Below are 57,671 nucleotides of genomic sequence, written 5' to 3'. Positions count from 1 at the left end.
ACTGCCGGAAGAGCTGCCTAAAATCAAACTAAAAGGCGTGCTCGGATCACTCGGAAAGAAGCACGGCTTCGGCTTAATGGGAGAACGCACCCTGCTCGGCCGCGTCCCGCGCGTATTAAAAAGCGGCGTCCTCTGGATGTACAAATATCACTCCGGCTCGTAAAGAGATGAAAGAAGGAAAGAGTTAATCCCAAAAGGCCTTGGATTAACTCTTTTTCCATTTCTCAATTTCCGCGAAAACGGCCTTTAAATTCGGATTGCCCTCAGCGACAATTTGCTCGTTCAATGCCACAAGCGGATAAAAGTACTCCTCATCCTGAATCGCTTCCGCCATTTTTTTCTGCCAATCGGTCGTCGCCGACGTTTCAATATCGACATAAACAGCTGTCAACGGAATATCGGGGAACTTGCGTGAAATCGCCGCTTCAAGCCATTCAAATGTTTCCTTTGCACTTGGCAAATGAACGCAGCTGGCGCACTTCTCCTCCGCGCCAAATACCGTCAGCGTTAATGCTTGTTTATCCATATTTCTCCTCTTTTCATTCAATTAGTCATAGAGCTCATTCTTTTTTAGCATAGCCCTTTGCTTTTCATTACGCAACGATGGTGGAAAAAAGATTGTAGCTACATGCATATTCGCAGTGTCATCCACCGCTCCTGAAATATACCTCCACAGCGTTAGTGTTTTGTTCGTTACTTTAGGTAAACACATTAATTATGCCCCAGCGCCTTTTCTTAAAAGCATCCTGTTATCTTTTAAGAAAACCGCACAGTGGCTTTTTTCTGTCATATCATATAATGATTAACAGCGAAAAATAAAGCAGAAAGATGGATTTTTTTTCTCAACACCCTTATAATAAACAATAGAAAGGAGTTGTTTAATATGTCAGCAACAAGTACTGAAATGTATGATCAAGTCAGTGAAGTATTAGATAAGCTTCGTCCTTTCTTACTACGTGATGGCGGGGATGTTGAGCTCGTTGAAGTAGAAGATGGGATCGTCCGTGTAAGGCTTCTTGGTGCATGCGGCTCTTGCCCAAGTTCCACAATTACGTTAAAAGCAGGTATTGAGCGCGCTCTTCTTGAAGAAGTACCTGGCGTCACTGAGATTGAACAAGTTTTTTAAAACTGAAAAAAACGTCCGGCTGCAAAGCGGACGTTTCTTTTTTTTGTTCGGGGAGGCAATGGCTTCGCGCGCTGCCCGTCTGCTAGGAGAAACCCACTCCTAGCAGACTCAAAAAAACTCGCAGCGGCTTCGCCCATTGCTTTAGAGAAGGGACCCGATCGGGGGTCCCTTCTCTAAAAAATAAACTGGTCGTAAATTGTTTCTGCTTCTTCATAAGAGGTGAAAAGCGCGTCATCTTCTTCCAGAAGATGGTAATCGTCGAACAAAAATAAGGCAAGCCGTCCTGTACCATCCGGATCTCTCGCTACCGTCGCCTGCTGAATTGTCGAAGCAGTCGGCGTTTGCGGATCACGGTAAATAATATAGACGCTCTGCCCTTCTTCAAGCTCGTATAAATCAATCATGGGCGGGCCTCCTTTTTCATTGGTTTGCCCACCCATGCTTTTCTTTATTCAGCGAATTGTCGTTTCTTCCTCAACATTCTTTTGTACGGTAATCCCCCGGCTCGCCGGCTTCAGCAATTCAACCTGAAAATCCGGAAACCGACGTTGCAGAACGTCCTGAATGCCTTGCCCTCGCTGGTAAGGCGCGATGCAGAGCATCGTCGGGCCGGCCCCGCTTAATGCCGCGCCATAAGCCTCTGTTTCCTTGACCGCAACTGTCATCACTTCTTCGAGATGGGGGACAAGCTCCTTTCGGTAAGGGTGATGAAAAACGTCCTCCGTCATCATCGCTCCCGCTTTTTCCCAGTCCCCTTGAAGCAAGGCGGCAACGAGCACGTTAGCTACGGAGCTTCCACGCACCGCCTGTTGATAGGATAGCGTATCTGGAAGAACGCCCCTTGCTTTTTTTGTTTTCAGCTCTTCGCTTGGGACAAGCAGGATCAGATCGAGCTCCGGAACCCCGCCAAACAGCACTTCTGTCTGTTCTTCCGTATGTGTTCCAATCACCAGTCCACCATACACGGAGGCGGCTACATTGTCTGGATGCCCTTCCCAAAGTGAGGCAAAGCGCACTTTCTCATCAGCCGTTAATGGCTCGCCCATCAGCTGGTTCGCCAGTTCAATTCCGGCGACAATCGCCGCCGCGCTGCTGCCCAGTCCCCGTGCCAGCGGAATATCGCTTTCCATCACTACTTCGCATGGGGGAAGCTCTTTACCAAGCTTAGCCGCCACATGCAGTGCCACTTGACAGATCAAATTATCCGTACCAGCTGGTACATCCTTGAGCTCTTCCGAAACTGATTGAAACTGCCACTGATCCGCCGGCTTGACGTTCAGTGTTAAATAACGGTTAACAGCAAGACCAACGGAATCAAAGCCTGGCCCTAGATTGGCTGAGCTGCCGGGAACCTTAATCATAAACGGTTCGCCGCTGGAACTCATGACCGGACCCCTCCTTTAATATGAGCGAGGAAGGCCTCCTTATCATTAGGAAGGACAGCCGGCTTGACATCTACCGTCCCCATCGCTGTATTCGGGTCCTTCAGCCCATTGCCTGTTAAGACGCAGACAACCTTTGAGCCTTTTTTAATTTCGCCCGATTCAATCTGCTTCTTCAAACCGGCAATCGAAGCGGCGGAAGCCGGCTCGGCAAACACGCCCTCACGTTTAGCCAGCAGCTGATATGCTTCGAGAATTTCTTCATCTGTGACATAATCAATTTTTCCATTCGATTCTTCAGCAGCCGCTACGGCCTGCTTCCAGCTCGCAGGATTCCCGATACGAATTGCCGTTGCAATCGTTTCAGGTTCTTCGATCACCTCATCACGGACGATCGCCGCTGCTCCTTCTGCTTCAAAACCGCGCATTTGTGGAAGGCCGGTGCCTTTTTTCTCGTTGTACTCTTTAAACCCTTTCCAGTAGGCTGTAATATTACCTGCATTCCCAACAGGAATCGCCAGCACATCGGGAGCTTGGCCCAACGCATCGCAGATTTCAAACGCTGCTGTCTTCTGCCCTTCAATCCGGTACGGATTGACAGAGTTAACAAGCGTAATCGGCTCCTGCTTACTGATCTCACGGACGATATCAAGCGCATTATCAAAATTCCCTTTTACCTCCAGCACTTCTGCCCCGTACATCACGGCCTGAGCGAGCTTACCGAGAGCGATTTTCCCTTCCGGAATGACGACGATGCAGCGCAGGCCGGCTCTTGCGCCGTAAGCGGCCGCAGCGGCGGATGTGTTCCCTGTTGAGGCGCAAATAATCGCCTTGCTACCCTCTTCTTTCGCTTTTGCAACAGCCATTACCATGCCGCGGTCTTTAAAGGAGCCAGTCGGGTTCGCGCCTTCATACTTCACATAAACGTCCACACCCCACTCCTTCGATAAATGCTCAAGCGGAACAAGCGGTGTGTTTCCTTCACGCAGTGTCAAAAGAGGCGTCTCCTCCGTAACTGGCAACAATTCCTTATATTCCTGTATTAACCCTTTCCAACTACTCATCTTAATGTCCTCCTTCGACACGGTAACAGCTTTCAATCGACTCAATGACATCCAGCTCGGATAATTTTTTGTAAAGTGCTTCATAGTTTTGCTTGCTTGTATGGTGGGTAATGACGATCACTTCCGCAACCTCTTCCCCTTCAATCGGGAGCTGCAGCAGCTTTTCAAAGCTTACTTCATGGCTGGCAAACAGGCTCGTAACCGCCTGGAAGGTGCCGGCCTGATCAAGCACCCGGAGACGCAGGAAATATTTCGACTCGATCTCATTATCCTGCTTTAGCACGCGCTCATGCAGCGGACCCTGTACCGTTCTCCCGCTCACGCCGAGGCGCATATTTTTCATGACGGTCACAAGGTCGGACACAACAGCCGTAGCTGTCGGCAATGAACCGGCACCCGGGCCGTAGAACATCGTTTCACCGACAGCCTCGCCGTACACATAAACCGCATTGTACTCATTATGGACAGCGGCAAGCGGATGCGTCTTCGGCAACAGTGTTGGTTCGACGCTGACTTCCACGCGGCCATCATCCCGCTTCGCCAAACCGATCAGCTTCATCGTATAGCCGAGCTGATCACAATATTCAAGGTCCGACTTGGTGACAGAAGAAATGCCGCGCACCGACACATCATCCAAACCGACAGGCATCGAAAAGCCTAATGTCGCCAAAATCGCCATTTTGCGGGCCGCATCGAGCCCTTCGACATCCGCAGTCGGATCGCTTTCAGCAAATCCAAGCTCCTGAGCCTGCTTAAGCACGTCCTCGTATGAGCTGCCTTCCTGGATCATTTTTGTCAAAATATAATTCGTTGTTCCATTGACGATCCCCATCATCTTCGTAATTCGGTCAGCAGCCAGACCATCGCACAGGCTGCGGATGATCGGAATACCTCCCGCTACACTTGCTTCATAATAAAGATCACAACCGTTTTCCGCGGCTACTTTCAACAATTCAGAGCCATAGAGGGCCATTAAATCCTTGTTTGCTGTGACGACATGCTTCCCGTTTTTCAATGCTGTCAATAAATGCTCTCTCGTGGATTCAACTCCACCCATTACTTCAATAATAATATCAATTTCCGGATCTGTTAATACGTCATTTATATCATCGGTTATGAACGCTCCATCAAAATCAACGGGGCGATGCTTCTGTTTATCACGAACTAATACTTTGGTTACCGTGACAGGACAGCCAACTTGATGACGCAATTCCTCCTGATGACGGCTAATGATTGATACAACTCCCGTACCTACTGTCCCTAGTCCTAGTAAACCAACTCGAACCTCCGCTGACATGCTCCCCACTCCTTTTCCACCATGTATACCTAAAATGAACATGTGTTTATCTATAAAGGACATTATAGACCTGTTCTCCTCATAGCACAAGAGGATTTTTCTGTTTTTTTCATTATACACAAATCCCTATAAAAAAACGCACGCAACGGGCGAAGCGGCTCTCTTGTTTTCAAAGACAGGGGCGCAGCTGTGCAGAACGAAAGCCGTCCCGTTTTCCTGCGCTTTCCTCCACTAAAAAACGCCCAGCGTCTTTTGTAAGAAGCACTGCGCGTTATCCGTTTTGTTGCTTTTGACTCCAGCTTCCATTGGGACAGTTCATTGGGCGAGCCATTCGATGACCGGCAGCTGTCCACCGGCTTTTGCCGGCAAGATGAACGCCGCGAATTCTTTAAGGAATTTCTCGTTTTCCCCTTCCGTATCAAGCAATTGAAAGAGATGCTGCCCCGCACTGATCTGCTCTTCGCGAATCTGACTGCTATAATAGTCTTCGACAGCTTCAAAATAATGCAATGGAAAAACGAGGCGCGCATATAGAAGCCGCCACGAATACGAACTTAATGTCTCATATTGCTCATAGGTCGTCAGGAAGCTCTCAATTTGATTCCACGAGAAAGAACGCTGGTCACGCCGCTGATCCCGAATCCATTCAGCGAGATCACGGCACGGGTGATCATACACAAACTCGGTCGGCCGTTTGACAATCGCTCCATGTTCTGAAAGGACGAGCCATGTATGGTCGGTGTAGCGCCGATGGCAAATCGTCGGCCGTTCTTGTTCTTTGCTCGGATCGTCGAGCATCGCATCGACAACAAATTGAATTGCATTTTCTGTCAGTCCCATATAATAAGGAAAAGAAAATAAAAAAGCTTCATCCACATACGATTGAGGTCCTTGATACAGAAGCTGCTGATACCAGCCCTCTAATTGATCAAGCCTCGTTTCCCACAGCTTATGCCATTGACCGAAAAACTCGTACTGCCGTGCTTCGTAGGGCATCTGCCGGCCGTAATAGTGAATCGCGGCCAAATGCGCTCCTTGATCGGCCTCGCTGCGCACCCTCATCTGACTTTCCTCCAGCAACGGCGGCAACGCACACAGATAAACGAGCTGGCCATCAATCAGACCCGCTCTCTGTCCCCGCAACGTCGGCAACGGAGTAAGGATCGTCGTATCTCCGATTGATTTCATATAATCAGTAAAAGCAATCATTTCTTCTTCTCTGAGCATCGACTCTTCTTTCGGCAATAAAATATAGGATTGTCCGCCGGCCTCAAAGGCATCGTACATGCCGACATGAAACCTTTCTTCACAGTAGAGTCCGTATACGTCATACACATTCCGCTCAAACATTGGCTCTCCTCCTTACCGCTCCAAAAGCCCATTTCCCTTTTTTAGTCTATGTGCCTAAAAGGGAGAATGTGTATAATCGTTCTTATTTCTGACATAAGGTTTAATCAGCCCGTACTTTGCCGTGAATGACAAGACGCCCGTCTGCCGGATCGGCGACATAGTCGCATGTGGACAAGGTGACGATTTTATCGTCAGCAGTTATGTCAACTTCAGCTTGATGCAAAGAGCGCGCCTGGATCTCTTCGATGAAAGACAGGAACGCTTCATCGCTGTGAAAATCAGTCTCTAAATAATAAAAATCGGTCGTCGTCCGGTACACAGCGAAGATCTCGATCTGATAGCTGTCTGTCAGCGTCTCAATCGTAAACATTTTATGTCGTTTCAGAAAGTCAGGCTCGACAAACTTTTGCAAGCCGGCAAACATCGAGCCATCGCGCATATGATGGCCGTAAATAATCGTATGGCGCTCCTGCAATGGCGCTGCGTTGCGATAATCAACGAAAATGCTTCCTGCCCGCTGCTTCTCCCCTTTATAGTCCAATGACAAATACGTTTCATTGTCGGCTGCCTGAAGAAGGGGATAGTCGACCGGTGTCCCGTCAATCTGAATCCAGCCGATGATATCTTCATTCAAGCGCCGCAGCTTTTCAAAACGTGGCTCCTCAACCTGCTTTTGTTCAGATTGAGCAGCCGCTGGGAGTACCGGCGCCGGTTCATAAAGCTGTCGCGCTTCTTCCAGCGTTACCTCGTTCTGCTTCCCCTCCACATAAACATCCGTTACGTGAAACAGAGAAAATCCGCTTACCGTTACACAAAGACTGATACCAATACGTTGATATATCCCGGCCAGCTTCTTCATACGCTCCCCCTAAATTCCTTTCGGCACGACAAACAGACCCATTTCTTCGTCTTCTTTAATCAATACGTCAACTCCATAAACCGCTTTAAACATCTCAGCCGTCAGCATCTCCTCCGGCGTTCCTTCAAGGATGATCTCCCCTGCTTTCATCACGATTAAGCGGTCGCTGTAGCGAATCGCCTGATTAACGTCATGCAGCACCATGACAATCGTCAGTCCGTGGCGCTCGTTTAAGCTTTTGACAAGCTCCAAAATTTCAAATTGAAAGTACATATCTAAATAGGTGGTCGGTTCATCGAGAAACAGGATCGGTGTTTTCTGGGCGAGCGCCATCGCAATCCAGACGCGTTGCCGCTCCCCTCCCGACAGCTGCGTGATCGTTTTTTCCCGTTTTTCCGTCAGGTTCGTACATGCCAGCGCCCAGTCAATCGCTGCGTCGTCCTCGTCATGCTGCGGCGTCAAAAAACGTCGGTGCGCCAAACGGCCAAAACTCGTCAGCTTCTCGACCGTCATGTCAACCGGGGCATCGTTCTGCTGGTGAACGACGGCCAATTTTTTTGCCAGCTCCTTCGGTTTGTATTGGTTCAGCGTTTTGCCGTCTAACAGAATTTGCCCGCCCTGAGGCAAATAGCTTTTTGAAAGAACGCCAAGCAACGTCGACTTTCCGCTTCCGTTCGGACCGATAATCGTCGTCACCTTTCCCTGTTCAATTTCGCAGCTGACATTCGTTAACTGCGCTGTTTTCTCATCATATGAAAATGTAATCTCTTTAGCTTCCATGGATGCGATCACTCTTTCTTAGCATAAAGATTAAAAACGGTCCGCCGATGACAGCCATAATGATTGAGGCGGGAATTTCATTCGGCGCAATGACGAGCCGCCCGAGTGTATCGGCTGTCAGGACGAGCAGCGCCCCGGCCAACGCTGAAAAAGGAATCAGTACTTTATGGTCTGTGCCGACAATCTGCCGGGCAATATGTGGCACGAGCAAGCCAACAAAAGCAATCACTCCGGCAACGGCTGTCGCGACCGCCGCCAGCAGCACGGCGACTGCTGAAATAATCAGCCGCAGCCTACTTAATTGAAAGCCGAGATTTCGCGCCGTTTTATCCTGTAACGCCAGCACATTGCACCACGTCGTCAAAAAGAGAGAAAGGATCAAACCGAGCGAGCCATAGATCAGAACGAGGTCAACCTCACTCCATGTTTTCATCGCCAGGCTGGAGACTGTCGCATGAGTGACGCTCGAATAGCCGACGAAGTAGATGAAAGACTGGTTTAAGCCGGTGAACACCGCGTTTACCGCGACCCCGACAAGAATCATCCGCAGCGGGCTCAGCCCTGATTTCCAGGAAAAAGCGTACACTAAAAAGCAGGCCAGCGCTCCGCCGATAAAGGCGAACAATGGCGCATAAAAAAACGTCATCGGATAAGCGGTGACAATTAACAGGAACACAAACCTGCTTCCCGCCGCAACGCCGATAATTCCCGCTTCGGCCAGCGGGTTCCGCATGACTGCCTGCAGCAGAACGCCGGAAACGGCGAGTGCTGCCCCTGTGAATAAAGAAATAATAATCCGCGGAAAACGCAAATCCTTAATAATGAGCACCGTCTCATTCGGTTCAGAAATGAACCCTTTAATCAGTTCCGTAATCGTAACTTGCAGGCTGCCCGTCGTCGCTGAAAAAAGGCTAACGACAACGAGCAGGCAGCTGACAGAGACAAAGCTCCAAATGATTTTCTGTTTTTGCAAAGCTCTTCACCTATTTTCTCTAAAAAATCATCGCTGAGACGGATAGAGCATTTCGATCAGTTCATCGAGCGCTTCGGCGGCAGCCAGATTGGCAGTCGTGCCAAACAGCTCTTCTTCAAGATCATAGACCCGGCCATTTTTCACCGCATCAAAATGCTTCCAAATATCATTTTGTTTAAATTCCTGATCAAACATCTCGACGACTTCCTCTGGCATGCCGTGAGCCGCACGCAAAATAACATCAGGATTCGACTGCTGCAAATATTCGGTGTTTGAGGCGACATATTCCACGCTCTCTCCAGTCACAACATTGATTCCGCCGCTCAGTTTAACGAGATCACCGATGTATGAGTGCTCCGTTGCGACTAAATAACTGCCGGGAATACCGAGCAAAATCAAGACGGTCGGCGGCTCATTTTGCGCGGTCTGCTCCTGAATGTCTGCGACTTTTTCCTCCAGCCTCGTGACGATCTCCGCAGCCTGAGCCTCGCGTTCATAAGCCTCTCCCAGCCCGGTTATCGAATCGAGCATTTCCTGAAGGCTGTCCAGTTCAACAAATTTGGCCTCAATGCCGACCTCCTCAAACACCGGTCGCAAATCGTACTCCAATGTCGAAACCGACAACACTTCCGTCGGATTCAGCGCCCGGATCATTTCCAAATCAGGCGTTTTGACATTGCCAACCTCCTGCACCCCGTCATAGCGTGATGGCAGTTCCTTATAGCTTGTTGGCACGCCAACCAAATCAAGCTCCAGTTCGTCCATAATTTCCGTGATCGCCACTGTCGTCGATATGATTCGTGGTTCCTGCTCTCCTTCTGTGATCTCCTTTTCCGCTTCACCATCCGCATGCTCTGTCCCACTTCCTTGAGCCGAGCATGCGGCAAGGGCAACGAGCAGGAGACAGAGAAGAAAAGCCGAAATCGTTTTATTCACCGCGAATCCCCCTATCTGATTTGTTCAAAATTAGTTTCGAATCGTGACCCGTTGCTGAGTCTGATTCCACTCAACTGTCGCTCCTAATTGCTCGGAAATAAAACGAAGTGGAACAAAAGTAGTTCCTTGCTTGATTTCCGGCGCTGCTTCAATTGTGTGCCGGGCCCCGTTCACTTGAATCACCTGACTTCCTTCATGAAGAACAAGCGTTTTTCCATCAACGGTGACCGTTACACTGCGTTCACTGCCATTCCACTTCACGTCTGCGCCTAAATGCTCGCTAATAAACCGTAATGGAACGAGTGTCCGGTTGCTCTTGACATAGGGTGCTGCGAGCAGCTGATGCTGGGCACCGTTTGAGGTCACTGCTTTTGAGTTAATATGAAGGACGATCACATCTCCGTTCGGTTGAGCTGAAGGGGGTGGTGATGAAGGTGTTGCCGGTCGGATGGATGTCTCGTCAAGCTGAATGCGGATATCGTAATCAGCGTCATACAAAAATCCAGGCAAATTCATGTACACACTGACCCACGCCTCAATGGGCGCCGCAAAACTGGTCACCTCGAATTCCACAGACCTTGTATTGGCTGCCTCGTTTTGTGAAATGACGTTGGCATCTGTCAGCACGCCATTTTGGTTTACTTTAAAGCCGGTAATCGATTTGCTGTCCGTTAACGTAAACGACACATATGCTTTTCCGTCGCGCACAGTTAACGTGCCCGGTTTTTCAACGTAATCATTCATCATTGATTGCTCATTCTCGCCAGCCTTTACTACAAGAAAGTCAATCGAGTACGTCCCCTCTTCCAGCTCGCTGACCGCCTGTGCACTTACCGATAATGACAAAACAAACAAGCTGAAAACTGTCACAATCATTGCAGATAGCCTCTTATTCATTCTCATTCTCCTTTCCCAAGCGGATGAACGGCCTCAAAGGTCAACTCCCTTGAGGCAATTCAATCCTTTTTTTATGAAACTGGATCTACACTGTCACGATCCAGCTCAAGCTGTACCGTGTATTCATTGTCATAATTAAATCCTGGGATTCCGGTGACGATCACATGGGTAAAGACATTAATCTTCTCGTCAAGGTCCGCTACTGGAAACGCGACGACGCGTGTGTCGGCTTGCGAATCGCTTGTCACGACTCTCGCATCAACGTAAGCGCCATCTTGCTCGACTTTGAATTCTCTCGTCCAGCTGCTGTTCGTTAATGTCAGATGCAGTTCATACTTGCCATCTTCCACAAACAGCGTTGCCGGCTTTTCCGTATAGTCGTCCATGACGGAAACCTCATTTGTCCCATCCTTGAAGAACGTAAATCCGATCTCATACTCCCCGTCGGCGAAGTCTGATTCCACTGGCTCCCCTGGTTGTTCAGGTTCAGCCGGCTCTTCGGACTCTCCAGGCTGCTCCGGGTCAGACGGCGTGCTGTCATCTTCAAGCTGCAACGCTTTAACGATCACGGTAACCGCTTCTGCCCGCGTCGCCTGGCCCTTTGGCGCAAAGCGATTATTCGGGTAGCCTTGAATGATTTGATGACTCTCTGCTGTCGCCACCGCCTCTTTAGCCCACAGGGCAATTTGCCCAGCATCAACAAAGTTCAGCGCCGCTTGTTCAGCATTCACGTTCAGCGTGCGGGCGATCATGACCGCCATTTGCTCGCGCGTAATTCTGTCATTTGGTCCAAAACGGGCTTCACTATATCCGGTCACAATTCCGGCTCCTGCCGCAACCGCAACCGCTTCTCTCGCCCAATGCTGAGCCGTGTCCGGGAAAATAACCTCGGTATCAGCAGTCAGATCAAACGCTTCGACAAGAATTTTCGCAAATTCAGCTCTCGTAACCGTATTGTTCGGTCTAAACTCACCATTTCCATAGCCTTGAACGGCTCCCGCTTCGACTAAAGTCCGAATCGCTTCCTCGGCCCAGTGTCCGCGAATATCCGCAAGCTCGACAGATTGTCCCGGCTGCTGAGGTGGTTGAGGTTGTTCTGTTTCTTCCTCTTGCTCCTCATCAACCTGCTTTTCTGTCGCTAAAACGGCGAATTTCGTAAAGTGATCAACGTCGCCGCTTACGATGCCTTTTTGGCGATCAATGCGGACGTTGTCAAGCTTGATCCATTCATCTGTTCTTTCGTTCAGCCAGTAAATGGCAAGATCAGCTTTGTCAAAATCAACTTCCTTTTTGTCATATGGAATCGCAATTGTCACTTCCTTGCTAAAGTTTCCACTACGATCCTTTGTAATCTCCAAAACATCACTCACAAATTTCATCTGAGCCGGCAGTGGAAGATTACTTCGTCTTGTTACTTTTTCAACGGAGATGACCAGGTCGCGCCCAAAGGCATCCTTAGGAATCCTAATTTCAGCCCCGTTAAACTTGATCGTACCACCTTTATCTGCCTTGATTTCTGTTTTAGACGTATCCGACTCATTTGGAAGCGGATTAGACGTTACCGGCTTTTGAGTAAAGCCGCGTTTCATGCTGCTTTCATCAAAACGGAATTGAACGTCATACTTTCCGCTGTAATTAAGTGCTGGTACATCAACCTCGGTATATACGTCAACATCCTTCGATAAATCATAAACCTCAAATCGGACATCTCTCGTATCAGCCGAATTATTTCGCGACACAACCGACGCGCTGCCACCATTCTTCGTTACGCGGAAAACTGGAATCCAGCTGCTGTTTTTCAACGTGATCGTAATATACTGACGGCCATTTTGTTCTGTCAGCTTTGCCGGACGAACAGTGTAGTCCTGCATGATCGACGTTTCATTCGTGCCGTCCTTCAGCACACGATAATTGATCGTGTACTCCCCATCTGACTGATCACTACCGCCACCGCCGCCGGAACTAGGTGCAGCTTCAGTTGTGACCGTTGTTGCCGGTGACCACGCGGATTGATGTCCTGCCTCCACAGCACGAACTTGATACGAATAGCTGCTGCTATAGCTGAGATTCTCTGAATATGTTTCTGCTGTAATATTGTCGATTACAGTTTCAGTCCCGCCTTCAATCCGCTTCAGCTCATATGTAGCACCAGCCACTGCATCCCATTGAAGCGTGACGCGATTACCTGAAGCATCACCGGCTAACCCTGCCGGAACATTAACTTTCTTGCCAAGCTTGACCGCGCTTAAATTCGTTTGGACATAAACGTGGCCGCCGTCTACACGCGCTTCTCGATATTCCCATATCGAACCTTTCTGGTGAAAGGCTCCGACTTCCTCAGGCTCCAGTCCGGTTGGTTTAGGCAGGATTAACGTCACTTCTCTCGTGCCTAATCCTCCAACGGAAATTTCGATCAGCATTTCATTTGCTTGGAATTCCAAGTCAGTAATAGATAATGAGTTGCTTCCTGCAGGAACGATAATGCTAAATGGTGTCCCTCCGTAGCTCGTGTCAAATCTCGTATCCTTTATAGTATCGTCAAAGGAAGCTGAACCATCGGCTCCCAGTGCAAGCGAGATACGTGGAACGATACCTGCTTGATCAAAAGCAATCCGGAAAGGCTGCGTATTTTCATAAACAGCTCCGCCTCCCATTGGGACGCGCATCGACACCTTTGCGTCAATCACCTCTGAGAGACTAGCAATCTCAAATTCCTCAACTTGATAATCATTGTCGCTAAAATCCACCCATGTTCCATCCGTCTGCTGCAGCTCCAATCCCGTTACATACTCGGCATTTGCCAAAACAAAGGAAACATAATAGTTGCCTTCTTCCACAAGCAAAGTCGCCGGCTTCGCAAAGCGGCTATCCATGGATGAAGGGGTGTCGTTGTCATCGCGAATCGCCGTGTAGTTGATGTCATAGGTTCCGTCTGCTAGCTTAACCGTGCTTGGATCAAAAGCAATCCGGAAAGGCTGCGTATTTTCATAGACTGTCTCTCCCATTGGTACGCGCATCGACACTTTCGCGTCAATCATATCAGCGAGACTAGCAATCTCAAATTCCTCAATTTCATAGTCCTTTGTACTAAACTCTACCCATTGTCCATCAGGGTCTTGTAGCTCCAGCTCAGTTATATACTCCGTATCTGCCAACGCAAAGGAAACATAGTATTTGCCGTTTTCTACTAAGAGAGTCGCCGGCTTTGTAAAACGGCCATCCATGGATGATGGATCGTCATTATCAGCGCGAATCGCTGCATATGCAACTGTGTAAGCCCCATCTTCTAATTGGGGGAGTTCTGTATCTTCTGGTTCTCCTTCTCCTGGATCAGTCGGCTCTCCCGGTGTGCCCGGTTCTCCTCCATCTCCCGGCTCTGTCGGACCTGATGGCGGATCAAGACTGTCAGGATGTAATTGAATCTGCACCTCATATTCATGATCATAACCTGGTAACCCTGGAACACCCGTCACAACTACGTGAGTGAAAGCATTTATCTTCTCATTAAGATCGGCTACCGGGAAACCGACAATTCTTTTATTGTTAGCCGTATCGTTTTCAATAACCTCAGCATCAACATAGTCGCCGTCCTGTTCGACTTTAAACTCTTTAATCCACTCGCTGTTCGTAAATGTCAGATGAAGCTCATACTCTCCATCATCAACAAGCAACGTCGCCGGCTTCTCGGTGTAGCCGTCCATTACCGATGTTTCATCTGTTCCATCCTTCAAGAACGTAAAGTCGATTGTATATTCCCCATCAGCGATAGCTGGGTCAGCTGGTTCTTCAGGGTCCGCTGGGGTACCGGGGTCTCCCTCTCCCGGATCACTTGGCTCTCCTGGAGTACCAGGGTCCCCCTCTCCTGGATCACTCGGCTCACCGGGTGTACTAGGGTCTCCCTCTCCTGGGTCACTCGGCTCACCAGGTGTACTAGGGTCTCCCTCTCCTGGATCACTCGGCTCTCCTGGAGTACCTGGGTCTCCCTCTCCTGGGTCACTCGGCTCTCCTGGGGTGCCCGGGCTTCCTTCTCCCGGATCACTCGGGTCTACCAGCGGATCAAGACTATCAGGATGTAATTGAATCTGCACCTCATATTCATGATCATAACCTGGTATCTCTGGAACCCCCGTCACAACGACATGAGTGAAAGCATTTATCTTCTCATCCAGATCGGCTACCGGAAAACCAACGACCCGCGTATCGGCATCCGTATCGCTTTTAATAACATCCGCATCAGCATAGTCGCCGTCCTGCTCGACCTTAAACTCTTTAATCCACTCGCTGTTCGTTAATGTGAGATGAAGCTCATACTCTCCATCATCAACAAGTAATGTCGCCGGCTTCTCGGTGTAGTCATCCATTACCGATGTTTCATCTGTTCCATCCTTCAAGAACGTAAAGTCGATTGTATACTCCCCATCAGCAAGCGTGGATGAGTCTTCTGCCAATGCGATGGAAGGCAGGATCGTTGACAATACGATCAGTAACATGGAAAAGACGGTTACCCATTTTTTGATTTGTCTCTTCACCTTTCATTCTCCTCTCATAATGACACGGCTCGTTTTCTGGCGAGCATCCAGACTAGAGCGGCAGCCGAGACAATTAGCATGACGACAAATGTGGCGATTGGCGCATTGTCGGCCGTTTTCGGATTTTCAATGACCGTTCCAATTGCCGCTTCTTCTGTCTCTACTTGACTGGCAGCTTGATTTCCTTGCTGCTCAGAAGATGGGCTCTTCCCTCCACCTGAAGCTGTGGAAGCCGCGCCCGAATCCGCTTGCGTGCTGCCTGAGCTTTCATTCTGACCGCTGCTGTTGTCTGCCACATTTACTGCGGTAATGCTGTTTTCATCAAAAGCAAATCGGATTGTGTAGACATGATCGTAATCCATCTCTTCAATATCGACGTGAATCGTGGAGACGATTGGCGATGATACGTCATTCGCCCGGAATTGAATCGTTCTTGTGTCTGCCGAGGCATTGCTAGAGATGACACTTGGAGCCGCTCCATTGACAGTCACACTTTTAATCCAGTTGCTCTTTGTCAATGTGATTTGCGCATTAATGTTGCCATTTTCCACCACTAACGTTGCCGGCTTTTGAAAATAATCATTCGCCATCGACGCTGAGTCATTATCCGCTTTTAACACGGTATATTGAGCCGTATATGTGCCATCCGCCAATGCCGCTGAAGCAGAGGAAGGCGCAGGCACAAGAAATAGGATCATCACTACAATCATTAATCTGGCGATAAACATTTGTCTCTGTTTCATGAATGTTCCTCCTCAACCAAAACTGATAACAATAATCATTATCAATGTGTGTGTAAAATTTTTTGCCCATGCAAGGGTTAAAAGACGTGCTGCACCGTAAGCTGCTCTTCCACAATGGTCGCCAAGGCGAGCATAAAATCGGTTGAATCATTTAAAAATTCCGCCCGCACAAAGGTCATTCCGAATCGCTCGGCATGCGCTTTCAGCGGACCGCCAATGTCATGCAAAACCTCGACATGAGCCGTGACAGCCAGCAGGTCGCAAACAACGATCCCTTTCCGCCCTTCTTTTCCGGCTTGTTCGACCACCTCCTTCACAGACGGACCGAGCCATTCCTGTCCTGGTCTCGCTCCACGGTAAGCCAGCTTCCAATCCGGCCATTGAAGCTGTTCTGCAATTCGCTCAGCCAATGCCGTAAATTGCTGGCAATAGTCAACGTTTTTCTCTGTTGACCCAGGTCTGCTATGCGTTGTGAAAATCACCTCCACCTTTTGTCTCGCGGCTTCAGGCAACCAAGTTAAAGCTGACTTCACTCGATTGGCCAATGCTGCCACAAATAATGGTTGAGTCGACCAGTTCTCAATATCAATCACATTAATATCGGCGCCGGTCTGCTCAACACAGCGGCGTACCTGCTGCTGGTACATCTCCGCGCCCGATTTCGAATAGAGCGGCGTTAACGGCAATGTCACGATGGAATTGACGCCGCGCTCAATCAAACGGCTGATGACATCCTCGATAAATGGCGGGGCATGCTTAAAACCCGCTTCCACGACCACATCCTGCCGTCCCTTTAATTGAAAAAGCCGTTCGAGTCCTTGTGCCTGCTGGATCGTAAAAGGTCCTAACGGATCGGCCGTCTCCAGTGCCCGGTATTGGGCATCAATCTGCTCAAGCTGTCGGGCCGGTGCCTGGCGACCATTTAAAATATGATTGACATAATCGCCGACATGCCCGAGACTTTCCGGTGAACCGTAGGACATCAGAAGAATTCCAATCATCATTGTGCTCCTTTCTTTTTACATTGCATTGTGGTTTTGATCGACCGCTTCACGTCCGCCGATGACATCATAAAAGGCAATTTGAGAATCGAGAATATAATCAGAGCGCACGCCGTCATGCGTTTTGCGAAACATCTCACTCGATGTCCAGCTGTGATGGGCCTGCTGCGATTCCCATTTTGACCAGATCAGCAAAATATCGTATTCTTCCTCTTTTTTGCCGCGCTTCTTTAAAAGATTCATATCAAGAAAGCCCGGCACCTTTTCGATTTGTCCCATATGAGCCATCTTTGCGGCAACGCGGTCACTGAATCCTTTTTTTACTTTAAGAGTGTTTTCAATTACGAACATGTTTTTTTCTCTCCTTTTTAGATTAAGATTGAGTAGCTTGAACAACACCGTACGGTTCACAGACCGGATACTCGCCGGCTGAATAGACACGCGCTTCAATGGAAAACACGTCCCGGAAAAAATCTGGATGATACACGTCGAGCGGTTTCCCTTGCCTCACCACCTTTCCATTTTTCATCGCGATGATCTGATCGCTGTAGCGGGCGGCTTGGTTTAAATCATGCAGCACCATGATGATCGTCAGTCCCAACGAACGATTGAGCTCCTGAACCAGCTCCATCACCTCAAGCTGGTGGGCGATGTCCAAATAGCTCGTCGGTTCATCCAATAAAAGAATTTGCGGTGTTTGCGCGATCGTCATCGCAATCCAGGCGCGCTGTCGCTCCCCGCCGGACAAGGAGGAAAGCGGACGGTGCTGAAGCGCGGTCAGCCTGGTAGCCTCCAACGCCCAATCAATATAGGTGTCATGACTTTGATGATAATCCTCATACCATTTCAAATGCGGCTGACGGCCGAATTTCACTAAATCGCGCACCGTCATTTCCGAGCGATGATCATAAATTTGCGGCAGCATCGTCAGTTTTTTGGCAATATTCTTACTAGAAAGCGTATGGAGCTCCTTCCCCTCCAGGTAAACCGCGCCATGTGCCGGTTTGAGCAGCCGGGTTAGCAAACGAAGGACCGTTGATTTCCCTGAACCGTTCGGACCGATAATGCTGACCACTTCCCGTTTTTTAAAACGCAGCGACAGCTCTTTTATGTAATACGAATCAGAAAACCCGAAGCTTAGCTGATCCGCTGTTAAGACATCCTCCATCCTTTCATTCCTCCTCTCAGCAAATACAAGAAGAACGGAGCGCCCAACGCCGCAAGCAAAATGCCGACCGGCAGTTCAATCGGATCGAACCAGCTTCGCGCCGCCGTGTCAGCCAATACGACGAGACAGGCTCCACCGAGCGCCGAGGTCGGCAGCAGGAAGCGATAATCATTGCCGACAATCATTCGCATCATATGGGGGACGACTAAGCCGACAAACCCGATTAAGCCGGCGACACTCACTCCCGCCCCCGCCAGAAAAGTCGCCAGCAAAATAAGAAACAGCCTGCTTCTTTCCACCTGGGATCCTAAAAGCTTCGCCACTTCATCGCCAAGCAGAAGCAGATTGGCATGCTTGACAGCGAAAATCGACAGGGCCATGCCGATCAGCGCATACGGCAAAATGATCGCGACATGGGACCAGCCTCTCCCGCTTAATCCGCCGACAAGCCAGGGAAGCACCGCTTGAACATTGTCGCTGTAAAGAATCATCACCGCAGACATCAACGCCCCAAGCAGCGAGTTGATCGCCACACCGGCAAGAATCATTCTTAACGGAGAGACGCCATTTTCCCAGGCGATGAAATAAATGAGAAACGTCGCGGCCAGCGCCCCGAGAAAGGCGCCGAACGGCAACAGGGAAAGATAGTGCGGCAGGACGAGCATCATCGTCACCGCCATTAAGCCGGCTCCGGCGGAAACCCCGATAATTCCCGGATCGGCCAGTGGATTTCTCATCACTCCTTGCAGCAGCGCGCCGGCGATCGCCAGGCAGGCGCCGACAAGCAGGCCTGTTACAATACGTGGCAGACGCAAATCCCAGACAATTTGTCGCTGCAGTGAATCGGCAGGTGAGAACAGCGCGGTCCATACCTCGGACACTCGTATCGTGACCGAACCGGTCATTAAGCTGTACAGAACGGCAATGACACAAAGAGCAGTGACGATGACCAACGTCGTCCAGCGCCGCTTTGTCCGCTGATCCCCTCGGGCCGCTTTTCCTACAGAATCATCGAACTCCATTATTTCCTTCGCTTCCTTCATGACTGACCCCCGCTGTTTCCAGTATTGTTCGTCATGCTATCTCCCCTTTTCCGCGACCGCAGTTACGCTTTCATGGATAAACTGCAGCGCCTCACCGATACGCGGACCGGGATTGGAGCTGAAGAGCTCCGGCGGGAGGATGACGAGGCGCCCTTGCTCCACAGCCTGTAAATGCTGCCATGAAGAATTACTTTTTACTTCCGCTTCAAACTGTTCCTTAACAGCCTCTGCATCGCCGTGGGCAATAAAGTAAACAATGTCCGGGTCTGCTTCAAGAACACGCTCCATGCTGAGTTGCGCATATTGAGGATAGTGCTCAATTTGCGGCAGCCCCTCGGCAATATTGAGCCCGCCGGCAAGGGCGAGCAAATCTCCCGAGAGCGAAGAAGGCAAGGCTGCCATCATCGTATCCGCGCTGCCAAAAATAATGAGAGCCTTTACTTCCTCAGCAAGTGGTGTCAATTCAAGCTGGTCGACATCAAGCGAAGCAAGCAGTTCTCCGGCCTGTTCCTCCTTGCCGAGAATCCGGCCATACAGCTCGACCGCCTGTAAAACATCGTCATAGCTGTTGCCGCTCGTCAGGACGACCGGAATTCCGAGCGAAGCAAACATATCAACATCCTTCCGGTTGAGTTCAGCATGACCGATCACCAGATCCGGCTGAAGACTGACAACTTTTTCAAAATCAATATCATGGGCGGTCCCTACCTCTTCCGCACCTTGTAATGCCTCCGAAACTTGCTGATTCTGCACGGTCGGTCTGCCGACGACTTCCCCGCCGAGCGCCTGGACAATTTCAGCATCTGCTTGAACAAGAGAAACGAGACGCCGCGGCGTCTGCTCAAGCCCGACTTCCCGTCCGGCGAAATCCGTCACAGTCACGCCTGCCCCGCCATCTCCCGTCACTGGTAAAGTCGCCGTTTCCCCGCTTGTCGTACAAGCTGCAAGCGGGATAAATAGTAGAAAAAAGAGAGAAACCCTCAGTCTACGCATCACTATGTCTCTCACTAACAACTCCTCCAATTGAAAACAATTATCATTATCATCATTTGTGTAAAATTATAAACAAAATCAAAATATTGTCAATATAAATGATAAAGATTTTCATTGTCACTTAGGAATTTTTTTCTTCATAAAGAAATTTCGCCTTGATTAGCCCTTCCCAATTGCCCCTTTTTCCAGTAAGTATAAAGAAACAGCGTTGCGGCTATTTTCCATCAGAAGTATAATATCACCAGTTGTCCCGTAAACTGTAACTATCTATCATGCTGGAGGGAATGAAATGAGCAAACCTAACATGGATGAAGTGGAAAAAAAAGCACGCTCCTGGATGCAGGAGCGTGGCGTGACATTAGAGGATATCGCGGAGCTTGTTTATTTTTTACAGGTCAAATACCATCCTGATCTTCAGCTCGCTGATTGTTTAGAAAATGTCGATCGCGTTGTAAGTAAGCGCGAGGTGCAAAATGCGATTATTACCGGGATTCAGCTCGATGTCCTGGCCGAAAAAGGAATGCTGGAACAGCCGTTGCAGGGGATTATTGATCGAGACGAAGGGCTATATGGCGTCGATGAAATTATCGCTTTATCAATCGTCAATGTGTACGGCTCAATCGGCTTCACCAATTATGGCTATATCGATAAACAAAAGCCCGGCATTCTGGAACGGCTGAATGATAAATCAAGCGGTGAGTGTCACACCTTTCTTGACGATATTGTCGGAGCGATTGCCGCCGCTGCCTCAAGCCGGCTCGCCCATCGCGCAGAAAACGCTGAATAACAAAAAACTCAGTCAAACCGGGGTCGGGCGAGAAAAGAGCGGTAAACGGGCAGAAGCCGCGCTAGGGCAAAGGGTGAACAGCAAGCTTTCATCTTTTGCCCCTGGCCCCGCCAAAAGCTGCTTACATCACCATCCATTCGGCGAGGGAGCCGATGGCGCTTGTCGGTTTCTCTTTCACCTGGGCGATCTCTTCTTTCGTTGACACCCCGGTGTAAACGAGCAGCGTATCCATTCCAGCCCGAATGCCGGCGAGAATGTCGGTGTGATAATTATCACCGACCATCACCGTCTCAGCCTTGCTTGTGCCTAGTACGTCTAAAGCCTGCTCGATGATGATCGCCTCCGGTTTGCCGATAAAAACCGGCTTCACTCCTGTTGACAGAGCGACGACGGATACAAGTGAACCATTCCCCGGTACGAGTCCGCGTTCCGTCGGTAAGGCGACATCACCATTTGTCGCAATAAAGGACGCCCCTGCGCGGACATGCAGGGCGGCCTTTGCTAATTTTTCGTATGTAATGTTGCGGTCAAGGCCGATCACGACATAGTCAGGCTCCTCTTCCACGAGAAGATGCCCTTCCTCCATCAAAGCAGAGCGCAAGCCCTCTTCGCCAATCATATAGATTCTCGCCTCTCGCTTCAGCTCGGAAAGATAGCTCGCTGTTGCCATGCTCGTCGTAAACACATGCTCCGTCGTTGCCGGAACGTCCATTGTCCGCAGAAGCTCGGCTACCTGCTCAGGACGCTTTGTTGAATTGTTCGTAACAAATAAATAAGGCAGCTGCTTTTTCTCCAATTCCTTCACAAAGGAGACCGCTTCCGGAATCGCCTCCCTGCCGCGGTAAATCGTGCCGTCGAGATCAATTAAATAGCCTTTATAGTGTTTCATGCCCTTCTCCCCTTTAACAGAAATAGAGCCTGGGGCAAAAGGTTGGTATTCATCATACCCTTTTCCCAGGCTCATGAAGCAACAGGTCAGACGCTTCAATCGTTTCTTCCCTTTGCAACGCCTGCCGCTTTTATGAGCGTTCCTTCAGCTTATACGTGCAGCAGCTCGTCTTGCCCTTGGCAATGCATGTTTTTTGTTCAACATGCTCCGTTCCAAGCAGTTTCTGAAACAATTGATGTTCACATTTGCAAGCAACCGGGTATTCCTTCGCTACTTTGGCGATCGGACAGTTGTATTCCTTGAACTCATAAGAGCCATCCTCCAGCTCCTGATAATCAACCATATAGCCATTTTCAGTCTGAATGCGTGCTAACGCGGCCACCCGTTCCGCAAACGAACCGGATATTTCCGGCCCATATTGCTGTTCAAGCCGATTTCGTCGTTGCTCAAACAATTGATCAACAACTTCCAGTCCGCTTATCTTTTCAAGATCCTGCAAAATGCCAAGTGAAAGCTCGCCGTAATTTCGCGGAAAGCATTCATCTCCTGCTTTTGTCAACGAATATTTATTAGTTGGTCTGCCCATCGCCTGTCGTTCAATGCGGGCCTGGATCAAACCATCCTTTTCCAGTCCTTGCAGATGTCTTCGCACCGCCATTTCAGTTACACCTAACTCAGCGGCTAAATCTGCTACGGTTTGTTCTTGGTTTCGTTTTAACATCGTTAAGATGATTTGACGTGAGCTCGTCTCTTTCCCCAAGACAACCACCACCTTTATTATTTACAGTCTTAGAAGACCAATCCTTCCTTTATCCAAAGCAAAAGGGGCTCAGCCTCTATTGTAGGCGATGATCACTCGATTGTAAAATCTACAACTCTGTCTGCTTATCAGGTAAAAACGCAGATACAGGGCCGAGCTCCTCCACTAAATAGCGCCGAACATCTTTTGGGAAAGCATGAAGGGCTGCCTCGCTTTTCGTCATCACCTCGATTACTTCGGCAATATTGACAGAAACATACTCCTGCACAAGCTGTTTTCGCAGCTGGATCAGCTCTTTTAAGGAGGCTGCCTGCTCCGCTCCAATCACCTTTTCATCCTCCAGAATATCAATGATGTCCGTATACCCCCCCGGATCTCTCATAATAAAACCGTCGATCATGCTGTTGCCAACGTCGATAATTGCTTCAATCAGGACTGAAGCGACCCGTTCGAGCGCTAACCGTTCCAGCTCATTTTGCGGCTCCATGGGCGGCACGAAGCGTTCAGATATCGTTTCCATATAGGCGAGGGTCCGTTCAATCTTTTCGCGATCCACAAAATACACTCCCGTTTCCACCTTTCATTAGTATGTCATATTCAACGGCCATCGTTTAAAAAGTGTGACCTTAATTGTGCGAGAATGGTTTCTTCTCGGCTTGGCTTTTGCTATGATAAAGGATGTACCTTAGTTCATTTTACAGAGTACAGCGATAGTATACAACATTGGGGGACATTCAAATGGATCGAGAACTTGCATTGGAAATCGTCCGCGTCACGGAAGCAGCGGCGCTTGCTTCTTCGCAGTGGATGGGACGCGGTAAAAAAAATGAAGCAGATGATGCTGCTACAACAGCAATGAGAACCATGTTTGACTCTGTTAACTGCAAAGGGACAGTTGTCATTGGAGAAGGAGAATTAGATGAAGCTCCAATGCTTTACATAGGAGAAGAAGTTGGAAGCGGCCATGGCCCTGAAGTCGATATTGCCGTCGACCCGCTTGAAGGCACGAACATCGTCGCCAAAGGTCATCCTAATGCGATGGCCGTAATCGCCGTCGCCGATAAAGATACCCTGCTTCACGCACCTGATATGTACATGGAAAAGATCGCCGTCGGTCCGGAAGCGGCAGGATTAATCAGACTCGATGACCCGATTGAAAAAACAATCGACATCGTCGCGAAGATGACGCGTAAGCGCGTCCAGGATGTTACGGTCATTATTCAGGAACGGGAACGCCACCAGCAATTGATTGAGCGCGTCAGAGAAAAGGGAGCCCGCGTGAAATTGTTTGGAGACGGTGATGTCGGCGCGGCGATCGCGACAGCCTTGCCGCAAACCGGAGTTGACCTTTTCGTTGGTACGGGCGGGGCGCCGGAGGGTGTGATTTCAGCCGCGGCGATCAAGGCGCTCGGCGGCGATATGCAGGCCCGCCTTGTACCGATGAATGATGAGGAGCTTGCCCGCTGTAAAAAGATGGGTCTCGAAGATCCGTTAAAAGTGCTAACACTGAACGATATGGTACGCGGCGATGACGCGATTTTTGCGGCGACCGGTGTCTCTTCCGGCGAGCTTGTCGAGGGCGTCCGTTTTCTTGGTGGCGACCTGGCGGAAACCGATTCGATTGTGATGCGGGCCAAGACGAGAACCGTCCGCTATATTAAAACCCACCATCACCTTAACCATAAGCCTCATCTTTCCATGAACAAATAAGCACCGCGAAAGGAGCTGCGCCGTATGTCTGAACGTTTTTATTTGTATGACGAGACCGAAGATACGAAAACAAGATTTGTCAGCTTTATGGGCGATCATCAACGTTTTGATTTAGCGATTATTTCTTCGTCACGCTATTATGGCAAGCAATTGGTGCTTGACGTCCAATCCAACCGTTTTGCGATCATCGGACAGGATGATTTAGACGAAGAAGGCTACTTGGAGCATGCTTATCGCCTGTCTGCGGAAGAAGCTGAAGAGCTGCGCGACTTTCTCAGAGAAGTCGTCTAAAAAGGCCGCAACTTTTACAGACCCGTGGCGGTTCCGCTCATTGTTTAAAGAGGACATCTCAAAGGGAATTACAGCCTTTGAGATGTCCTCTTTCTATTTTTCCTTGATTCGTTTAAGAACGAAATACGCGCAGCCGAAGTTGCAATACTCATACAAATAATCAGGCAGCGTGCTTATTTTTGTATCATAGGTGGACTTCTTATGCCTGTCCTCAAAAAAGCCGCGCAGCCTCAGCTGATTATAGCCCCAGTCGCCTACGATATAGTCATATTTATTAAGCACCTCGCTAAAGCGGGCTTTAAACGCCTCTTCGTCCCAGCCATTTTTCACATCTTCCATCACTTCATATTGCATCCCGTGAATGCGAACCATTGGGCTCACCTCGTTCTTTTAGTTGCCCTTATTATAACACATGTTTCGCTTCCCAACAGCTTCTCCTTCTCCATCATTTACTAGCTGTAAAACGATTCACTTTTGGTCAATCTGAAGGTAAAGGAGGTGGGAAGATGATAAAAAAATCACTGTTACTAGGTGGACTGGCCGGTTTGATGCTCGTAACAGGCTGCCAAACCGATCAACAAGGGCAGACAGGGCAGATGATCCAGTCCAACCGGCAGGCCAACGGTCCGTTTGCTTTGCATCAAAACCAGCATCAGACACCAAACGAGACGCAGTATGGCTATACTCGCTTTCAACGCCAGCAGGTACAATCGCGTAACTCCGCGCAGCAGGCCGTGCCGATGTTTGATCGCAATCAACTGGCCGATGCTGTTACACGTATCGTTCTGACAAATCAAGCTGTTGACGAAGCGGCGACCCTTGTCACCGATAAATATGTTCTTGTCACTTATAATCTCGAGGATGATGATCATCGTGAATATGTAGCTGATCAAGTGAAGCGGAGCGCGGTGTCTATAGTACCACGCTATTATGAAGTCTTTATTTCAGACAATCATGAACACTTCCAGGAGATTGAACGTTTTCAAAATCGAACTTCAGCGCTGCCGGACGCCGACACGTTACGCGAAACAATTGAAGAAATGAAGCAATCGCCGCAGGGAGCCTATGATGAACAAGATGACGAAAATCTCGAAATAATGGAGCAAAAGCAGCAACGTCTCCTAAATCATGACAACCGCTCGCGCTAATAGAATGAAGAGAGGCTGGCAAAAGGTAAAAAAACAACCTTTTGTTCCAGCCTCTAAAAATGACGTTATCGACTTGTCACGTCTTCTTTTTGCGCAGCCTTGACCGCTTCCGCACGAACCTGCGCTTCATTTACCTGCTCATCCGCATGGTAAGAAGAACGCACTAAAGGTCCGGCTTCACAATGGCTGAAGCCCTTGCTTAAGGCGATTTCCTTTAACTCGGCAAATTCATCCGGATGATAATACTTTTGCACCTTCAAATGTTTCTTTGTCGGCTGAAGGTACTGACCGATTGTCATAATATCTACATCAACCGCTCTTAGATCGTCCATCGTTTCAATAATTTCTTCCTTCGTTTCACCAAGCCCGATCATTAAGCTTGACTTAGTCGGAATGTCAGGATGCATTTCTTTCGCACGGCGCAGAAACTCTAAAGAGCGCTCATATGTCGCCCGTGCTCTCACTCGTGGAGTCAGCCGTTTTACCGTCTCAATATTATGGTTCATGATATTAGGACGGGCATCCATCAGCGTTTTTAAATTGTCATAGCCCCCAAGCATATCAGATGGGAGTACTTCAATCGTACAGAAAGGATTTCGTCTTCTGATCGCCCGGACTGTTTCCGCAAAAACCCCGGCCCCGCCATCCTTTAAATCATCTCTGGCTACAGCCGTGATGACGACATGCTTCAAGCCCATCGTTTCAACAGAATCGGCAACGCGTTCCGGTTCCTGCAAATCAAGCTCATTCGGCAAGCCGGTTTTCACAGCGCAAAAGCGGCAGGCTCTCGTACACACATCTCCTAAAATCATGAAGGTCGCTGTTTTGCGGACAGCCCAGCATTCATGAATGTTTGGACAACGCGCTTCTTCACAGACTGTATGTAAATTTTTCTCTCTCATCATTTTTTTCAAGCCTGTATAGGATTCATTTGTATTTAGTTTAATTTTAAGCCAATCCGGCTTGCGAAGATGTTCTTCTTTTTTTGCCATTTCGTTCACTCCATCCAGCATTGCTTGTATTCTTTCTCTACTTTATCATGATTCAAACAAAATGACCAAACAGCCGCTTCAATTTCCAATGATTCACACCAATCTTTTGGGCGCCTTTACCTCACACTACAAGGTGACAGAAAAAATCTGATCGTTATACTTATTCCAGGAAAGGAGCAGACAGCAGCATGAAGCAGTTAGCCCTATTATCCCTTATTGTCTCTTGTCTCATGCTTTCTTCTCCTGTTTCAGCCGAGACGAAAGATGAATTAACAGCTGAGCAAAAATACGAGAAAAGAATGGAGCTTTATCAGAAAGCAGAAGCGCTGACGAGCATTCCCTGGCACTATTTGGCCGCGGTCGATACGTTTGAGCGCGGCTTGCGCCGGACATTGAAAAACCGGCCGCGTGAAGAAGGGGTCATATCGATTTTCTATACAGAGGAAGAATGGGCCGGACCGCTTAACCCGGATCCGGCTGATACGAACCCACTTTCCATCCAGTTGTTCGGCGGAGTCGGACTTGATGGGGACGGCGATGGCCTGGCGGAACGGACAAATGATGAAGATGTGCTTTATACACTCGCCCATTTTCTTGAGCGATATGGCTTCGCGGAGCAGGATTTCCGCATTGCCTTATGGGAAAAATATCAGCGTGAGCAATCGGTCAACATCATTGATGGCCACTCAAAAGTGTATAAGCATTTTGAAACTCTTGACCTTGATGATCATGCTTTTCCGATGCCGATCCGTTCCACTTACAGCTACCGCAACACATGGGGAGATAAGCGGGGCTGGGGAGGTAGACGGATTCACGAGGGAACCGACATTTTTGCCGGCTACAATGTGCCAATTCGGGCGACGGCTTATGGCCGAGTTGAAATTTTAGGCTGGAATAAATACGGAGGCTGGCGCATCGGAATCCGTGACTTAGATAATATTTATCATTACTTCGCTCATTTAAGCGGTTTTGAAAAAGGGGTCGAGGTCGGCAGCATCGTCTCTCCCGGCGATGTGATTGGCTATTGCGGAAGCTCCGGCTATGGAAAGCCCGGAACTCAAGGGAAATTCCCGCCGCATCTCCATTACGGCATGTACCGCGATAACGGCTATACCGAATGGTCGTTTGACCCGTACCCTTATTTAAAGGCATGGGAAAGACAGGATTACCGAAAATTAAAAAGAGGATGACTCGCTCGTCGAGTCATCCCAGACCGTAGACATAACGCTGCTTGGTCAAACGTATTTTCTATCTGACTATCCGAACAAATGAAAAGAGGGGAATCCGCCGCTCCTGAAATAGTCTTCGCTTTCGCGGGAGCGGATTCGAAGCTCTGGATCGTGACAAATCCTTTATACCCAAAAAGCCTGTCGATCGTCTCGCTTTGCGAGACTTTGTCGACAGGCTGGGCAGAAGGTGAAAATCAACCTTTCGCCTAAAGCTTTTATTGTTTTTTCTCTTTCGCTACTTTGACGGCGTTGGCAATGCTTAGACCCATTCCGCCCCATATGACAACCATCCCGATAATCATCATCACGATTGCACTTCCGCTCATTATTGATCCACCCCTTTTTCAGATTGCTCTGCCGGAAGCTCAAGAGCTGATTTTTTCCATTTAAACGCCGCTAAAATAAAGCCGACAATAATCGCTCCGAGCGCAACGCCCCAGCCGGAAACAAGCAGGAATGAAGTCGGGTAATCTTCATAATTCGATGTCAGGTTGATAACCGTGTTTTGAATAAACATATACCCTAATACAAACGGGGTAATGACACCAAGACATACTTTCCACCACGCACCTGTGCGGAAATCGGAAACGCCATTGGCATGATTTTGTAATGTCGGCAAGCCTTTCACAAACCATGCTACGGCAATTACAGAGACAAGACCGGCTAGGGCAACACCGAACTGATTAATAAAGTAGTCCGCCGCATCTAAGAAGAACAGACCTCCCTGTGTCGCATACAGTAAAGAAATTAAAGCAGAGAGACCGCCACCGAAAGCGACCGCTTTCGCCCGGGAAATCTGGAACTTATCCTGAAGACCGGAAATAAACGTTTCAACGATTGAAATGAGCGAGGATAAGCCCGCCAAGACGAGTGACCCGAAGAAGAGAACACCGAAGAACCCGTTAAACCCCGGGAACGTATTAATGATCTCCGGAAAGACGACAAACGCAAGTCCGATACCGGCATCCGCCACATCAGCAACTGTTGTACCAGAGGCACTTGCCATAAAGCCGAGCGCGGCAAAAACCCCGATCCCTGCTAATAGCTCAAAGCTTGAATTACTGAAGCCCGTAATAAAGGCATTGTTGTTAATATCGGCTTTCTTCGGCAAATAACTTGAATAAGTAATCATAATCGCAAACGCAATTGACAAACTAAAGAAAATTTGGCCATAAGCAGCCACCCAGACTCCCGGCGACATAATTTCCGCCCAGTCCGGTCTGAAGAATGCGTTTAGGCCGTCAAGGGCCCCTTCAAGCGTGACCGCACGAATAACAATTAATAAGAACATTACAACGAGCAACGGAATGAAAATTCGGTTCGCGACTTCAATCCCGCGCTTAACCCCTTTAAATAACACACCGAGGGTAATAATCCAGACGACAATGAGAGGAATAAGTACTCCCGGAACAAGCGAGCCGAAATCCCCAGGCGCTCCTCCCGAAACGATATCAACGCGCTGTAAATATTCGCCCATCAGGAAGCCGCCCGTGTCCTCTCCCCAGCTTTGATTAAACGCGAAAAACGTATACGAGATCGCCCAAGCAATAATAACCGCATAATACGTTGCGATGACAAAGGAAATCGCGACCTGCCACCAGCCGATCCATTCAGCTTTTTTAGTAAAACGCGCATACGACAACGGAGCGGAGCCACGATATTTATGGCCGAGCGTAAATTCCATAATTAAGAGCGGAATACCGGCAGTAAGAAGTGCAAATAAATACGGTAAGAAAAAAGCCCCCCCTCCATTCTCATACGCTACATATGGGAACCGCCAAATGTTACCTAGTCCGACAGCCGATCCAATCGCGGCTAAAATGAACCCGGCACGTGTTCCCCACTGCTCTCTTGCATTCATTGTTCATTCTCCTTTCACATTTTTTTCGTCTTTCTTTCCATAAATATTCAAAAAATTACAACATTAGTATAAGTGCTTGAATACTTTTTGTCAAAATTATTTGAAAATTATTTGCTTTCTTTAACACTTTGCTACTTTGCTGTAAAGAAGCGCATTAACAGTAGATATCCCCTAACTCCCTTCGACAATATTCAGACAATTCGTTATTCCATTATAATAATTCTTGCGAAATTTGTCAAAATTTTTTTCAGGGAAATGACGAAATATAGACATATCAGCCTGTCGACTGGCTGATTGCAGGTAAAGAAAGTTGCGATGATAAGTTGCTTTGAATCCGCTCCCGGGATGGGGGCACGCTTTCCGCAGGCGGGCGTGGAACTAACCGGCTCCGCCGGTGGATTTCCACCAGCCCTTCCCTCCTGCAGGAGTCGGCCTCCCATCCCGTCCGCTTTGAGCTGGCGTATCGCTGGTTATTAAAGGCTTGGATTCGAGGATAGCTAGCCCCTTCCCTTTTCCACATTCGGAAAGAACTATGCTCACCCATTCCGTATCATCAACAGACGATGAACGAATTCACGTAAAATGCCTTTGAGCGTTCCTTCGCAAAGGCATTTTGTCTACGGTCTGAACATTTTTTCTTTCTTCTACAAAATAAAAGGAATCTAGAGAAAAGCGCCTTCTCCCCAGATTCCTTCAGCCTTTCAAATTAGCCTTTAGCCACCCCTTGTGACATTTTACGCAGGATGACGATACTAATGATAAGGAGCAATGCTGCTGTTGCCGTACAAAGCCATACGCTGCCTGTCAGGCCGAGCACGAAATAAGCCAATAACGAGATCGCAGCGGCAATGAGCGCATAAGGCAGCTGGGTCATCACATGGTCGATATGATGGCTTCCAGCTCCGGTCGACGACAAAATGGTCGTATCCGATATCGGCGAACAATGATCACCGAAAATCGCTCCCGCCAATACCGCCGCCAGCATCGGCAGCATCATGGTAATGTCGATGACGGCCGCCATTTCGCCGGCAATCGGCAATAACAGACTAAACGTTCCCCACGATGTGCCAGTTGAAAAAGCAGCGAACCCTGCTATCAAAAATAACAAAAGCGGTAAAAATACCGGTGAGATCGTTCCATCGACAATTGAAGCCAAATATTGTCCCGTCCCTAAATCATCAATAATCGAAATAATCGTCCAGGCGAAGAAAAGAATGTAAATCGCCGGGAGCATCGATTGGATACCGAGCAGCAAGGCCTTTGTCAGGCTTGTCCCTCCACTCGGATTTCGCATATTTAAGAGCAACGCAATAAGCAGCCCGACAATACCGCCATAGACAAGCGAAGCGGCCACATCTGTATTTTCAAATACAGCCAGTATCGTCAAAGCTCCCTCTGTTGCCTGGACGCCTGTCATCACCATGAAGAAAACCGTCGCCGCGACGAGGCCGACGATCGGCCAGATCAAATCACCAACCGTCCCCTTCTCGTTTGCTGTAATTTCATCCTGTGCTCCCGGTATCGGGCCGGCTGTCGGATCGACCAGTTCCCCCGTTTTCAACGCCCGTTCCTCATGGGTCCGCATCGAACCAATATTTAAATTAAACCAAGCGACAGCCAGCACAAGACCGATCGCAATCCAGGCATACACATTCATTGGGATCATGATAAGAAAAGCCTGGAGCGCCTCATACTCCGTCACCCCATGAGTTGCCAGAATCCCGGCGATAATTGTAATAATATAAGCTCCCCAGCTCGAAATTGGCGCAATGACACACATCGGCGCAGCGGTCGAATCAACGAGGTAAGCCAGCTTGGCCCGTGAAATCCGGTGCCGGTCCGTTAATGGGCGACTTACATTTCCAACGGTCAGGCTGTTAAAATAATCATCAATAAAAATTAAAATGCCTAAAAACACCGTTAATACTTGCGCGCCCATTCTTGTCTTTACGTGCTTCATCGCCCATTCCCCAAAGGCTCTGCTTCCTCCGGATCGCGTTACCAGCGCCGCCATCATACCGAGCAGCAGCAGAAACAAAATAATAAAAAACTCCCACGTGTTGAGGGCAAAGCCGTTTTGGAAAACAGCCTGGGTGATCCCGACGATCGTCAGCGGCTCAACCTCGCCGTAATCGAAAATAATCCCCATCACAATTCCATAAATATTCGTGAGCGCTTGCATCGGATTAAATTGGTGCAGCATTAACGCACCGACCACAATTCCCATTCCTAAAGAGAGTAGCACTCGCCTGGTCAGAATGACCATAACAAGAGCCAGAACGGGCGGCACGAGGGACCATACCGTTACTTCCATCTCACATCTACCTCCACTTCTTTTTGGCACAAAAAAAGCAGCAATGGTCACCCACTCCTGCTGCTTAACACGCAAGTGTCCTTTTCCATTACATCGGCTTTCTTTACAACGATAAAAGGACTTATCACAAGCCGTCCTTTCTCCGGCAAGGAAACCTGTTACGGCTAATTTCCCGCCGGAGAATCTTCTATTCTTATCATGGTTAGCAAACCGCAAGAATATACGATGTCAGTCACATATCATATACAACCAATTTAACATATTAACATATTGCCCCAAAGGTTGACAAGACTATTGACCGCTGCCCGATGTCGGTGTATCAGACGGAATAATCATTCCACCTTCTGAATACACATCCGGCACTTTCCCTGACGTTGTCATGACGCCAATCGGAATCGTTGTTTTCACCGCTTCGGTATTTGTCGCAAAAGGAATGACAATCTTTGCATCAACGATCATATCAAACGCAAGGGTAATTTTCGTATTGTTAATACCGATATTTTCCACCTGCAAGTTCAAATCCGTTTTTACGTCACCAATAGCTGAAAACCGCACTGGAACTTGTGGCCCTAACTGAGCAAGCAATGCATTATTTGTCGCCTGCCCCAATGGAATGCTATAAATAATCCCACCTTCGGCTGAACTTAAAAGATCGTCCTTACTCTCCCCCTCATCAAATGAAATATCAAAGGCTTCTCCGCGCTCAATTGCCTTCAAGTGCCGTTGCACCCTGCCTGTCGCCTCTGACACAACACGATTATAAATTTGAGTATTCGGCTGGACACTTGTCACCATTCCATCAGCATCGTACTGAATAATAAATAACTCTTCCTGATTCAGATCGGTGCTGATCTTTTTATTGACAGCGTCATTAATCGCTTTTGTCGCAATCACCCGCGCTTCCGTCGTCGCTATATGTACAAGCGTTGGTCGAATTCCTTTTTCAATAACCCACAACCCTAGTACAGTTAAAAGAACAAAAATAATAAATGAAAGCAGTAATACATAGCGAAACGGGAGCGGACCTTTTCTAGATTGGGGTCTGCTTCTTTTGGGTGCTCTCATGCTAAAAAACCCCCTTTGCTGACAAGTATATGCACGAAGCAAAGAGAGTTTGATAAGATTCTTTTTCTGTTTAGTGCTTACTTCGCCCGCTCATAGACAAGAAAATCATGATCGTAGCAATTTTTTTCATCACGCTGTCCGGCAACCGAGGAGATCAGACGCCACTCCTCTTCATCAATCAGGGGGAAAAATGTATCGGCCGCAAAAGTCTCATGAATAAGCGTGACATACAGCCGGTCGACATCATGCCAAAAAAGCTGGAAGAGCTCACTTCCGCCAATCACAAAAAACTCCTCTCCCTCCCGGCTGAGCGCCATCACCTGCTCACGTTCATGAACGACTTCGCACCCTTCCGCCACAAAGCCGCGGTCACGCGTCATCACTACATTCCGGCGCTTTGGCAATGGCCGGCCAATCGATTGGTACGTTTTCCTCCCCATAACAATCGGGTGGCCGGTCGTTACTCGCTTAAAGTATTGCAAATCAGCCGGTAAATGCCACGGCAGCTGATTTTCTTTTCCGATCGCCCGGTTCTGATCCATCGCAACAATATAAGACAGCATCGTTACCACTCCTTCATTTTCACATATCGTATCATATTGGCTGGAAAATGAGTAGAAGTCCCTCGCTTAAACGAGGCTGACATGCTTCTCCAATGAGACGGCCTGGTTCAGCTTAACAACGACCTCATCACCGGGCGAATAGCGCTGCAACTGGTCGGTATGAACCGTGATCAGTTCACCATTCAGCTCGACTGAATAATGAAATTCTTTGCCTTGAAACATCACATTCCGAACAATGCCTGTTATCCCGGAGCCTGTCTTATCAAGCGCAAATTGCTCCGGCCGTACCGGAAAGTACCCCTGCTTCCGAATCTGCGGAGAAATCGTACTTGACTGCCAGATGACCGCCTCGTCACCGAACGGCTTGAATTGATCGCCATACCAGCTTCCTTTAATCAAATTCGCTTTTCCGACAAAAGTCGCCACAAACGGAGTAGCGGGCTGGGTATAGATTTGTTCCGGTGTACCAACCTGTTCAATCCGGCCGGCGCGCATCACGACAATTTCGTCGGCCATCGCCAAGGCTTCGGCCTGGTCATGAGTCACATAGACGATTGACGTTTTCACTAGCCGGTGAATCGTTTGAATCTCCTGACGCAAATCCATGCGCAGCTCGGCATCAAGGCTGCTCAACGGCTCATCCATCAACAGCAGGGCCGGCTGCGGCGCCAAAGCACGAGCGATCGCCACCCGCTGCTTCTGCCCGCCTGACAGCTCATTAGGCATCCGCTCTCCATACTCCTGCAAGCCGACAATCTCGAGCATTTCCTCGACTCGTTCCTTCGCCCGCTTCTTCAAATGCGCGGGAGTGAACCGGTGATGCTTTAAAGGAAACTGAATCTGCTCTTTAACCTTTAAATGCGGCCAAAGCGCAAAGGATTGAAAGACCATCCCGATGTTGCGTTTTTCCGGCGGAGTCACCCGTGCTGGATGGGCGACCTGCTGGCCGTTCATTCTTATTTCCCCCGTCGTCGGCGCTTCAAATCCGGCCAGCAGACGCAGCAGCGTCGTTTTCCCGCAGCCGGACGGACCTAAGATCGCAATAAATTTCCCCTCTTCAATCGCCAAGTCAATTGGTGCCAAGGCGGAGACGTCACCAAATTTTTTCGATACATTTGCCAAAACTGTACTCATGCTTTTCTCACCCTTTTTTCATAAAGCTTTTGCATTCCCGCGAGCAAGCCGGTTACGACCAGCATCATCACGACAATCAAGCTTGAAAACGCTGTTGAATGAGTCGTATAGCCCGCCTGCTCAAAATTGAAGATCATCAGCCCAATCGTTTCAGAGCCGCTCGACCATAAAAGAGCGGACACGGTCAGTTCAGTCAGCGTCGTCAGCACAACCAGAAAGGCTCCGCTCAACAATCCCGGCAGCAGAAGCGGAAGCATGATCGAACGCCATTTGACAAGCGTCCCCGCCCCGGCCATATGAGCGGCTTCCTCCATCGCCGGCGCAATTTGCGACATCGCCGTCATACTGCCGCGCACCTGAAGAATCATAAAACGCGTCACGTAAGCTATAAACAAAATCCAGATGCTGCCGTAAATTCCTGGATTCCAGCCCGGAATTGGCTGCATCCATGCCAGAATCATCGCTAAAGCAAGGACCATGCCGGGTAACGCATACGGTAAGCCGACCGCCAATTCGATAATTTTGCTGACGACATTTCTTTTTCGCAACCGGTAATAAGCAATCGCCGTTCCAATCACTAAACAAATCACGCCTGTGCTAACGGCAAGCTTCACACTGTTCAGCAACGCCCCGCGCACTTTTTCATGCTCAAACAGGACAAACTGATAATGCTGCAAGGTTAGATTTTCGAATGAAAACGGCAGTCCGTACGCGCGGATCAGCGACGATCCGAACATCGAAAAAAGCGGAACGATACTAATCAACAGGAGAAAGCCCCACAGCAGCAACTCCACTACCGGTCGCCAGGCCCCCAACGAAAAGCGGGGCTTATCGTCAATTTCACTGTTCTCCCCTGTTTTCGCTTTGCGCAGCAGCAGCCATTGACCGGCCGTCGCTACTAGGGCGATGATTCCCAACAGAACCGAAAACGTCGCCGCCCGGGAAAAGGCGCTCGGGCCGAAGCCGGCGATTTCCTGATAAATCGCTGTGCTCAAGACGGTAATATTCGCCGGAATACCGAGAAATGCCGGGATGCCGAAGTTGTCCAAATTGGCGAGAAAGGCAAGCAGTCCGCCGCTGGCCACACCGGGCAGCGCAAGCGGAAACGTCACTTTGCGAAAAACGGTCCAGCTGTTTCCTCCGGATGAACGCACCGCCCATTCCAGCTCGCGGGGAATCCGTTTTAACACGCTCATCGTCAATAGGAAAACAAGGGGATAATGCGACAATCCGAGAACAAGAATGATGCCTGTATGGCTGTACAGATTCAACGGCTCAAGCTGTCCGGGCAATAACGCCAGCAGGCGCGCCGCCAGGCTGTTGCTGCTTAAGAACTGCGTCCAGGAAAGGGTGATGATGTACGAAGGAATGATAAACGGGAGCAGGACAAGGACGTGCAGCCACTTTTTCGCGCGAATGTCGCTGTAGGCGACAAGCCAGGCGGAAGCGACTCCCATCACTAGCGCGATGATCGTTGATCCCGCGACGACCAGGCCGGTATTCGATACTATTTTCCACGTTCTCGCTTCCTGAAAGATCGTTGAATAGTTGGCAAAGGCGCTTCCATCCGTCACAAAGCTCAGAGCGACCAGACGGAACACCGGCCAGACAAACAGGAAGAAAATAAGACTAAGACAGACAATCAACCAAATGGTTTTGCGGATATCCAAAGGAAAAAAGAAGGAAGATCGAACAGACCATCTTCCTTGCACATGTTGTTCAGCCATAGTACACCTCTCTCGTCTTACTCGCCGAATATGTCGATAAACGCTTGCTTGTCTGCTTCACGTGTTTCAAGCAGTTCACGAATATCATGGGAAATGACGTTCATCTCACTAATCGGCTTCAATCCTTCCGGAGCGTCCACTCCTTCACGGATCGGCGTATAGCCAAGTTCAGCAGCGACAAGTTGTCCTTCTTCTGACAGAACGAAATCGACAAAGGCTTTCGCCGCCTCTTCATTTTCAGTGTTGCTCATAATGCCAATCGGTTCTGTAATAACCGGCACACCTTCTTCCGGATAAACAAGATCAACCGGAGACCCTTCCGCCTTGGCGCGGGCAACCATGAAGTCAACGACGACGCCATATGATTTTTCGCCGCTGGCGACAGCTTGCAGGACGGCGCCGTTTCCTTGCACGACCGTCATTTCATTTTCGTGAAGTCCTTCAAAAAACGACCAGCCGAATTGATCCTGCCGGCTCAACACGCCAACATTATAGGCTGCTGCTCCTGAATAAAGCGGACTTGGCATAATCGCCTGCCCTTTTGCTTCCTCTTCCGTCAGCACGCTCCATGAAGCCGGCAGCTCGCCGTCATTGGCTGTGTTCGCCGCCAGCACCGTCGCCATTACCTTTGTCCCCGCATACATTCCATCGGGATCAAGCAAATCAGCCGGAATAAACTCGGCTTCCGGTGATTGATACGCTAAAAGCAGATCCTGCTCCTTCAATGTTTCAAATGTGACGGCATCAGCGACAAGAAGGACATCCGCCTGAATATCTCCCGCCTGACTTTCTGCGGCGATTTTACTCATCACCTCTTCCGTTCCTGAGCGAAAGACGTTTACTTCGACTTCAGGATAGGCCTCATTAAATGCTGCGACAAGCGCTGTGGCATCGCTGTCCGGCTGAGACGTATAAAACTCCAATGTCCCTGAGATGGCGCCCTCTGCCTCAGTGGCAGCCTGCGTTTCTTCAGTAGATAGGTCTTCTGTTGTCTCCGGCGTATCCGCCCCTCCACACGCTCCAAGCACTAGGATTGAAAAAGCTGCGACTGAATAAATAAAGCGTTTCATGAGAATGTTTCCTCCTTAGAAAAGTGTAATTTATGATTCGAGAACCATTTTTCAAATCTGCGCACATGCTTTTTTTGACTAACTTTGCCTTCTAATGGGGTAACGGTGACATAGCCTGCTTTTAATTTCGCAAAATCGCCTTCCTCTTCAAATTCAGTAAGCTGACCGATATGATCTTTCAGCCAGTAATACACCTGGCCATACGGGTCATTTAAGCCGACATATTTATAACGGCTGACCGACAAATCCAACGGGACGACCTTAATGCCGGAGCAGGCGTGTTTTTCCAAATATGGAAGGTTAACATTAACGAAGACGCCCGGCGGAATCCGGTTGGAAAGCAAAGGTTCGATCACCTCGTAGAGCAGCCGTTTCGGCATTTGAAAGCTCGTATCTTTTGTTTGCAGCCTGTCGAGCGAAACGGCGATCGCCGGAATTTGCAACAGGGAAGCTTCCGCCGCCGCAGCCATCGTGCCGGAATAATAGACGTCCCTGCCCAGGTTCGGGCCGATATTAATCCCGGATATGACCAAATCCGGCTTTTCCTTTACCAGCACTTCCACTCCGAGTTTGACACAATCGGCCGGTGTTCCGTTTACGGCCCAGGCTTTCACCCCTGCTCCAAAAAGGGTGACCGTCGTCGCTTTCAGCGGCTGACGCAATGTTATCGAATGGCTGATCGCGCTTCGTTCCTGATCTGGACATACGACATAAATATCGCCGAAATGCTGGAGCACTTCAACCAAAGCCTCTACTCCCGGCGCAAAAATACCATCATCATTTGTGACAAGAAATTTCAACTTTTCATCTCCTTTGCAGTCGGTTGTGCACATGCGTTCAAATAACGCAAATGCTTTTGTAGAAGAATCGCTTCCGTGCTCGTATCATAGCCTTCCAAAACGACGGGATATGTCCCGCTCTGGAGATGTCCGATAAAGCGTTCGAGCAACAGTTCCCCTTCCCCGAGGGCGACATGATAGTTCGCTTTTGTTGAATCGCTAAGATGAATTTTATTAATTCGCGACATCTCGGCGAACGTAGCGAGTATATCCTTCCCGGGTGCAATATGCGCCGCATCAAACGTCGTTTGTACAGCGGATGACCGGCCATCAACTAAACGATTGATTTGCAGCGGGCTCGTGACAAACTCCTTTTTGATTTCCTCCATTAATTCCAGCGAAAGCGTGACGCCATATGTTTTGGCGGCCTCTTCTAAATAATCGAGGCTTTTCTGAAGCGCCTCCTCATGCCACGCTGTCCATTCCTCCGTCAACGTTCTTCTCCCTGGATGGACGGTGACATTCGTCGCTTCGATCGAAGCGGCAAGCGCGAACGAGCGGACAATTTCCTCAACTGACTGGCGCCGGATTCCTTCATTTAACGAACAAATATTTAAATCCCAGCTTGCCGCATGAAAGGTGATCTCCAGGTCAAACCGCCTGGCAACGCGGCGAATATCTCTGACCCGCATCTGACTGAACCAGACTTGCTCGGCCCACAGCTCAAGCCCGCGCAGGTTATGGTTGTAAACGACCGCGCCAATTTCCTCAATGTCCTTTCCCCATAGTAGCGTCGATGAGGCCAACAGCTTCAACGTACTCCCTCCTTTGTTTTCACCTTTTCAAGCCAGGTCATCAGCTCTTCCTTTTGACAGGCAACCGACCCAGGAGGAAATGGGCTTCTGGAGCTATATCCGTGAAAATCACTGCCGCAGCTTTTGAACAGCCTGTAGTGATCGGCCATGTCATTCCAATAGACGGTCGCTGCCTCATCATGCTGCGAATAATAAACTTCGATGCCATCAAGCCCCTGCTCCACCAGCGCCGCCAGCGACCATTCCCACCGATAAATTCCAGGGTGGGCTAAAAAAGCTTTTCCCCCGGCTTCATGAATAAGCGCGATCGCTTCGGCCGCCGTCAACCCTTCCCGCTCGATAAAGGCAGGAGCCCCTTTGGTCAGCAAAGCTTGATAAGCTTGTCCAGACTCGTTGAAATAACCGCGCGCCACTAACTCATCGGCGATATGAGTACGAACGATAACATCGTTTCCGGCTCTTTCCCGGCAATTCTCCCAATCAATCCGGTAGCCAAGCTTCTGTAATACTTGAACAATCGCTTTGCTCCACTTCATTCTCTCGCCCTGTCTCCACGATACATAATCAGCCATTCTCTGATGTGCGGGATCAAAGGCATATCCTAAAATATGAAGCTCTCCCTGTTCTCCATCCGTATTGCATTCAATTCCTGAAATCAAACGAAGCCCAAGTGCTTCTGCTGTTTCTTTAGCCGTGAAATAAGCGGATACCGCGTCATGATCTGTAATAGAAAGCACGGAAACTCCAAGGGAGGCAGCCTCTTCAACAAGCTGTGCCGGAGAAAGCTCTCCATCTGAATGCGTGCTGTGCATATGCAAATCGATCATCTTCTGTCGCCTCACTTTCTTTTACATCCCCTACAGTACAGGAAAAATTTCAATCTACTATAAAGCTCCCTTGTGAGATTTGTAAAAAAATTATAAAGTTGATTTTTTTAAACCATTTGTAAAGAAGAACAGAGAAAACAAAAAATCCATTTACAGCAACCCGGAAATAAATTAATCGAATTTTCCGTCATTAATATTTTGTAAAGTCTTTACACTTTTTTAAAATTCAGAACAACAACGCCTCTTCACAAACAGAAAAAGGACTTGTCCCAAAAGGTTCGTTTTCACCTTTTGAAACAAGTCCCGCTCCAGCTTGGATAGAGTCAGCCTTTGTCTTTTTTCTTTATACTGCGACATGCGCTTTAATCGGCGGATGCGGATCATAGCCAATCAGTTCGAGATCGTCCCATTCCACATCAAAAATACTTTTCAATTCAGGGTTCAGCTTCAAGGTCGGCAAAGCTCGCGGCTCCCGTTCCAGCATCGTTTGAACCTGCTCAATGTGATTGGAGTAAATATGAACATCCGCCCCGGTGTAAATCAGCTCACCCACTTCAAGATTGCATTCATGAGCGATCAGATGGGTTAACAGCGCATAGGATGCGATATTAAATGGCAGCCCCAGAAACACATCATTTGAACGCATCTGAAACATACAACTGAGCTTCCCGTCATGAACATAAAATTGGAAAGCGTAATGACAAGGAGGAAGCTGCTGATTTTTCAATTCTGACGCGCTCCACGCGTTACATAGCAGCCGTCTGGAATCCGGGTTGCGTTTAATTTCATCAATAATATATTGAATCTGGTCATACACCTGACCATCGGCCCCTTCCCAGCTCCGCCACTGCTTGCCATACACGTTACCCAAATCGCCAAATTGCTCAGCAAAGCGGTCGTCCTCCAACACGCGCTGCTGATAAATTGCCAGCTGCTGCTTATAGAGCTGTTCAAACTCGGGGTCTTCCTGACTTCTCAAGCCGAAGTTTGTCATATCCGGCCCGGTATACTCTTTTGATTCCACCCATTTTTGAAAGCCCCACTCATCCCAAATATGATTGTTTTGCTCAAGCAAATAACGAAGATTCGTATCGCCTTTCAAAAACCAGATCAGCTCGGTCGCCACTAAGCGAAACGGAACGCGTTTCGTTGTCAGCAATGGAAAGCCGTCCTGAAGATTCATCCTCATTTGATACCCAAACACGCTTATCGTTCCGGTGCCTGTCCGATCCTCTTTGCGCACCCCGTGCTCAAGCACATAGTTGCAAAGCTCTAAATATTGCTTCATCGTATCCCTATCCCTTCTCTTCATCAAATCCATCATTAGCCCTTACTTCACCTTGATCCCTATGTAATCTCGCATCAGCCCTAAAAGGCTTGTCCCCTTTAGTTTACATGATTGAAGTCAGAATAACATCCACAGAACCGCTCAATATATTTAAAAAAGCTGCCTTCAAAGAAGCTGCTGAAAAAGTGAAATTTTCATTTTTTTAGCAGCAAAGCGGCTTCATCGCTCTTTGAAGGCAGGCCCGCTTATATCATTTTTAAGAGAGCGTCCTTGCCGCGCATTCCCGGCGTAATGCCAAGCTCCTCAGCGGCCAGCGTCACCGATTCCAATGGAGCGTCAAGCAGCTGTTCGATTGTTCTCACTCCAACCGCACGGCCCGCCACAATTTTACGCTCTTTCAGCTTTTCATTCAGTAATGCCACATCCAATGCTCCGCACATAATATAGCCTGTATCATTCATGACTGCCATGAAATTCGTCTTCGGCAGCTTTAGGGTCACAGCGATAAAAGTTTGCTCCTCAATTTGAATTGGGTTCATTTCAATCAACTGTCCCACTCCCCATCTGATCATTGTCATTATATAAACAGTATATGACCATGACAGAAAAAGGTGAGCCGATTTAAGCGTTCCCCCACTGTTGACTTAGTTTCCACGCTAAAATGTCCCGTAAAAATTCAGGCATAAAATAGCGCTTTGTTGCCGAGTCTGCCACTGCTGGAAGCAAATGCCCGAACGTGTACATATCAAGAGTGGCAATCGAATAAATCTGGTCCGCTCTAAGCTTTTCTCCCAGGATGGTAATGCTGTGCACGGACTCAGCCGTCACGTCGACCTCAATCCCGGTAAAAATCATCTGCCCAAGCACTTTGCCGCGGAAGCCAAATCCTTTCAGCTCCAGCTGGCGTAATTCCTTTGTAAAGGCTCTTTTCACTGTTTCTTCGAGCTGACGGCCCGTTAATTCCACGACACATGGATTAATCGGATGAGGACAAACACGATGAATATCCCCTTTCGTAATCACGCCCGCTTCAAGCGCTTCGAGTAAAACCCCAGCATGCATCATTCCAAGCTCTTGGTCACACCACTCCGTCAGCGCATCACAAAGAAACTGAGTCCCCTTCGTTCTTGCCTGCCAGTCAACAGGCAACCTTTCCGGCAAAACAGCAACTTGTTCCGCTAACAGCCGCTCCGTTTCGGCCTTCATATCAGCTAACAGCGTCTTCGTCCGCTCATCCTCCGGGCTTTTGCTGATGTCTACTAACGTCGCTTCGCTTTCTACTACCTGCTGGCTTTCCGTATCGTATTCAATTTGAACTTGGCCGAGATACGCCCCAAACTTGCCGGCCTGGGCAATCAATGTGCCGACGACCCGTTTACCTGCCGGCAGCACATGATGAGTATGGGCGCCGATGATCACATCAATCTCTTCAAATTCAGCCGCAATCTCCTCATCGCGAAACAAGCCGAGATGAGAAAGCAAAATGACGATATCCGCTTCTTGCCTCAGCGCGACGAGCTGCTCTTTTAGCACAGGCTTCGGCGGAGCAATTCTCCAGCCCAACTGCTGATAAAACGTTGTAAATGGAGCCGTCACGCCAATCAGTCCGACCGTCAGCCCGTTATCCAATCTATGTAAAGCCGTCGGTCTTACCCAGTCAGGCCGCCGGCCGTTTTGCTCAAACAGATTAGCTAACACAACCGGAAACGCAGCTTCGTCATAAAGGTGCTCCAGCTGCTCCTTCGCAAAGGTGATCCCTTCGTTGTTGCCAATCGTGACATAATCAACTTGCGCTTCATTCAGCAGGCGCGTATTTCCTTGACCAATCGAGGCTTCTGTCACTGGGTTGCTCCGGTCGGCATGATCGCCTAAATCAAAATAAAGCGTGTTCTCATCCCGCTGATTTTTAATATGGGCGACCACCTGTGCCCAATGCTCAAAGCAGCTGTGGATATCATTTGTATGAAAAAGCGTAAGACGTTTTACAGCCACTCCCTCGCTGCCCCCCTTCTAACCTGTATCTTTCTTATGTTTGTCCATCGTCAAAGAAGAGATTAAGCTGCCGTGGCGCCAGATCCTGATAATCAATCCCCAGCAGATTAATCATTTGCTTGGCGTTATCGGCGGCATCTCCCCCCGAGTTGTTATTAAACAGAATGTATATATCTTTTGTTTGTTCGTCTACTTTCTTGATGTTTTCTTTCCATTCCAAAAGCTCAGCTTCATTGTAACGGTATAAATAGCGCACCTCGCGCCAACGGCCATTGCCAGGATCGTTCCAGCCATGAATGTTCCTGCCGTGTAAGCGGATCAGCGTTTTTTCCGGATGAGTCGCCTGCAAAACCGTCGGAATGGAACCGGCTCCGGCCTGGGGCTCGTCACAAATGCTATGAATCCAGCCCTCCTCCTGCATAAAGGCTAACGTTCTTTCCTTCATTCCCTCTGCAAACCATGATTGGTGGCGAAATTCAAGCGCCAGAGGAAACTCCTTCAGCTCCTGCTTCACATAGCGCAGCCATTGGACATTTTCTTTTTTGCAATCAAACCATGGCGGAAACTGACAAAGAACCATTCCGAGCTTGCCCGCCTCAGCGATCGGCCGAACCGAAAGGCGAAATGCTTCAAACATCTCCTCTTTTGTCTCATACGGCTGAATTCCCCGCTGGTGTCCCGTCATTCCCTGATAGGCTTTGACAATGAACTGAAAGCTTTTTGGTGTCTCTTTCAGCCATTTCTCGATATTGCGGCTCGGCTGAATAGCATAAAATGAAGAATCCAGTTCAACAATCGGAAAATGCCCGGCATAGGCCTCCAATCCCTTTCCTCTGCCATCATAAAGGGAATCATGATCGTTCCAGCCCGTTACCCCGATATAGATCATCTGATCCTCTCCTTCGTCCAGCAATTACAATGTACCGTCTCTTTTCCCTGATTCATGTAAAGATAATCCGTTATCCGCACGTTCTCTCTATTATAACGGAATTCGGCCCGATCCTCACGCCTCACCTTTTCTGCCATCATTTTTACTCTTCTAAAGTCGATTTCCTTTGCTGATTATCTTTATGAATCTTTTTCAGCGTGTTGTTTATATTATGTAAACTTAACAAGATAAAGCCAAGCATGATAAAGGTGATGAGTTCTCCTGTAAAAAAAGCGATGATCCCTAAAATAAGGAAATATAAACTATACCACCAATTGTTCATGTAAAAACACCTCCCACTTTGAATTTATTTTTTTCTATGTCTTTTCTGCTTAATAGCCCTGACGGAGTTTCACACTATAAAACCTCATTGCCCTTGGGACACCTTCTATTTCAAAAACTCCTTTTACCACTAAATGCATGAGTCTATATTCAAAATACTCGTCACCAATCCTTTGATCCAAATGACCAATCACCTCGCCAATCAGTCTTGCTGATTTTATAAAGCCTTTATTTTTCTGCTCATCATGTAATTTTCTTGCTGTCTGTATGATGTATTCATCGTAATAACCATCATCTACACTGAATAATTGTTCATCCTCCCATACTCTCAGGTTCTCTATCTGATTAGATAGCTCGCCCCATTCAAACTCATAGCGTGCCCTTTCTTTTTGAGATAAAGGCTGATTAGTCTTATTTCTATCATAAATCGCCCCTAATTTTTCAGGTACAATTTCACCTGTATGGCTAGGAACGTATTCAACTTCCGGCTTAGCCACAACGGTTTTATACGCAACTGTCGTATTTATTAACATAATAGTATTTCTTTTTTTCCTTAATAAATAAAGGACATAGCGCAACGCTGTTTGTTCATCAGAGTTATTCCCCGCCCAGATGAAGATTCTTACATGCTCATCAATTGCCTCAATCACGGAAACTGTCTTTTTAAAGGAAGCTAAATAAGTAAACAAGTACTCCTCCTCTACATTTATATGGTTCATCAACCATTTGTATCGTTGCAAGAGACCCGTTTCTTCGTGCAATTTCCATATTGGTCCAATCGAAAATTGATCCGAAAAGAAGATAACCTTTTCCTCGTCTTGGATGTTTTTTAAACTGCCTGCGGAGGAAGCACCAAATGCAATATGCACAACCTTAACGCTCTTATCATCCTCGGACCTTTTTTGCCTTTCTTTCAAGTCGAGAAAATCGCTGTAAATCTTTTTCATATCCTTTGCCAGCTCTTCATCAGTCTGTGCCTCGATGCCTATCTTACTTAAGAGCAAAAACAACAGGGATCTTACTTCATCTTCACTTGAGTTAGCTACAATTTCCTTTACCTCTCTCAAAATTCCCACCTCCATTTCTTTATAGTAGCATGAATTGCCAAATTCTTTTCTCCATTACATGAATGTAACAAACGACACCAGTCTCCCCATTCATTGCCGCCCTCCTAAAGAAAAAAGAAGACAAACTCTACGAGTCCGCCTTCAAAGGTAACGTCCGTTTCTCCGCTACACCTATTGATCCTTCTTCTTTTTTTCCTCCCAAAGCCGCAACCGTTCTTCATGACTGACCTCTTTATGGACTTGATGCAGCATCCATATATAGCCAAAAGAGTCCATAAAGATCGCGTTCGATACCCCGTAGTCCGGAAGCTCCGTCACCGGCTGCACCTCCGTGCAGCCTGCCTCCATCGCCTTGTCGTACGTTTCTTTAATATCCGGCACCGATACATTGATCCAGCTCGTTTTTGGATCTTCAGCCGTTGGGGCGACCAAATGAAACTCAGGATTTTCATCTAACAGATGAAAACGAACGCCGTATAACGTAAAGACCGCCTCATTTTCACCACGGGGCAAATCGGAAACCTCCACCCGCTCAATCTCAAATATCGTTTCGTATAGCTCCAGAGCCTTTAAGCTATCCTTCACAACCATATCAATTTCTACTCCAACCATAACGCTCACTCCTTTCAGACGTATTCTTCCCTTGTCATTTTCCCAATTTCTTGACTAAAGTATACCAAATTCAGGGCGGGATAAGGCAGTAAGAAGTTAATCCTTCACTTATAAATACTCTAAAAGAGAGGTAGCGATCGAAAAGTAGATTGATAAACTGAGTATATCACCAATCGCCGTCACAAATGGACCCGAAGCTAACGCAGGATCAAGTTTCAGTTTATTAATAAGTAAAGGCATAACAGCTCCTACGACACATACGACACTTAATGAGGCCATAATTGAGCCGCCAACAATTAAACCCAATAACCACGAACTTTGCAGGAAAGGAATAAGAGAGATCACAATGGCGATCACCAATCCACATAAAAAACCAACAATAATCCCGATAAAAAATTGACATTGTATTAACTTTCGTACACTTTTTTTATCAATTGTTCCTACAGCTAAGCCTCGGACTACTACGGCTAAAGACTGTGTTCCAATATTTCCAGCCGACCCCATGACCATCGGGATAAAAACAGCAAGCATCACCACTGCTTCCAGCGACCACCTAGAATAATTGCAGTCGCTGACTATTGGAATTACAATTTTTATGGTGGAGTCACTCAAGTTCCTGCAACATCTGTTACTAATGGTTAAAATTATGACCAAGGAAGAATAAGATATGATCATGATCAATCAGTAGAGGAAGGATATCCTAACTGTGAAGTAGCCGGGCATGAAATTGGAGACACATTCTTGGTCTGAATCATTTTAAAAATAGCCCTGCACACGCAGGAAATCACTGGATGAAGAGTGGTCGATTTAGATTGTCTACTCCAACGTCGACTGATATTACGCACTTAAGAGTAAAATGGGGGTATTAAAGTGAAAAAGAGTTTATTCGTTTCGTTGTCCTTGATTTTTATTGCCACTTCCAGTAACGTAGTTGCAGACAATGTCATCGTTAAAGAAGTAAGAAATCAAGTTGAACATGTTTTATTTGAAAGTGCCGAAGAAATTACGAACCATTCAGACCTTGTTATTGAAGCAGTAGCAACAGATAAATCAGAAAATATTATTATGAATGAGTATGGCTTTAGAGATGGTCGAACAAACACAGAGGTATTGATAACAAATATTATAAAAGATGATCATGCGGTTCTAAAGGAAAATCAAACTCTTAAAGTTACAGAACCATACTATCGAATAGATAACGGAATTCAACCTGGAGAAACCATTTATTTCTACGATGACTATACACCTCTACAAGCAGGAGCTGAATATATATTATTTTTAAAATATAGGGAAGGCTCTAAAAGTTATTGGATCAATTCACTAAACCAAGGTAAATTTAACATTGATGAAAAAGATGAAATGGAAGAAGAATTAAATATAAATAACGAACAATATTCTGAATTGAAAGTAGACGTATTGGAAACCTATGACGATAACTGAATAGAATATAATCCGAAATAGACGAAGCTGCTGAAAAAATACGATTTTCACTTTCAGCAGCTTTTTAGTAATGGGCCTTAAAGCCTTGCTACGAGTAGATACTTCGAAGAAAGGCGCGCAACGCATCGTCAAAAACATCTCCCATTCCTCTCAATTCTCCCGAAAACATTCACTCGGTGAACTTCAGGTTCAGGAGGGACAACTCCAGCAAATGTTTTTGAGACATACAAAAGACCCCGGTTACCCAAAAACGATAACCGGAGTCTTTTGATGTTTTTATTAAATTGTTTAGTTCAAGTCTCAATCATTCATTATCCAATTGAACCTTCCATCTCGAACTTAATCAAACGGTTCATTTCGACGGCGTATTCCATTGGAAGTTCTTTTGTGAATGGCTCGATGAAGCCCATGACGATCATTTCTGTTGCTTCCTGCTCAGAAATACCACGGCTCATCAAGTAGAACAATTGGTCTTCCGATACTTTTGAAACGGTTGCTTCGTGCTCTAGTGTGATGTTGTTATTTAAAATTTCGTTGTATGGGATTGTATCTGATGTTGATTCGTTATCCATAATCAACGTATCACATTCGATCTTTGACTTCGACCCATCCGAACGGCGGCCGAAGTGGCAGATTCCACGGTAGGTGACTTTCCCGCCATGCTTAGAAATCGACTTCGATACAATCGTTGAAGAACAATTTGGAGCAAGGTGACTCACCTTCGCACCAGCATCCTGATGCTGACCTTTACCGGCAATCGCGATCGAAAGCACTGTTCCTTTCGCTCCTTCACCGCGCATAATAACAGCAGGATACTTCATTGTCAGCTTCGAGCCGATGTTACCGTCAACCCACTCCATTGTCGCTCCGGCATCTGCAACGGCACGCTTTGTGACGAGGTTGTAGATGTTTGGCGCCCAGTTTTGGATTGTCGTATAACGGCAGTACGCATTTTTCTTAACGATGATTTCAACGACTGCACTGTGTAAGGAATTCGTTGAATAAACCGGTGCCGTACAGCCTTCCACATAGTGGACAGAGCTTTCTTCGTCAGCGATAATCAACGTCCGCTCAAATTGACCCATGTTTTCTGAGTTAATCCGGAAATACGCTTGTAATGGCGTATCCGACTTGACTCCTTTTGGCACGTAAATGAATGAACCGCCGGACCAAACCGCTGAATTCAATGCGGCAAACTTGTTGTCGGATGGCGGAATCGTTTTACCGAAGTGCTCTCTGAAAATTTCCTCATGCTCTTTAAGAGCGGTATCTGTATCAGTAAACAGAATACCTTGTTCAGACAATTCTTCCTTCATGTTATGATAAACAACTTCTGATTCGTATTGCGCTGAAACACCGGCTAAATACTTTTGCTCCGCTTCTGGAATACCGAGCTTATCGAACGTATTTTTAATTTCTTCCGGCACTTCATCCCATGATTTCTCGGACTTCTCTGATGGCTTTACATAGTAAGTGATGTCATCAAAGTTTAATTCCGATAAGTCGCCACCCCATTGAGGCATCGGCATGCTGTAAAACAATTCTAATGATTTTAAGCGGAAATCAAGCATCCACTGCGGTTCTTCCTTCATCCGTGAAATTTCTTCCACGATTTCACGTGTCAACCCGCGCTTCGAACGGAAAATCGATACGTCACGGTCTGAGAACCCATATTGATATTCCCCGATTTCAGGCATTTTTTTCGCCATTTGAAACCCTCCTTGTAATTATCTTTACCAAAACCTATGAATCATGATGATCATGAAGTCCTTTTTCCATCGCTTTCCATGCCAAAGTCGCACATTTAATCCGAGCCGGAAACTTCGCTACTCCTTGCAGCGCTTCAATATCGCCTAAATCGAAGCGCTCTTCATCATAATCCTTCCCAAGCATCATATCTGAAAAGATCGAGGACATTTCCAACGCCTCTTCCGGCTTTAGCCCCTTCACCGCCTGCGTCATCATCGACGCAGAAGCGAGGCTAATGGAACAGCCTTCCCCAACAAACTTGGCTCCCGCTATTTTCCCGTCCTCCACTTTCATTTGCAACTGAATCCGATCCCCGCATGTCGGGTTATTCATGTTCACAGTCAGTGTCTCACCTTCAAATTCACCGCGGTTACGTGGATTTTTGTAATGATCCATGATGACCTGTCTGTACAGTGTATCAAGGTTATTAGAAGACATCACCAAAGTACTCCTTTGTTTTTACTAAGCCCGCCACAAGCGCATCAACATCTTCTTTTGTGTTGTACAAATAGAAGCTCGCCCGCGCAGTTGCTGTGACGTCAAGCCATTTCATCAATGGTTGCGCGCAATGGTGACCGGCTCTGACCGCGATTCCTTCACTATCCAAAACGGTTGCGACATCATGCGGATGCACGTCACTTATGTTAAATGTGACAAGACCCGCCCGCTTTTTCGGATGATGAGGGCCGTAAATCGTAATCCCTTCCACCTCTGCAAGCTTCTCCATTGCGTAATCCGCCAGCTCTGTCTCGTGCTTCTCGATTTCATCCCGGCCGACTTGCTCCAGAAAGTCGATTGCTGCGCCAAGACCGATCGCCCCGGCAATAATCGGGGTGCCGCCTTCAAATTTCCACGGAAGCTCTTTCCACGTCGACTCCTGTAAGCCGACAAAATCGATCATTTCACCGCCAAATTCAATCGGCTCCATCTTTTCAAGCAGCTCTTTCTTTCCGTATAAGACGCCGATTCCGGTAGGCCCGCACATTTTATGAGCGGAAAGAGCAAAGAAATCACAATTAAGCTCCTGAACGTTGACTTTCATATGAGGCGTACTCTGTGCGCCATCAACAACCATGATCGCCCCGGCACGGTGAGCAATCTCGCCGATTTCTTTCACCGGATTGATTGTACCAAGCACGTTGGAAACGTGCACGACAGAGACAATCTTCGTCTTGTCTGTGACCGTTTCTTCCACATCAGCCAGATCAACCGTTCCGTCAGGCTGAAGCGGAATATACTTTAACGTTGCTCCAGTTAAGCGTGCCACCTGCTGCCACGGGATGATGTTACTGTGATGCTCCATCGGCGTAATCACAATCTCATCTCCGGCTTTCAGGTTGTCACGGGCATAACTCGAGGCGACGAGATTCAACGCAGTCGTCGTACCGCGGGTGAAGACGATCTCTTCTCTTTGCTTGGCACCGATAAATGCCCGCACTTTGTCTCGAGCTCCTTCATAGCCGTCGGTCGCCAATGTTCCGAGCGTATGCACCCCGCGATGAACATTCGAATTATAGCGGCGATAATAATCCTCAATCGCCTCAATCACGGCTACCGGCTTCTGCGAAGTAGCGGCACTATCCAAATAGACAAGCTGATTTCCGTTGACTTGCTGATCTAAAATGGGGAAATGCTGCTTAATCTCTTTTTCATTCATTAGCGCACTTTCCTTTCGATAGCCTCGCGCAAACTCTCCTTCACAGATTCAATTGGAAGCTGATTCACGACAGGGGCCAGGAACCCGTGAATGACGAGACGTTCTGCTTCCTTCCGAGAAATTCCGCGGCTCATTAAATAGAACATCTGAAGTGGATCCACTTGCCCGACTGAAGCAGCATGTCCAGCAGTAACGTCATCCTCGTCAATTAATAAAATCGGGTTGGCGTCTCCACGCGCTTTCTCACTGAGCATCAGTACTCGTTCTGTCTGTACGCCGTTTGACTTTGTCGCCCCGTGCTCAATTTTGGAAATACCGTTGAAAATCGAAGACGCTTCGCCATTCATGACACCATGCTTAAGGATGTGACCTTCTGAATGCTTGCCGTGGTGAAAAATTTGCGTCGTGAAATTCTGCTTCTGCGTGCCGCGTCCGATGGAGACGGTTTTTGTATCAGCCCACGAGCCGTCACCAATGAGATGCGTTGTATTTTCTGATATTGTATCGCCATCATTCATTTGACCAAGCGCCCAATCCACACGGCCATCGCGTTCAACATGAGCACGACGGACTACATATGTCGTCACCCCGGCTGAAAGCGTATCAACGGCTCCGAAAGCCACCTTCGCCCCAGCGGCGGCATAAACTTCTGCCACAAGGTTTGCTGAACCTGCGCCATCCGTCAAGGACGTGTAGTTCTCGACATAGGTAACGGAGCTGTTTTCTTCGGCTACGACAATCACATGATTGTAGAGCCCTGTTTCTACCGTATCAATAGTGAATACTGCCTGTAAAGGTACTTCCACCTGAACGTTGCGCGGCACATAGAGGAAAACGCCTCCGTTTACTAAAGCGGCATGCTCGGCAAGCAGACGGTTCTCATTCAGCTTGACCGCTTCGCCGAAGTATGGCTTCACTTTGTCTCCGTGCTCGGCAAGCGCCGTCTGCAAGTCAGTAAAGATCACGCCCTTTGACTGCAAATCAGCCGACAACTGCTGATACACCGTTTCTGCATCCTGTTGCACGAGGAGGTTATCTCCTGAATGCTTTTCACCAATCAGTAGCTGGATCTCCGACGCTAACGCCTCAACAGCGTCCAGTTTTGCTTTTTTGGCCACTTCCGTATTAGGAAGAGTGAAATTCCATTTATCTATTTTTGTTTTGTCCGGCTTTGGAAGCTCCGCCGTTTTCATCTGCTCCAAGCCGTTTAACCGGATCGCGCGGAACCATTCCGGCTCCTTGCGTGCATCCGAGAATGCCTGAACCCGCTCCTTCGCGAACAAAGTGTTCGTCTCGACTGTCATACATACCACCCTTTACTATTGTTTCTGCTGTTTTCTTTTTCTTTAAAAGTTCTTACGCTTCCTGATTGACACGTTCATCTTCAATACCAAGCTCTTCTTTGATCCAGTCATACCCTTCAGCTTCAAGACGAGTTGCAAGCTCTGAGCCGCCGGACTTGACAATGCGACCCTGCATCATGACGTGTACTTTATCAGGTGTAATATAGTTAAGGAGGCGTTGATAGTGTGTAATAATCAGACAGCCGAATTCTGAACCGCGCATCGCGTTAACGCCTTGAGAAACGACTTTAAGAGCGTCAATATCCAAACCTGAATCAATCTCATCAAGAATCGCAATTTTCGGCTCAAGCATTAATAGTTGAAGAATTTCATTACGCTTCTTCTCTCCGCCTGAGAAACCTTCATTTAAATAGCGATGTGAGAATGATTCATCAATTTCAAGCAAGCCCATCTTCTCGTCAAGCTGGCGAATAAATTTCATTAAAGAAATTTCGTCACCTTCTTCACGCTTTGAGTTAATCGCAGAGCGTAAAAAGTCTGCATTTGTAATCCCGCTAATTTCGCTTGGATATTGCATTGCTAAAAACAATCCGGCCTTTGCCCGTTCGTCAACTTCCATTTCAAGTACATCCTCGCCGTCCATTGTAATAGAGCCGGATGTAATCTCATACTTCGGATGACCCATAATCGCTGACGCCAAAGTTGATTTACCAGTTCCATTCGGCCCCATGATAGCGTGAATTTCTCCACCTTTTATCTCAAGGTTAAATCCCTTCAAAATTTCCGTACCTTCAACTGCTACATGTAAATCTTCAATCTTTAAAAATGGTGCAGACATACCAATGACCTCCAATGTATTTTCCTTCATCTACCCTTAGATAGGATGAATCTTTTTTTGTGTTATTCTCAATCTATTCTCATTCTAATCTTATAACAAATCCATTATAAGTTCAAGGCAAGTGAATGATTCTACCTTACATTCCCTGTCGTCATTTTGCAACTAAGACAGCGGGCAAATCTGACAAGCTCTCATGTAAAAAACTGAGCAGCCGGCGCACCACTCAGTTTTCCCTTGTTATGCTGTTAGGTGGTTTCCACTTTCTGATCCATTACTGAATCTGTTTATCTTTACCCGAAAGGTCACGAATCGTCTCCTGCACGAGCGTCACCGCCTGGCTTAAGGCCGCTCCTCCGCCAAAGGCAGCCGTCACGCCAACAGCCTCAAGAATTTCTTCCTCTTCACAGCCTTGATCGAGACAGCCTTTTGTATGGTAAATAATGCAGTACTCATCCTGAGAAAAAATACTGATGCCGAGCGCGATCAGCTGTTTTTCCTTTTGGGAAAGCTTCCCCTTGGCAAAACAGGCCTCAGTGAAAGCATTGTATTTCTTGGCGATTTGCGGCATTTTTTCGGTAAAAAAACCGATTCCTTCTTTATAATCCTGTAGCGCCATTTCGATTGGACTGTTCTCCTGTTGCTGCTCCATCCTTTTCAAGCCTCCTTTAGTAATGGCCTTATTATTTGTAAATTGCCCTTAAATATTCGCCAGGACTGATCGATGCTGGATGGTTAAAACAAATTGATGATAAACTCCCTTATTAGTCGGCCCGGCCATTGCCGAATACATCATCGCTCCAAAGATGACCGGATAAAGAGGGAAAGTACATGGACACTCCAGCCGCAAAAGCTAAATTAAAGAAAGGGAGTGTGGCAAAAAGGGAACACCTTTTTCTCCACACTCCCACTTTCTTCTTATTTAATTGTTATTGTGAAATCGGAATAACGGCTCCGTTATACGTCTCTAAAATAAACTGTTCGATTTCCTCGGATTGGAGAACTTCCAGCAGCTTTAACACTTCTGGACGTTCTTCATCCTCAGCCCGGACAACAATTAAGTTCGGTTGAAGGACGTCTTCCCCTTCAAACGCGATTCCGTACTGTTCAATGTCGATGCCGCCTTCCAGCGCGTAATTCGTATTAATCGCCACGGCATCTCCTTCGCCGCTTTCAAAGGATGGCGCGAGCATTCTTGCTTCAACCTGAGTTTCACCGAAACGGAGATTTTTCGGGTTGGAGACAATGTTATCGACTGTGGCAAGCTCGCCTTCCGCTACATCCAGCTCAATCAAGCCGGCACGTTCAAAAATCGGCAAAATCCGGCCATGGTCGCTGATTGAATCACTCATAATAATGTTCGCGCCCTCTGGAAGCTCATCCAGGCTGCTGTACTCCTGAGAATAAATCCCGATCGGTTCTGCGTGTACTTCTCCGATACTAACAAAATCATAATCATTTTCTTCGATCTGCATTTCTAAATAACCCGGCGTCTGAAAATAGTTTGCATCAATATCGCCGTCACGCAACGCGTGGTTCGGCAAAATATAATCCTGGAATGGCACAATTTCGAGCTCAATTCCTTCTTCTGCTAATAAAGGCTTCGCCGCTTCAAGAATTTCAGCATGTGGCACAGCTGATGCCCCCACGCTTAATGTAACAGCTTCCTCCTGCGGCTCACCTGCTTCATCCGCTCCCGTATCAGGTGCTTCTTCATCGGTGCCTCCGCACGCCGCCAAGGACAGGGCCAATGTCGCTGCTCCAATCAAGTGTAAAAACTTTTTCATATTTGTTTCCCCCTTCGTTATCGTTTGTCTGTTTTATTGGTAAAATAGTCGCCGATCCATTGAATAATAAAGACAATGATCACGATGACTATTGTTGCCACGAATGTAATCTGACTGTTGGAACGCTGGAATCCTTCCAAAAAGGCAAAATGCCCAAGACCGCCGGCGCCGATCACTCCGGCCATCGCCGTATAACTGACGAGCGCGATCGCCGTCACGGTAATGCCGGATAGTAACGCCGGCAACGCTTCCGGAATCAAGACCTTGCGGATAATCGTCCAGTTGCTCGCACCCATTGCCTTGGAGGCTTCAATGACCCCTTTATCGATTTCACGGAGAGCAATTTCCACCATCCGCGCGTAAAAAGGAGCCGCTCCAATAATTAAAGCCGGCAGGGCGGCGTTCGCGCCAAGCATCGAACCGACAAGGGCACGCGTAAACGGGATCAGTAAAATAATCAAAATAATAAATGGAATAGAGCGAAAAACATTAACAAATAAACTGAACAGCTGGTTGATAAACCTGTTTTCCCACAGGTTCCCTTTACTTGTTAAATACAAAATCAAGCCGAGAATAAGACCGAGGAAGAATGTTGCCGCTACGGAGATGCCGGTCATATAAACTGTTTCCACTGTCGCATTCCACAATCCGTCCCATTTCACTTCATTCAACATGCGAAATCACCTCCACCTCAACCTGCTTACTGCGGATAAAGGCAATCGCCGCTTCGATTTGTTCGGGTTTTCCATCAAGAGCAATAAACAACGTTCCATAAGAGCCCGCCTGGATTTTCGTTATTTTTCCTTGAACAATATTGACGTCGATATCAAATTGACGGATCAGCTGGCTAATAAGCGGCCGCTCTGTTTCTTCTCCGACAAATGTCAGTTGGACAACTTTCCCTTCAGGAGATTCAGCCAGCATATGCGAAATCGCGTCGGCTGTTTCCTCCGGCTCGGTTATTTGCTTGACAAACTCCTTTGTCATCGCCTCTTTTGGCTTTCTAAACACTTCGCGTACCGGCCCTTGCTCAACGACCTTGCCCGCTTCCATTACGGCGACCTGATGACAGATTTTCCGGATGACATGCATTTCATGCGTAATCAAGATAATCGTCAATCCAAGCTTTTCATTAATGTCGACGAGTAAGTCGAGAATCGCGTCCGTTGTTTTCGGATCTAAAGCGGATGTCGCTTCATCGCATAGAAGAACCTTCGGATTATTCGCCAGTGCCCTGGCGATCCCGACCCGCTGCTTTTGACCGCCACTAAGCTGTGAAGGATAGCTTTCTTCTCTGCCGGCCAGACCGACAAGTTTAATTAATTCATCAACGCGCCGATCACGCTCTGGTTTCTTTACTCCGGCGATTTCAAGCGGGAATGCGATGTTTTCACGCACGGTACGGGACCAAAGCAAATTAAAATGCTGAAAGATCATCCCGATTTCCTGTCGCGCTTTCCGCAACTCTTTCTCATGTAACTGCGAAAGGTTGCGCCCGGCTACCGTGACTTCCCCTTGAGTCGGCCGTTCCAGCATATTCACCATTCTGATCAATGTACTTTTCCCAGCGCCGCTATAACCGATAACGCCAAAGATCTCGCCTTCGTTTATCCGTAAATCAATCCCGTCCACCGCTCGGACCGGACCATCCTTCGTCTGAAATACTTTATAAATATCGCGCAACGTAATCATCAAATCACACCTTTCCGATCACTTAACTTTCTTTTTGCACAGTACTTGTTTCCTGGATGTCAGAACGTTTCTCATAAGAAAAACCCTCCTGTGCATCAGCAAATGAACAGAAAGGTTGCGAACACGAGCCTCTCTCTCATCTTTCAAAGCATTCCGCTTTGCAGGATTTAGCACCATTGGTATGGTTGCCGGGTTTCACAGGGCCAGTCCCTCCACCGCTCTCGATAAGAGCTAAATTATACTTACTTTTAGCATGAAGAAATAATAGCACGAGGAAAAAATACTTGTCAATCTTTTTGCCTTTTCCAATGTTAAAGGAAGATATGGAAGATATTTTCTGAAAAATGGAACTATTTAAGAGGAGAAGAGATTATGGTAAGAAGGCGCCAGTGTGCCAGGGGAAATACTTAGTGGATAGCGATGCCTTACTGCTGGCAGTGGCTTCGTTCTGCGCAAAGTCTGTACCGAAGAAAAACGCTTCGGGACAGACTTTTAAACACAAGGCGCAGACTTCGCTTACTGCTTGGGGTTGTATCAAAAGGAAAACCATCTTTTGATACAGCTCTTTAACACCAGCCTTCTTCGCAGCTGTCGACATAGGAGGTGATTTGTTCGGGTTTTTCTTGCTCATAGCGGTAAATTTTGTCCTGTTCAAATTCATAGCCCTGGAACATGTCATGCTGCAGGCCTTGACTCGTTTCCGACACTTTCCCAATTTGGGTGTCACCAATGTAAAGATTCAGCGTCCCCGCTTCGTATTTCCCTTTTACTTGTCCTGTTACATCGACACGGACAAATCCCATGTTCATAACCTCCCTCAATAAAGTTTAATTTTCTCGCTAATACTCGTGTATTCTCCAAATTTCACTAACACCAAATAGTAATCTCACCAGTACTACTGGATAGAAGTAGAACGAATTAAAATTTCTTACAGGG

The 57,671-nt window shown here is 47.8% G+C and carries 60 protein-coding genes and 1 riboswitch (1 of these 61 running past the window's edge); of the genes, 8 read left to right on the top strand and 52 right to left on the bottom strand.

Going from position 1 to position 57,671, the window contains the following annotated elements:
- Nucleotides 1-163, top strand: partial view of an NAD(P)/FAD-dependent oxidoreductase gene (locus M3202_RS08170; RefSeq protein ID WP_349775611.1) — the final stretch only. Its footprint begins 908 nt before the window's first position; 163 of the gene's 1,071 nt are visible here — the last part of the coding sequence; its start codon lies off the left edge, out of view; it ends in the stop codon at nt 161-163.
- A 42-nt stretch (nt 164-205) separates the two neighbouring features.
- Here the strand turns inward: M3202_RS08170 and M3202_RS08165 are convergent, their stop codons facing one another.
- The gene (locus tag M3202_RS08165; protein ID WP_251222858.1) at nt 206-526 is read right to left on the bottom strand and encodes a YuzD family protein; all 321 of its coding nucleotides are present in this window, start codon (nt 524-526) and stop codon (nt 206-208) included.
- A gap of 357 nt (nt 527-883) precedes the next feature.
- Between M3202_RS08165 and M3202_RS08160 the strand changes: the two genes are divergently transcribed.
- A complete protein-coding gene (locus M3202_RS08160) occupies nt 884-1,126 on the top strand; it encodes a NifU family protein (protein WP_251222857.1) in 243 nt (80 codons plus the stop codon).
- A 173-nt stretch (nt 1,127-1,299) separates the two neighbouring features.
- Here M3202_RS08160 and M3202_RS08155 read toward each other — a convergent pair whose 3' ends face one another.
- From M3202_RS08155 to M3202_RS08075, 17 genes are all read right to left on the bottom strand, one after another.
- Complete coding sequence (locus M3202_RS08155; RefSeq protein WP_251222856.1) at nt 1,300-1,530, bottom strand: transcriptional regulator SplA domain-containing protein; 231 nt, start codon at nt 1,528-1,530, stop codon at nt 1,300-1,302.
- A gap of 48 nt (nt 1,531-1,578) precedes the next feature.
- Nucleotides 1,579-2,511 carry a homoserine kinase gene (thrB, locus tag M3202_RS08150; RefSeq protein ID WP_251222855.1) on the bottom strand — a complete coding sequence of 311 codons (933 nt, stop codon included), beginning with the start codon at nt 2,509-2,511 and terminating at the stop codon, nt 1,579-1,581.
- Nucleotides 2,508-3,572 carry a threonine synthase gene (gene thrC, locus M3202_RS08145; RefSeq protein ID WP_251222854.1) on the bottom strand — a complete coding sequence of 355 codons (1,065 nt, stop codon included), beginning with the start codon at nt 3,570-3,572 and terminating at the stop codon, nt 2,508-2,510. The genes thrB and thrC overlap by 4 nt, the downstream gene beginning before the upstream one ends.
- A gap of 1 nt (nt 3,573) precedes the next feature.
- Nucleotides 3,574-4,869, bottom strand: a complete 1,296-nt coding sequence (locus M3202_RS08140) for a homoserine dehydrogenase (RefSeq protein WP_251222853.1) — start codon at nt 4,867-4,869, stop codon at nt 3,574-3,576.
- Nucleotides 4,870-5,184: 315 nt separating this feature from the next.
- A complete protein-coding gene (gene yutH, locus M3202_RS08135; protein ID WP_251193175.1) occupies nt 5,185-6,219 on the bottom strand; it encodes a spore coat putative kinase YutH in 1,035 nt (344 codons plus the stop codon).
- A gap of 100 nt (nt 6,220-6,319) precedes the next feature.
- Nucleotides 6,320-7,078, bottom strand: a complete 759-nt coding sequence (srtB, locus tag M3202_RS08130; protein WP_251222852.1) for a class B sortase — start codon at nt 7,076-7,078, stop codon at nt 6,320-6,322.
- A gap of 9 nt (nt 7,079-7,087) precedes the next feature.
- Nucleotides 7,088-7,858: an ABC transporter ATP-binding protein gene (locus M3202_RS08125; protein ID WP_251222851.1), complete on the bottom strand. Its 771-nt coding sequence runs from the start codon at nt 7,856-7,858 to the stop codon at nt 7,088-7,090.
- Nucleotides 7,848-8,831, bottom strand: a complete 984-nt coding sequence (locus M3202_RS08120) for a FecCD family ABC transporter permease (protein ID WP_251222850.1) — start codon at nt 8,829-8,831, stop codon at nt 7,848-7,850. The genes M3202_RS08125 and M3202_RS08120 overlap by 11 nt, the downstream gene beginning before the upstream one ends.
- Nucleotides 8,832-8,858: 27 nt before the next feature.
- On the bottom strand, nt 8,859-9,767 hold the full coding sequence (gene isdE / locus M3202_RS08115) for a heme ABC transporter substrate-binding protein IsdE (RefSeq protein ID WP_251222849.1): 909 nt from the start codon (nt 9,765-9,767) through the stop codon (nt 8,859-8,861).
- 30 nt (nt 9,768-9,797) lie between these two features.
- Nucleotides 9,798-10,664: a stalk domain-containing protein gene (locus tag M3202_RS08110; protein WP_251222848.1), complete on the bottom strand. Its 867-nt coding sequence runs from the start codon at nt 10,662-10,664 to the stop codon at nt 9,798-9,800.
- Nucleotides 10,665-10,735: 71 nt separating this feature from the next.
- A complete protein-coding gene (locus M3202_RS08105) occupies nt 10,736-15,193 on the bottom strand; it encodes an NEAT domain-containing protein (protein WP_251222847.1) in 4,458 nt (1,485 codons plus the stop codon).
- Between the two features lie 14 nt (nt 15,194-15,207).
- Entirely contained in the window at nt 15,208-15,936 is a 729-nt protein-coding gene (gene isdC, locus M3202_RS08100; RefSeq protein ID WP_251222846.1) for a heme uptake protein IsdC, read from the bottom strand.
- A 77-nt stretch (nt 15,937-16,013) separates the two neighbouring features.
- Complete coding sequence (gene hemH / locus M3202_RS08095; protein WP_251222845.1) at nt 16,014-16,937, bottom strand: ferrochelatase; 924 nt, start codon at nt 16,935-16,937, stop codon at nt 16,014-16,016.
- An 18-nt stretch (nt 16,938-16,955) separates the two neighbouring features.
- Nucleotides 16,956-17,288, bottom strand: a complete 333-nt coding sequence (locus tag M3202_RS08090; protein ID WP_251222844.1) for an antibiotic biosynthesis monooxygenase — start codon at nt 17,286-17,288, stop codon at nt 16,956-16,958.
- A gap of 22 nt (nt 17,289-17,310) precedes the next feature.
- Entirely contained in the window at nt 17,311-18,105 is a 795-nt protein-coding gene (locus M3202_RS08085) for an ABC transporter ATP-binding protein (RefSeq protein WP_251222843.1), read from the bottom strand.
- Nucleotides 18,090-19,148 carry a FecCD family ABC transporter permease gene (locus tag M3202_RS08080; protein ID WP_251222842.1) on the bottom strand — a complete coding sequence of 353 codons (1,059 nt, stop codon included), beginning with the start codon at nt 19,146-19,148 and terminating at the stop codon, nt 18,090-18,092. The genes M3202_RS08085 and M3202_RS08080 overlap by 16 nt, the downstream gene beginning before the upstream one ends.
- Nucleotides 19,149-19,184: 36 nt before the next feature.
- Entirely contained in the window at nt 19,185-20,156 is a 972-nt protein-coding gene (locus tag M3202_RS08075) for an ABC transporter substrate-binding protein (RefSeq protein ID WP_251222841.1), read from the bottom strand.
- Nucleotides 20,157-20,430: 274 nt separating this feature from the next.
- Between M3202_RS08075 and M3202_RS08070 the strand changes: the two genes are divergently transcribed.
- A complete protein-coding gene (locus M3202_RS08070; RefSeq protein WP_251222840.1) occupies nt 20,431-20,928 on the top strand; it encodes a phosphatidylglycerophosphatase A family protein in 498 nt (165 codons plus the stop codon).
- Between the two features lie 121 nt (nt 20,929-21,049).
- Here M3202_RS08070 and M3202_RS08065 read toward each other — a convergent pair whose 3' ends face one another.
- The 3 genes from M3202_RS08065 to M3202_RS08055 all read right to left on the bottom strand — a co-directional run bounded on the left by M3202_RS08065 (nt 21,050) and on the right by M3202_RS08055 (nt 23,133).
- Nucleotides 21,050-21,817, bottom strand: a complete 768-nt coding sequence (locus M3202_RS08065; RefSeq protein ID WP_251222839.1) for a TIGR01457 family HAD-type hydrolase — start codon at nt 21,815-21,817, stop codon at nt 21,050-21,052.
- Nucleotides 21,818-21,947: 130 nt separating this feature from the next.
- Nucleotides 21,948-22,586: a helix-turn-helix transcriptional regulator gene (locus M3202_RS08060; protein ID WP_349775610.1), complete on the bottom strand. Its 639-nt coding sequence runs from the start codon at nt 22,584-22,586 to the stop codon at nt 21,948-21,950.
- Nucleotides 22,587-22,686: 100 nt separating this feature from the next.
- Nucleotides 22,687-23,133, bottom strand: a complete 447-nt coding sequence (locus M3202_RS08055) for a DUF86 domain-containing protein (protein ID WP_349775607.1) — start codon at nt 23,131-23,133, stop codon at nt 22,687-22,689.
- A gap of 182 nt (nt 23,134-23,315) precedes the next feature.
- Between M3202_RS08055 and glpX the strand changes: the two genes are divergently transcribed.
- Nucleotides 23,316-24,287, top strand: coding sequence for a class II fructose-bisphosphatase (gene glpX / locus M3202_RS08050; RefSeq protein WP_251222836.1), 972 nt, complete (start codon nt 23,316-23,318; stop codon nt 24,285-24,287).
- Nucleotides 24,288-24,311: 24 nt separating this feature from the next.
- Nucleotides 24,312-24,578: a DUF3055 domain-containing protein gene (locus M3202_RS08045; RefSeq protein WP_251222835.1), complete on the top strand. Its 267-nt coding sequence runs from the start codon at nt 24,312-24,314 to the stop codon at nt 24,576-24,578.
- A gap of 93 nt (nt 24,579-24,671) precedes the next feature.
- Here the strand turns inward: M3202_RS08045 and M3202_RS08040 are convergent, their stop codons facing one another.
- Nucleotides 24,672-24,950, bottom strand: a complete 279-nt coding sequence (locus tag M3202_RS08040) for a YutD family protein (protein ID WP_251193186.1) — start codon at nt 24,948-24,950, stop codon at nt 24,672-24,674.
- A gap of 134 nt (nt 24,951-25,084) precedes the next feature.
- Between M3202_RS08040 and M3202_RS08035 the strand changes: the two genes are divergently transcribed.
- Complete coding sequence (locus M3202_RS08035) at nt 25,085-25,726, top strand: YhcN/YlaJ family sporulation lipoprotein (RefSeq protein WP_251222834.1); 642 nt, start codon at nt 25,085-25,087, stop codon at nt 25,724-25,726.
- A 65-nt stretch (nt 25,727-25,791) separates the two neighbouring features.
- Here M3202_RS08035 and lipA read toward each other — a convergent pair whose 3' ends face one another.
- Nucleotides 25,792-26,718: a lipoyl synthase gene (lipA, locus tag M3202_RS08030; RefSeq protein ID WP_251222833.1), complete on the bottom strand. Its 927-nt coding sequence runs from the start codon at nt 26,716-26,718 to the stop codon at nt 25,792-25,794.
- 188 nt (nt 26,719-26,906) lie between these two features.
- Here lipA and M3202_RS08025 point away from each other — a divergent pair, with 188 nt between their 5' ends.
- A complete protein-coding gene (locus M3202_RS08025; protein WP_251222832.1) occupies nt 26,907-27,908 on the top strand; it encodes a M23 family metallopeptidase in 1,002 nt (333 codons plus the stop codon).
- Nucleotides 27,909-28,162: 254 nt separating this feature from the next.
- On the opposite strand, the gene M3202_RS08020 is transcribed toward M3202_RS08025, so the two are convergent.
- The 19 genes from M3202_RS08020 to M3202_RS07930 form a co-directional block, all read right to left on the bottom strand.
- The gene (locus M3202_RS08020) at nt 28,163-28,273 is read right to left on the bottom strand and encodes a methionine/alanine import family NSS transporter small subunit (RefSeq protein ID WP_251222831.1); all 111 of its coding nucleotides are present in this window, start codon (nt 28,271-28,273) and stop codon (nt 28,163-28,165) included.
- A complete protein-coding gene (locus M3202_RS08015) occupies nt 28,273-29,808 on the bottom strand; it encodes a sodium-dependent transporter (RefSeq protein WP_251222830.1) in 1,536 nt (511 codons plus the stop codon). Before M3202_RS08015 ends, M3202_RS08020 begins: the two co-directional genes overlap by 1 nt.
- Nucleotides 29,809-30,514: 706 nt before the next feature.
- Nucleotides 30,515-32,122: a Na+/H+ antiporter NhaC family protein gene (locus M3202_RS08010; RefSeq protein ID WP_251222829.1), complete on the bottom strand. Its 1,608-nt coding sequence runs from the start codon at nt 32,120-32,122 to the stop codon at nt 30,515-30,517.
- Between the two features lie 291 nt (nt 32,123-32,413).
- Nucleotides 32,414-33,187 carry a sporulation protein YunB gene (yunB, locus tag M3202_RS08005; protein WP_251193193.1) on the bottom strand — a complete coding sequence of 258 codons (774 nt, stop codon included), beginning with the start codon at nt 33,185-33,187 and terminating at the stop codon, nt 32,414-32,416.
- A 77-nt stretch (nt 33,188-33,264) separates the two neighbouring features.
- Nucleotides 33,265-33,750 (bottom strand): dihydrofolate reductase, encoded by a 486-nt coding sequence (locus M3202_RS08000; protein WP_251222828.1) that lies wholly within the window; start codon nt 33,748-33,750, stop codon nt 33,265-33,267.
- Between the two features lie 66 nt (nt 33,751-33,816).
- Nucleotides 33,817-34,884 (bottom strand): ABC transporter ATP-binding protein, encoded by a 1,068-nt coding sequence (locus tag M3202_RS07995; protein ID WP_251222827.1) that lies wholly within the window; start codon nt 34,882-34,884, stop codon nt 33,817-33,819.
- Entirely contained in the window at nt 34,881-36,611 is a 1,731-nt protein-coding gene (locus tag M3202_RS07990; protein ID WP_251222826.1) for an ABC transporter permease, read from the bottom strand. Before M3202_RS07990 ends, M3202_RS07995 begins: the two co-directional genes overlap by 4 nt.
- Nucleotides 36,612-36,628: 17 nt before the next feature.
- Complete coding sequence (locus M3202_RS07985) at nt 36,629-37,681, bottom strand: ABC transporter substrate-binding protein (RefSeq protein WP_251193197.1); 1,053 nt, start codon at nt 37,679-37,681, stop codon at nt 36,629-36,631.
- Nucleotides 37,678-38,481 carry a 5'/3'-nucleotidase SurE gene (gene surE / locus M3202_RS07980; RefSeq protein ID WP_251193198.1) on the bottom strand — a complete coding sequence of 268 codons (804 nt, stop codon included), beginning with the start codon at nt 38,479-38,481 and terminating at the stop codon, nt 37,678-37,680. Before surE ends, M3202_RS07985 begins: the two co-directional genes overlap by 4 nt.
- Nucleotides 38,478-39,275, bottom strand: coding sequence for a sugar phosphate isomerase/epimerase family protein (locus tag M3202_RS07975; protein ID WP_251193199.1), 798 nt, complete (start codon nt 39,273-39,275; stop codon nt 38,478-38,480). Before M3202_RS07975 ends, surE begins: the two co-directional genes overlap by 4 nt.
- Entirely contained in the window at nt 39,272-40,102 is an 831-nt protein-coding gene (locus tag M3202_RS07970; RefSeq protein ID WP_251222825.1) for a PHP domain-containing protein, read from the bottom strand. Before M3202_RS07970 ends, M3202_RS07975 begins: the two co-directional genes overlap by 4 nt.
- Before the next feature lie 343 nt (nt 40,103-40,445).
- Nucleotides 40,446-41,390 carry a thymidylate synthase gene (locus M3202_RS07965; RefSeq protein WP_251222824.1) on the bottom strand — a complete coding sequence of 315 codons (945 nt, stop codon included), beginning with the start codon at nt 41,388-41,390 and terminating at the stop codon, nt 40,446-40,448.
- Between the two features lie 245 nt (nt 41,391-41,635).
- Nucleotides 41,636-41,929: a YunC family protein gene (locus M3202_RS07960; protein ID WP_432805969.1), complete on the bottom strand. Its 294-nt coding sequence runs from the start codon at nt 41,927-41,929 to the stop codon at nt 41,636-41,638.
- A gap of 82 nt (nt 41,930-42,011) precedes the next feature.
- Entirely contained in the window at nt 42,012-43,382 is a 1,371-nt protein-coding gene (locus M3202_RS22550) for a bifunctional metallophosphatase/5'-nucleotidase (RefSeq protein WP_251222822.1), read from the bottom strand.
- A gap of 34 nt (nt 43,383-43,416) precedes the next feature.
- Nucleotides 43,417-44,271: a DUF72 domain-containing protein gene (locus M3202_RS07950; protein ID WP_251222821.1), complete on the bottom strand. Its 855-nt coding sequence runs from the start codon at nt 44,269-44,271 to the stop codon at nt 43,417-43,419.
- A 142-nt stretch (nt 44,272-44,413) separates the two neighbouring features.
- Complete coding sequence (locus tag M3202_RS07945; protein ID WP_251222820.1) at nt 44,414-44,593, bottom strand: hypothetical protein; 180 nt, start codon at nt 44,591-44,593, stop codon at nt 44,414-44,416.
- A 49-nt stretch (nt 44,594-44,642) separates the two neighbouring features.
- The gene (locus tag M3202_RS07940) at nt 44,643-45,668 is read right to left on the bottom strand and encodes a DUF1835 domain-containing protein (protein ID WP_251222819.1); all 1,026 of its coding nucleotides are present in this window, start codon (nt 45,666-45,668) and stop codon (nt 44,643-44,645) included.
- Nucleotides 45,669-45,830: 162 nt separating this feature from the next.
- Nucleotides 45,831-46,271, bottom strand: a complete 441-nt coding sequence (locus M3202_RS07935) for a VOC family protein (RefSeq protein WP_251222818.1) — start codon at nt 46,269-46,271, stop codon at nt 45,831-45,833.
- A 108-nt stretch (nt 46,272-46,379) separates the two neighbouring features.
- Nucleotides 46,380-46,802 carry a magnesium transporter gene (locus M3202_RS07930; protein WP_251222960.1) on the bottom strand — a complete coding sequence of 141 codons (423 nt, stop codon included), beginning with the start codon at nt 46,800-46,802 and terminating at the stop codon, nt 46,380-46,382.
- Nucleotides 46,803-47,141: 339 nt separating this feature from the next.
- On the opposite strand from M3202_RS07930, the gene M3202_RS07925 reads away from it, so the two are divergent.
- Complete coding sequence (locus M3202_RS07925; protein ID WP_251222817.1) at nt 47,142-47,711, top strand: hypothetical protein; 570 nt, start codon at nt 47,142-47,144, stop codon at nt 47,709-47,711.
- 311 nt (nt 47,712-48,022) lie between these two features.
- Here the strand turns inward: M3202_RS07925 and sufB are convergent, their stop codons facing one another.
- The 10 genes from sufB to M3202_RS07875 form a co-directional block, all read right to left on the bottom strand.
- Nucleotides 48,023-49,420 (bottom strand): Fe-S cluster assembly protein SufB, encoded by a 1,398-nt coding sequence (gene sufB, locus M3202_RS07920; RefSeq protein WP_251222816.1) that lies wholly within the window; start codon nt 49,418-49,420, stop codon nt 48,023-48,025.
- Nucleotides 49,421-49,454: 34 nt separating this feature from the next.
- The gene (gene sufU, locus M3202_RS07915) at nt 49,455-49,898 is read right to left on the bottom strand and encodes a Fe-S cluster assembly sulfur transfer protein SufU (protein ID WP_251222815.1); all 444 of its coding nucleotides are present in this window, start codon (nt 49,896-49,898) and stop codon (nt 49,455-49,457) included.
- Nucleotides 49,888-51,117, bottom strand: coding sequence for a cysteine desulfurase (locus M3202_RS07910; RefSeq protein ID WP_251222814.1), 1,230 nt, complete (start codon nt 51,115-51,117; stop codon nt 49,888-49,890). Before M3202_RS07910 ends, sufU begins: the two co-directional genes overlap by 11 nt.
- On the bottom strand, nt 51,117-52,421 hold the full coding sequence (gene sufD / locus M3202_RS07905; protein ID WP_251222813.1) for a Fe-S cluster assembly protein SufD: 1,305 nt from the start codon (nt 52,419-52,421) through the stop codon (nt 51,117-51,119). Before sufD ends, M3202_RS07910 begins: the two co-directional genes overlap by 1 nt.
- Nucleotides 52,422-52,473: 52 nt before the next feature.
- Nucleotides 52,474-53,259, bottom strand: a complete 786-nt coding sequence (gene sufC / locus M3202_RS07900; protein ID WP_251193221.1) for a Fe-S cluster assembly ATPase SufC — start codon at nt 53,257-53,259, stop codon at nt 52,474-52,476.
- 271 nt (nt 53,260-53,530) lie between these two features.
- The gene (locus tag M3202_RS07895) at nt 53,531-53,908 is read right to left on the bottom strand and encodes a carboxymuconolactone decarboxylase family protein (protein WP_251222812.1); all 378 of its coding nucleotides are present in this window, start codon (nt 53,906-53,908) and stop codon (nt 53,531-53,533) included.
- Between the two features lie 277 nt (nt 53,909-54,185).
- A complete protein-coding gene (locus tag M3202_RS07890) occupies nt 54,186-55,043 on the bottom strand; it encodes a MetQ/NlpA family ABC transporter substrate-binding protein (protein ID WP_251222811.1) in 858 nt (285 codons plus the stop codon).
- Nucleotides 55,044-55,060: 17 nt separating this feature from the next.
- On the bottom strand, nt 55,061-55,717 hold the full coding sequence (locus M3202_RS07885) for a methionine ABC transporter permease (RefSeq protein WP_251222810.1): 657 nt from the start codon (nt 55,715-55,717) through the stop codon (nt 55,061-55,063).
- Nucleotides 55,707-56,735, bottom strand: coding sequence for a methionine ABC transporter ATP-binding protein (locus M3202_RS07880; RefSeq protein WP_251222809.1), 1,029 nt, complete (start codon nt 56,733-56,735; stop codon nt 55,707-55,709). The genes M3202_RS07885 and M3202_RS07880 overlap by 11 nt, the downstream gene beginning before the upstream one ends.
- A gap of 133 nt (nt 56,736-56,868) precedes the next feature.
- Nucleotides 56,869-56,966: riboswitch (SAM riboswitch) on the bottom strand.
- A gap of 335 nt (nt 56,967-57,301) precedes the next feature.
- Entirely contained in the window at nt 57,302-57,538 is a 237-nt protein-coding gene (locus tag M3202_RS07875) for a YusG family protein (protein ID WP_251222808.1), read from the bottom strand.
- Nucleotides 57,539-57,671 lie beyond the last annotated feature (133 nt).

It is taken from the genome of Halalkalibacter oceani (assembly GCF_023715605.1).
Lineage (GTDB): Bacteria > Bacillota > Bacilli > Bacillales > Bacillaceae_D > Halalkalibacter > Halalkalibacter oceani.
Note: the sequence above shows the minus strand (reverse complement) of the source record. Positions and strands in the feature narration are given on the sequence as shown.

Bases quoted from the DNA above. Each gene is read 5' to 3' on its own strand.
- M3202_RS08165 (WP_251222858.1), bottom strand. From the start codon at position 526: ATGGATAAACAAGCATTAACGCTGACGGTATTTGGCGCGGAGGAGAAG.
- M3202_RS08160 (WP_251222857.1), top strand. From the start codon at position 884: ATGTCAGCAACAAGTACTGAAATGTATGATCAAGTCAGTGAAGTATTA.
- M3202_RS08155 (WP_251222856.1), bottom strand. From the start codon at position 1,530: ATGATTGATTTATACGAGCTTGAAGAAGGGCAGAGCGTCTATATTATT.
- thrB (WP_251222855.1), bottom strand. From the start codon at position 2,511: ATGAGTTCCAGCGGCGAACCGTTTATGATTAAGGTTCCCGGCAGCTCA.
- thrC (WP_251222854.1), bottom strand. From the start codon at position 3,572: ATGAGTAGTTGGAAAGGGTTAATACAGGAATATAAGGAATTGTTGCCA.
- M3202_RS08140 (WP_251222853.1), bottom strand. From the start codon at position 4,869: ATGTCAGCGGAGGTTCGAGTTGGTTTACTAGGACTAGGGACAGTAGGT.
- yutH (WP_251193175.1), bottom strand. From the start codon at position 6,219: ATGTTTGAGCGGAATGTGTATGACGTATACGGACTCTACTGTGAAGAA.
- srtB (WP_251222852.1), bottom strand. From the start codon at position 7,078: ATGAAGAAGCTGGCCGGGATATATCAACGTATTGGTATCAGTCTTTGT.
- M3202_RS08125 (WP_251222851.1), bottom strand. From the start codon at position 7,858: ATGGAAGCTAAAGAGATTACATTTTCATATGATGAGAAAACAGCGCAG.
- M3202_RS08110 (WP_251222848.1), bottom strand. From the start codon at position 10,664: ATGAATAAGAGGCTATCTGCAATGATTGTGACAGTTTTCAGCTTGTTT.
- isdC (WP_251222846.1), bottom strand. From the start codon at position 15,936: ATGAAACAGAGACAAATGTTTATCGCCAGATTAATGATTGTAGTGATG.
- hemH (WP_251222845.1), bottom strand. From the start codon at position 16,937: ATGATTGGAATTCTTCTGATGTCCTACGGTTCACCGGAAAGTCTCGGG.
- M3202_RS08090 (WP_251222844.1), bottom strand. From the start codon at position 17,288: ATGTTCGTAATTGAAAACACTCTTAAAGTAAAAAAAGGATTCAGTGAC.
- M3202_RS08085 (WP_251222843.1), bottom strand. From the start codon at position 18,105: ATGGAGGATGTCTTAACAGCGGATCAGCTAAGCTTCGGGTTTTCTGAT.
- M3202_RS08080 (WP_251222842.1), bottom strand. From the start codon at position 19,148: ATGAAGGAAGCGAAGGAAATAATGGAGTTCGATGATTCTGTAGGAAAA.
- M3202_RS08070 (WP_251222840.1), top strand. From the start codon at position 20,431: ATGAGCAAACCTAACATGGATGAAGTGGAAAAAAAAGCACGCTCCTGG.
- M3202_RS08065 (WP_251222839.1), bottom strand. From the start codon at position 21,817: ATGAAACACTATAAAGGCTATTTAATTGATCTCGACGGCACGATTTAC.
- glpX (WP_251222836.1), top strand. From the start codon at position 23,316: ATGGATCGAGAACTTGCATTGGAAATCGTCCGCGTCACGGAAGCAGCG.
- M3202_RS08045 (WP_251222835.1), top strand. From the start codon at position 24,312: ATGTCTGAACGTTTTTATTTGTATGACGAGACCGAAGATACGAAAACA.
- M3202_RS08040 (WP_251193186.1), bottom strand. From the start codon at position 24,950: ATGGTTCGCATTCACGGGATGCAATATGAAGTGATGGAAGATGTGAAA.
- M3202_RS08035 (WP_251222834.1), top strand. From the start codon at position 25,085: ATGATAAAAAAATCACTGTTACTAGGTGGACTGGCCGGTTTGATGCTC.
- lipA (WP_251222833.1), bottom strand. From the start codon at position 26,718: ATGGCAAAAAAAGAAGAACATCTTCGCAAGCCGGATTGGCTTAAAATT.
- M3202_RS08025 (WP_251222832.1), top strand. From the start codon at position 26,907: ATGAAGCAGTTAGCCCTATTATCCCTTATTGTCTCTTGTCTCATGCTT.
- M3202_RS08020 (WP_251222831.1), bottom strand. From the start codon at position 28,273: ATGAGCGGAAGTGCAATCGTGATGATGATTATCGGGATGGTTGTCATA.
- M3202_RS08015 (WP_251222830.1), bottom strand. From the start codon at position 29,808: ATGAATGCAAGAGAGCAGTGGGGAACACGTGCCGGGTTCATTTTAGCC.
- M3202_RS08010 (WP_251222829.1), bottom strand. From the start codon at position 32,122: ATGGAAGTAACGGTATGGTCCCTCGTGCCGCCCGTTCTGGCTCTTGTT.
- yunB (WP_251193193.1), bottom strand. From the start codon at position 33,187: ATGAGAGCACCCAAAAGAAGCAGACCCCAATCTAGAAAAGGTCCGCTC.
- M3202_RS08000 (WP_251222828.1), bottom strand. From the start codon at position 33,750: ATGCTGTCTTATATTGTTGCGATGGATCAGAACCGGGCGATCGGAAAA.
- M3202_RS07995 (WP_251222827.1), bottom strand. From the start codon at position 34,884: ATGAGTACAGTTTTGGCAAATGTATCGAAAAAATTTGGTGACGTCTCC.
- M3202_RS07990 (WP_251222826.1), bottom strand. From the start codon at position 36,611: ATGGCTGAACAACATGTGCAAGGAAGATGGTCTGTTCGATCTTCCTTC.
- M3202_RS07985 (WP_251193197.1), bottom strand. From the start codon at position 37,681: ATGAAACGCTTTATTTATTCAGTCGCAGCTTTTTCAATCCTAGTGCTT.
- M3202_RS07970 (WP_251222825.1), bottom strand. From the start codon at position 40,102: ATGATCGATTTGCATATGCACAGCACGCATTCAGATGGAGAGCTTTCT.
- M3202_RS07965 (WP_251222824.1), bottom strand. From the start codon at position 41,390: ATGAAGCAATATTTAGAGCTTTGCAACTATGTGCTTGAGCACGGGGTG.
- M3202_RS07960 (WP_432805969.1), bottom strand. From the start codon at position 41,929: ATGAACCCAATTCAAATTGAGGAGCAAACTTTTATCGCTGTGACCCTA.
- M3202_RS07950 (WP_251222821.1), bottom strand. From the start codon at position 44,271: ATGATCTATATCGGGGTAACGGGCTGGAACGATCATGATTCCCTTTAT.
- M3202_RS07945 (WP_251222820.1), bottom strand. From the start codon at position 44,593: ATGAACAATTGGTGGTATAGTTTATATTTCCTTATTTTAGGGATCATC.
- M3202_RS07935 (WP_251222818.1), bottom strand. From the start codon at position 46,271: ATGGTTGGAGTAGAAATTGATATGGTTGTGAAGGATAGCTTAAAGGCT.
- M3202_RS07930 (WP_251222960.1), bottom strand. From the start codon at position 46,802: ATGCTTGCTGTTTTTATCCCGATGGTCATGGGGTCGGCTGGAAATATT.
- sufB (WP_251222816.1), bottom strand. From the start codon at position 49,420: ATGGCGAAAAAAATGCCTGAAATCGGGGAATATCAATATGGGTTCTCA.
- sufU (WP_251222815.1), bottom strand. From the start codon at position 49,898: ATGTCTTCTAATAACCTTGATACACTGTACAGACAGGTCATCATGGAT.
- M3202_RS07910 (WP_251222814.1), bottom strand. From the start codon at position 51,117: ATGAATGAAAAAGAGATTAAGCAGCATTTCCCCATTTTAGATCAGCAA.
- sufD (WP_251222813.1), bottom strand. From the start codon at position 52,421: ATGACAGTCGAGACGAACACTTTGTTCGCGAAGGAGCGGGTTCAGGCA.
- sufC (WP_251193221.1), bottom strand. From the start codon at position 53,259: ATGTCTGCACCATTTTTAAAGATTGAAGATTTACATGTAGCAGTTGAA.
- M3202_RS07895 (WP_251222812.1), bottom strand. From the start codon at position 53,908: ATGGAGCAGCAACAGGAGAACAGTCCAATCGAAATGGCGCTACAGGAT.
- M3202_RS07890 (WP_251222811.1), bottom strand. From the start codon at position 55,043: ATGAAAAAGTTTTTACACTTGATTGGAGCAGCGACATTGGCCCTGTCC.
- M3202_RS07885 (WP_251222810.1), bottom strand. From the start codon at position 55,717: ATGTTGAATGAAGTGAAATGGGACGGATTGTGGAATGCGACAGTGGAA.
- M3202_RS07880 (WP_251222809.1), bottom strand. From the start codon at position 56,735: ATGATTACGTTGCGCGATATTTATAAAGTATTTCAGACGAAGGATGGT.
- M3202_RS07875 (WP_251222808.1), bottom strand. From the start codon at position 57,538: ATGGGATTTGTCCGTGTCGATGTAACAGGACAAGTAAAAGGGAAATAC.